The sequence below is a fragment of the Allobosea sp. FG18 genome (assembly GCF_057809495.1).
On sequence record NZ_JBMDKB010000001.1, the window covers coordinates 222,819 to 278,754 of the forward strand.

General features: G+C 66.8%; 52 protein-coding genes (2 of these 52 only partly in view). 28 read left to right on the top strand and 24 right to left on the bottom strand.

All coding sequences use genetic code 11. The features are described 5' to 3' along the window. Both ACODTJ_RS01100 and ACODTJ_RS01105 read right to left on the bottom strand, forming a co-directional pair. Positions 1 to 718: the 5' portion of an extracellular solute-binding protein gene (locus ACODTJ_RS01100; RefSeq protein WP_454658095.1), read on the bottom strand. The gene continues 1,151 nt to the left of window position 1, outside the view; 718 of the gene's 1,869 nt are visible here — the first part of the coding sequence; it begins with the start codon at positions 716 to 718; the stop codon falls past the left edge of the window. A gap of 177 nt (positions 719 to 895) precedes the next feature. Beyond that, positions 896 to 1,435, bottom strand: coding sequence for a c-type cytochrome (locus tag ACODTJ_RS01105; RefSeq protein WP_454658094.1), 540 nt, complete (start codon positions 1,433 to 1,435; stop codon positions 896 to 898). A 203-nt stretch (positions 1,436 to 1,638) separates the two neighbouring features. Between ACODTJ_RS01105 and ACODTJ_RS01110 the strand changes: the two genes are divergently transcribed. Continuing rightward, positions 1,639 to 2,373: a 3-deoxy-manno-octulosonate cytidylyltransferase gene (locus tag ACODTJ_RS01110; RefSeq protein ID WP_454658093.1), complete on the top strand. Its 735-nt coding sequence runs from the start codon at positions 1,639 to 1,641 to the stop codon at positions 2,371 to 2,373. Between the two features lie 56 nt (positions 2,374 to 2,429). Further along, entirely contained in the window at positions 2,430 to 3,284 is an 855-nt protein-coding gene (locus ACODTJ_RS01115; RefSeq protein ID WP_488847400.1) for a prephenate dehydratase, read from the top strand. Between the two features lie 182 nt (positions 3,285 to 3,466). On the opposite strand, the gene ACODTJ_RS01120 is transcribed toward ACODTJ_RS01115, so the two are convergent. From ACODTJ_RS01120 to ACODTJ_RS01145, 6 genes are all read right to left on the bottom strand, one after another. Next, positions 3,467 to 3,913, bottom strand: a complete 447-nt coding sequence (locus ACODTJ_RS01120) for a PaaI family thioesterase (protein ID WP_454658091.1) — start codon at positions 3,911 to 3,913, stop codon at positions 3,467 to 3,469. 27 nt (positions 3,914 to 3,940) lie between these two features. Beyond that, positions 3,941 to 4,897: an NAD(+) diphosphatase gene (nudC, locus tag ACODTJ_RS01125; protein ID WP_454658090.1), complete on the bottom strand. Its 957-nt coding sequence runs from the start codon at positions 4,895 to 4,897 to the stop codon at positions 3,941 to 3,943. A 43-nt stretch (positions 4,898 to 4,940) separates the two neighbouring features. Continuing rightward, positions 4,941 to 5,828: a 3-hydroxyisobutyrate dehydrogenase gene (gene mmsB, locus ACODTJ_RS01130; protein ID WP_454658089.1), complete on the bottom strand. Its 888-nt coding sequence runs from the start codon at positions 5,826 to 5,828 to the stop codon at positions 4,941 to 4,943. Between the two features lie 132 nt (positions 5,829 to 5,960). After that, positions 5,961 to 7,115, bottom strand: coding sequence for an isobutyryl-CoA dehydrogenase (locus tag ACODTJ_RS01135; protein WP_454658088.1), 1,155 nt, complete (start codon positions 7,113 to 7,115; stop codon positions 5,961 to 5,963). After that, positions 7,112 to 7,654: a hypothetical protein gene (locus tag ACODTJ_RS01140; protein WP_454658087.1), complete on the bottom strand. Its 543-nt coding sequence runs from the start codon at positions 7,652 to 7,654 to the stop codon at positions 7,112 to 7,114. The genes ACODTJ_RS01135 and ACODTJ_RS01140 overlap by 4 nt, the downstream gene beginning before the upstream one ends. A gap of 22 nt (positions 7,655 to 7,676) precedes the next feature. Beyond that, the gene (locus tag ACODTJ_RS01145) at positions 7,677 to 9,173 is read right to left on the bottom strand and encodes a CoA-acylating methylmalonate-semialdehyde dehydrogenase (RefSeq protein WP_377845891.1); all 1,497 of its coding nucleotides are present in this window, start codon (positions 9,171 to 9,173) and stop codon (positions 7,677 to 7,679) included. A gap of 122 nt (positions 9,174 to 9,295) precedes the next feature. Here ACODTJ_RS01145 and ACODTJ_RS01150 point away from each other — a divergent pair, with 122 nt between their 5' ends. Beyond that, complete coding sequence (locus ACODTJ_RS01150; RefSeq protein ID WP_488847404.1) at positions 9,296 to 10,225, top strand: LysR family transcriptional regulator; 930 nt, start codon at positions 9,296 to 9,298, stop codon at positions 10,223 to 10,225. A gap of 55 nt (positions 10,226 to 10,280) precedes the next feature. Here ACODTJ_RS01150 and ACODTJ_RS01155 read toward each other — a convergent pair whose 3' ends face one another. Then, a complete protein-coding gene (locus tag ACODTJ_RS01155) occupies positions 10,281 to 10,919 on the bottom strand; it encodes a MarR family winged helix-turn-helix transcriptional regulator (protein WP_454658085.1) in 639 nt (212 codons plus the stop codon). On the opposite strand from ACODTJ_RS01155, the gene ACODTJ_RS01160 reads away from it, so the two are divergent. Continuing rightward, positions 10,918 to 11,715 (top strand): SDR family NAD(P)-dependent oxidoreductase, encoded by a 798-nt coding sequence (locus tag ACODTJ_RS01160; RefSeq protein WP_454658084.1) that lies wholly within the window; start codon positions 10,918 to 10,920, stop codon positions 11,713 to 11,715. The genes ACODTJ_RS01155 and ACODTJ_RS01160 overlap by 2 nt on opposite strands. A gap of 51 nt (positions 11,716 to 11,766) precedes the next feature. Here ACODTJ_RS01160 and ACODTJ_RS01165 read toward each other — a convergent pair whose 3' ends face one another. From ACODTJ_RS01165 to ACODTJ_RS01175, 3 genes are all read right to left on the bottom strand, one after another. After that, a complete protein-coding gene (locus ACODTJ_RS01165; RefSeq protein ID WP_454658083.1) occupies positions 11,767 to 13,065 on the bottom strand; it encodes a GGDEF domain-containing response regulator in 1,299 nt (432 codons plus the stop codon). A gap of 68 nt (positions 13,066 to 13,133) precedes the next feature. Then, positions 13,134 to 14,885, bottom strand: a complete 1,752-nt coding sequence (locus ACODTJ_RS01170) for an ABC transporter permease (protein WP_454658082.1) — start codon at positions 14,883 to 14,885, stop codon at positions 13,134 to 13,136. Positions 14,886 to 14,916: 31 nt separating this feature from the next. After that, positions 14,917 to 15,897 (bottom strand): ABC transporter substrate-binding protein, encoded by a 981-nt coding sequence (locus ACODTJ_RS01175; protein WP_454658081.1) that lies wholly within the window; start codon positions 15,895 to 15,897, stop codon positions 14,917 to 14,919. Between the two features lie 257 nt (positions 15,898 to 16,154). Here ACODTJ_RS01175 and ACODTJ_RS01180 point away from each other — a divergent pair, with 257 nt between their 5' ends. The 6 genes from ACODTJ_RS01180 (at position 16,155) to ACODTJ_RS01205 (ending at position 21,892) form a co-directional block, all read left to right on the top strand. Next, positions 16,155 to 17,513: an ABC transporter substrate-binding protein gene (locus ACODTJ_RS01180; protein ID WP_488847406.1), complete on the top strand. Its 1,359-nt coding sequence runs from the start codon at positions 16,155 to 16,157 to the stop codon at positions 17,511 to 17,513. A 107-nt stretch (positions 17,514 to 17,620) separates the two neighbouring features. After that, positions 17,621 to 18,496 carry a carbohydrate ABC transporter permease gene (locus ACODTJ_RS01185; RefSeq protein ID WP_454659041.1) on the top strand — a complete coding sequence of 292 codons (876 nt, stop codon included), beginning with the start codon at positions 17,621 to 17,623 and terminating at the stop codon, positions 18,494 to 18,496. After that, positions 18,493 to 19,329 (top strand): carbohydrate ABC transporter permease, encoded by an 837-nt coding sequence (locus tag ACODTJ_RS01190; protein WP_454658079.1) that lies wholly within the window; start codon positions 18,493 to 18,495, stop codon positions 19,327 to 19,329. Before ACODTJ_RS01185 ends, ACODTJ_RS01190 begins: the two co-directional genes overlap by 4 nt. Before the next feature lie 166 nt (positions 19,330 to 19,495). Next, positions 19,496 to 20,464, top strand: coding sequence for a transaldolase (tal, locus tag ACODTJ_RS01195; RefSeq protein ID WP_454658078.1), 969 nt, complete (start codon positions 19,496 to 19,498; stop codon positions 20,462 to 20,464). Positions 20,465 to 20,471: 7 nt separating this feature from the next. After that, entirely contained in the window at positions 20,472 to 21,182 is a 711-nt protein-coding gene (locus ACODTJ_RS01200; RefSeq protein ID WP_454658077.1) for an SDR family NAD(P)-dependent oxidoreductase, read from the top strand. A gap of 110 nt (positions 21,183 to 21,292) precedes the next feature. After that, positions 21,293 to 21,892, top strand: coding sequence for an HdeD family acid-resistance protein (locus tag ACODTJ_RS01205; RefSeq protein WP_454658076.1), 600 nt, complete (start codon positions 21,293 to 21,295; stop codon positions 21,890 to 21,892). 13 nt (positions 21,893 to 21,905) lie between these two features. Here ACODTJ_RS01205 and ACODTJ_RS01210 read toward each other — a convergent pair whose 3' ends face one another. The 5 genes from ACODTJ_RS01210 to amaB all read right to left on the bottom strand — a co-directional run bounded on the left by ACODTJ_RS01210 (position 21,906) and on the right by amaB (position 28,365). Then, entirely contained in the window at positions 21,906 to 22,400 is a 495-nt protein-coding gene (locus ACODTJ_RS01210; protein WP_454658075.1) for a hypothetical protein, read from the bottom strand. Positions 22,401 to 22,495: 95 nt separating this feature from the next. After that, positions 22,496 to 24,172 (bottom strand): thiamine pyrophosphate-binding protein, encoded by a 1,677-nt coding sequence (locus ACODTJ_RS01215; protein WP_454658074.1) that lies wholly within the window; start codon positions 24,170 to 24,172, stop codon positions 22,496 to 22,498. Further along, a complete protein-coding gene (locus ACODTJ_RS01220; protein ID WP_454658073.1) occupies positions 24,165 to 25,355 on the bottom strand; it encodes a CaiB/BaiF CoA transferase family protein in 1,191 nt (396 codons plus the stop codon). Before ACODTJ_RS01220 ends, ACODTJ_RS01215 begins: the two co-directional genes overlap by 8 nt. Positions 25,356 to 25,497: 142 nt before the next feature. Further along, the gene (locus tag ACODTJ_RS01225) at positions 25,498 to 26,694 is read right to left on the bottom strand and encodes an acyl-CoA dehydrogenase (protein ID WP_454658072.1); all 1,197 of its coding nucleotides are present in this window, start codon (positions 26,692 to 26,694) and stop codon (positions 25,498 to 25,500) included. A 150-nt stretch (positions 26,695 to 26,844) separates the two neighbouring features. Further along, entirely contained in the window at positions 26,845 to 28,365 is a 1,521-nt protein-coding gene (gene amaB, locus ACODTJ_RS01230) for an L-piperidine-6-carboxylate dehydrogenase (RefSeq protein ID WP_454658071.1), read from the bottom strand. A gap of 165 nt (positions 28,366 to 28,530) precedes the next feature. Here amaB and ACODTJ_RS01235 point away from each other — a divergent pair, with 165 nt between their 5' ends. The 3 genes from ACODTJ_RS01235 (at position 28,531) to ACODTJ_RS01245 (ending at position 31,282) form a co-directional block, all read left to right on the top strand. Continuing rightward, entirely contained in the window at positions 28,531 to 29,445 is a 915-nt protein-coding gene (locus ACODTJ_RS01235; protein WP_454658070.1) for a LysR family transcriptional regulator, read from the top strand. A gap of 93 nt (positions 29,446 to 29,538) precedes the next feature. After that, positions 29,539 to 30,762, top strand: coding sequence for an NAD(P)/FAD-dependent oxidoreductase (locus tag ACODTJ_RS01240; protein WP_454658069.1), 1,224 nt, complete (start codon positions 29,539 to 29,541; stop codon positions 30,760 to 30,762). A gap of 13 nt (positions 30,763 to 30,775) precedes the next feature. Further along, positions 30,776 to 31,282, top strand: coding sequence for a DinB family protein (locus tag ACODTJ_RS01245; RefSeq protein ID WP_454658068.1), 507 nt, complete (start codon positions 30,776 to 30,778; stop codon positions 31,280 to 31,282). On the opposite strand, the gene ACODTJ_RS01250 is transcribed toward ACODTJ_RS01245, so the two are convergent. After that, positions 31,279 to 31,932, bottom strand: a complete 654-nt coding sequence (locus ACODTJ_RS01250; RefSeq protein ID WP_454658067.1) for a GNAT family acetyltransferase — start codon at positions 31,930 to 31,932, stop codon at positions 31,279 to 31,281. The two genes, ACODTJ_RS01245 and ACODTJ_RS01250, sit on opposite strands and share 4 nt — an antisense overlap. 78 nt (positions 31,933 to 32,010) lie before the next feature. Here ACODTJ_RS01250 and ACODTJ_RS01255 point away from each other — a divergent pair, with 78 nt between their 5' ends. From ACODTJ_RS01255 to ACODTJ_RS01275, 5 genes are all read left to right on the top strand, one after another. Next, the gene (locus tag ACODTJ_RS01255) at positions 32,011 to 32,643 is read left to right on the top strand and encodes a LysE family translocator (RefSeq protein WP_454658066.1); all 633 of its coding nucleotides are present in this window, start codon (positions 32,011 to 32,013) and stop codon (positions 32,641 to 32,643) included. Positions 32,644 to 32,652: 9 nt separating this feature from the next. Beyond that, positions 32,653 to 33,219: a chromate transporter gene (locus ACODTJ_RS01260; RefSeq protein WP_454658065.1), complete on the top strand. Its 567-nt coding sequence runs from the start codon at positions 32,653 to 32,655 to the stop codon at positions 33,217 to 33,219. Then, a complete protein-coding gene (locus ACODTJ_RS01265) occupies positions 33,219 to 33,758 on the top strand; it encodes a chromate transporter (RefSeq protein WP_488847419.1) in 540 nt (179 codons plus the stop codon). Before ACODTJ_RS01260 ends, ACODTJ_RS01265 begins: the two co-directional genes overlap by 1 nt. Positions 33,759 to 33,886: 128 nt before the next feature. Further along, positions 33,887 to 34,765 carry a hypothetical protein gene (locus ACODTJ_RS01270; RefSeq protein ID WP_454658063.1) on the top strand — a complete coding sequence of 293 codons (879 nt, stop codon included), beginning with the start codon at positions 33,887 to 33,889 and terminating at the stop codon, positions 34,763 to 34,765. A 147-nt stretch (positions 34,766 to 34,912) separates the two neighbouring features. Then, complete coding sequence (locus tag ACODTJ_RS01275; RefSeq protein ID WP_454658062.1) at positions 34,913 to 36,121, top strand: M20 family metallopeptidase; 1,209 nt, start codon at positions 34,913 to 34,915, stop codon at positions 36,119 to 36,121. A gap of 189 nt (positions 36,122 to 36,310) precedes the next feature. On the opposite strand, the gene ACODTJ_RS01280 is transcribed toward ACODTJ_RS01275, so the two are convergent. Together ACODTJ_RS01280 and otsB are read right to left on the bottom strand one after the other, a co-directional pair. Then, entirely contained in the window at positions 36,311 to 38,152 is a 1,842-nt protein-coding gene (locus ACODTJ_RS01280; protein WP_454658061.1) for a glycoside hydrolase family 15 protein, read from the bottom strand. Between the two features lie 6 nt (positions 38,153 to 38,158). After that, complete coding sequence (gene otsB / locus ACODTJ_RS01285) at positions 38,159 to 38,950, bottom strand: trehalose-phosphatase (RefSeq protein WP_488847423.1); 792 nt, start codon at positions 38,948 to 38,950, stop codon at positions 38,159 to 38,161. Between the two features lie 290 nt (positions 38,951 to 39,240). Here otsB and ACODTJ_RS01290 point away from each other — a divergent pair, with 290 nt between their 5' ends. The 6 genes from ACODTJ_RS01290 (at position 39,241) to ACODTJ_RS01315 (ending at position 47,042) form a co-directional block, all read left to right on the top strand. After that, on the top strand, positions 39,241 to 40,806 hold the full coding sequence (locus tag ACODTJ_RS01290) for an alpha,alpha-trehalose-phosphate synthase (UDP-forming) (RefSeq protein ID WP_488847425.1): 1,566 nt from the start codon (positions 39,241 to 39,243) through the stop codon (positions 40,804 to 40,806). Between the two features lie 182 nt (positions 40,807 to 40,988). Next, positions 40,989 to 43,256 (top strand): phosphoenolpyruvate--protein phosphotransferase, encoded by a 2,268-nt coding sequence (gene ptsP / locus ACODTJ_RS01295; RefSeq protein ID WP_488847426.1) that lies wholly within the window; start codon positions 40,989 to 40,991, stop codon positions 43,254 to 43,256. A 58-nt stretch (positions 43,257 to 43,314) separates the two neighbouring features. After that, positions 43,315 to 44,400: a peptide chain release factor 1 gene (gene prfA, locus ACODTJ_RS01300; protein ID WP_454658057.1), complete on the top strand. Its 1,086-nt coding sequence runs from the start codon at positions 43,315 to 43,317 to the stop codon at positions 44,398 to 44,400. Between the two features lie 74 nt (positions 44,401 to 44,474). Continuing rightward, on the top strand, positions 44,475 to 44,723 hold the full coding sequence (locus ACODTJ_RS01305) for a hypothetical protein (protein ID WP_454658056.1): 249 nt from the start codon (positions 44,475 to 44,477) through the stop codon (positions 44,721 to 44,723). A 65-nt stretch (positions 44,724 to 44,788) separates the two neighbouring features. Next, positions 44,789 to 45,628 carry a peptide chain release factor N(5)-glutamine methyltransferase gene (gene prmC, locus ACODTJ_RS01310; RefSeq protein WP_454658055.1) on the top strand — a complete coding sequence of 280 codons (840 nt, stop codon included), beginning with the start codon at positions 44,789 to 44,791 and terminating at the stop codon, positions 45,626 to 45,628. A 403-nt stretch (positions 45,629 to 46,031) separates the two neighbouring features. Continuing rightward, positions 46,032 to 47,042: a DUF4167 domain-containing protein gene (locus ACODTJ_RS01315; RefSeq protein WP_488847431.1), complete on the top strand. Its 1,011-nt coding sequence runs from the start codon at positions 46,032 to 46,034 to the stop codon at positions 47,040 to 47,042. Between the two features lie 70 nt (positions 47,043 to 47,112). Here ACODTJ_RS01315 and ACODTJ_RS01320 read toward each other — a convergent pair whose 3' ends face one another. Together ACODTJ_RS01320 and ACODTJ_RS01325 are read right to left on the bottom strand one after the other, a co-directional pair. Next, positions 47,113 to 47,898: an MOSC domain-containing protein gene (locus tag ACODTJ_RS01320; RefSeq protein WP_454658053.1), complete on the bottom strand. Its 786-nt coding sequence runs from the start codon at positions 47,896 to 47,898 to the stop codon at positions 47,113 to 47,115. Positions 47,899 to 47,978: 80 nt separating this feature from the next. Then, positions 47,979 to 48,296 (bottom strand): DUF2293 domain-containing protein, encoded by a 318-nt coding sequence (locus tag ACODTJ_RS01325; protein ID WP_454658052.1) that lies wholly within the window; start codon positions 48,294 to 48,296, stop codon positions 47,979 to 47,981. A 175-nt stretch (positions 48,297 to 48,471) separates the two neighbouring features. On the opposite strand from ACODTJ_RS01325, the gene clpB reads away from it, so the two are divergent. Further along, entirely contained in the window at positions 48,472 to 51,090 is a 2,619-nt protein-coding gene (gene clpB, locus ACODTJ_RS01330) for an ATP-dependent chaperone ClpB (protein ID WP_454658051.1), read from the top strand. Positions 51,091 to 51,227: 137 nt separating this feature from the next. Here the strand turns inward: clpB and metW are convergent, their stop codons facing one another. Both metW and metX read right to left on the bottom strand, forming a co-directional pair. After that, entirely contained in the window at positions 51,228 to 51,854 is a 627-nt protein-coding gene (metW, locus tag ACODTJ_RS01335; protein WP_454658050.1) for a methionine biosynthesis protein MetW, read from the bottom strand. 180 nt (positions 51,855 to 52,034) lie between these two features. After that, complete coding sequence (metX, locus tag ACODTJ_RS01340) at positions 52,035 to 53,204, bottom strand: homoserine O-acetyltransferase MetX (RefSeq protein WP_454658049.1); 1,170 nt, start codon at positions 53,202 to 53,204, stop codon at positions 52,035 to 52,037. Positions 53,205 to 53,374: 170 nt separating this feature from the next. Between metX and ACODTJ_RS01345 the strand changes: the two genes are divergently transcribed. The 3 genes in view from ACODTJ_RS01345 to ACODTJ_RS01355 are tightly spaced (at most 27 nt apart) and all read left to right on the top strand, a layout consistent with a single transcriptional unit that may run on beyond the window. Next, complete coding sequence (locus tag ACODTJ_RS01345; protein WP_454658048.1) at positions 53,375 to 54,208, top strand: chorismate mutase; 834 nt, start codon at positions 53,375 to 53,377, stop codon at positions 54,206 to 54,208. A gap of 27 nt (positions 54,209 to 54,235) precedes the next feature. Further along, positions 54,236 to 55,336 (top strand): histidinol-phosphate transaminase, encoded by a 1,101-nt coding sequence (gene hisC, locus ACODTJ_RS01350; protein ID WP_454659040.1) that lies wholly within the window; start codon positions 54,236 to 54,238, stop codon positions 55,334 to 55,336. 5 nt (positions 55,337 to 55,341) lie between these two features. Continuing rightward, positions 55,342 to 55,936: the 5' portion of a prephenate/arogenate dehydrogenase family protein gene (locus ACODTJ_RS01355; RefSeq protein WP_454658047.1), read on the top strand. Its footprint extends 344 nt past the window's final position; 595 of the gene's 939 nt are visible here — the first part of the coding sequence; the start codon lies at positions 55,342 to 55,344; its stop codon lies off the right edge, out of view.

Genomic DNA, 55,936 nt, shown 5'->3' on the forward strand with positions numbered 1-55,936 from the left:
GGCGCCCGACCTTGTAGGCCCCGGAGCCGAGCGGCGGCTCCAGCGTCGAGGCGCCAAAATCGCGCGTTGACCAGTATTTTTCCGAGAAGACCGGCAGGCCGGCGACGACGAGATGCAGGTCGCGCCCGCGCTTCGGCGAGAACTTCGCAACGAAGATGTCGTCGCCCTCTGCCTCCGCCGTAACGAGCTCGTTGAGAAGCAGGCGGTAGGACGGGTGCCCTTTCGCCTTCAGGATGTTCATCGAGAAGGCGACGTCGCGGGCCGTCACCCGCGAGCCGTCATGGAATTTCGCTTCGGGCCGCAGGCGGAACCGATAGGTCAGCTTGTCCGCGGAAACAGCGACGCTCCGCGCCAGCAAGCCGTAGGCCGAGCCCGGCTCGTCGCCGGAGCCGGCCATCAGGCTGTCGAAGCAGGCATCCATGCCGGCCGCGCCATCGCCCTGCAGCACATAGGTGTTGAGCGTGTTGAAGGTGTCGAAGCTCTGGTTGCCGCCGCCGCGCTTGATCTGGACGGTCAGCAGGCCGCCCTTCGGCGCCTTTGGGTTCACATAGGCGAAATGCGGAAAGTCGGGCGGCAGGGCGAGCTCGCCGAAGGTCGAGAGCCCATGCGATTCGGCATCCTGCGCCAGCGCCGCCTGGGGAAGCTGGGGCAGCGCACCCGCGACGGTCGCGGCCCCCGCGGCTTCCAGCAATCTGCGGCGTGTGATGCGCATCGCCATCGTTTCGCGTCTCCGTCTGATTCGCCCTTGTCCTGTGTCGCCTGCGCGCAAGGTTCCGGCAATGGCTGGCAGAAGGCGGATTGTGCGGGCACGTGCGAGGCGGGAGCAAGGCGCTGAAACGAAAAAGCCGGGCAAAGCCCGGCTTCGTGATCGCAGATCGGCCGTTCGCCTGTTGCCTCAGGGCTTCGGCAGCGGCTTCGGCGCGTCGGCCAGCGTGTTCAGGTAGGCGACGACGTCGGCGCGGGTATCCGGCTTGGCGATGCCGGCGAAGGCCATGATCGTGCCGGGCACATAGGCCTTCGGGCTCTTCAGGAAGTGATCGAGCGCATCGGCGTCCCAGGTCTTGTCGGCGCGGCCCTTCATCGCGGCCGAGTAGCCGAAGCCGGCGACCGAGCCCTCGTTGCGGCCATAGACGTCGAAGAGATGCGGACCGACCTTGTTGGCGCCGCCCTTCTCGAAGGTGTGGCAGGCCTTGCAGGCGGCGACGGCCCTCTCGCCCTTGGCCGGATCGGCCTTGGCGAGGCGCACCGCGATCGGCTCCTCGGCGGCGGGAGCGGCGGCTGCTCCGCCCGCGGCCGGCTCCTCGCTCGGCAGCTCGAAGCCCGACACCGCCGGCTTCTTCGGCGCAAACACGATACCGGCCGTCATGTTGAGGCCCAGCACGACGAGCAGCGTGGAGAGAACCGCGCCTGCGATCTTGTTGGCTTCGATGTTCATCGTATCCGAACCCTGGGTGCCCTCCGCGGCCGAGGCCCGGGAGACGAGATAGCGCTTGGCCGGAGTCTTGAAAGGCTCCAGCTTCCGCCGTTGCTTAACCGCTTTGCGCGCTTCATTGCAACTCGTATAAGCACGCACCGTTTGAGACTTTTTGCCGCCGCCGGCTTTTGCCAGTGGCAGCCCAGCCGAGCACGCTTCAGAAAATGGCCCATCCGCTGATCCTGATCCCGGCCCGCATGCAGGCGACGCGCCTGCCCGGCAAGCCGCTTGCCGACATCCATGGCGAGCCGATGATCGTCCATGTCTGGCGCCGTGCGGTCGAATCCGGTGCCGGAGACGTCGCGGTGGCGACCGATGCGCCTGAAATCGCGGCTGCGATCGAGGCCGCCGGCGGCAAGGCGGTGATGACCAGCGCCGACCATCAGACCGGCTCGGACCGGATCAAGGAAGCTGCCGACACCCTCGATCCTGAGCGTCGCTACGACATTATCGTCAACGTGCAGGGCGATTTCCCGACGCTGGCCCCCTCCGCCATCGCCGCGGCCGTGAAGCCGCTCGCCGATCCGGCTGTGGATATCGCGACGCTGGCCGGCGTGATCGACGACGAAGAGGAGAAGACGGCGCCGAGCGTCGTGAAGCTCATCGGTAGCGAGATCGCGCCCGGCCATATGCGCGCGCTTTATTTCACGCGCGCCACGGCGCCTTACGGCGAGGGGCCGCTTTATCACCATGTCGGCCTCTACGCCTATCGCCGGGCTGCGCTCGACCGTTTCGTCAGCCTGCCGCAATCGCCGCTGGAGCTGCGCGAGAAGCTCGAGCAGCTGCGCGCGCTGGAAGACGGCATGCGCATCGACGTCATGGTCATCGACCACGTGCCGCGCGGCGTCGACACGCCCCCCGATCTCGATCGCGCCCGCGCGATCCTGAAATCGCGCTGAGGCCGGACCGGCCAAACCGCGTCATAACAAGAAGCCGAGGAGCCTGAAGTCGTCCCATGTCCTTCGTCGTGTCTTATCAGGGTGAACCCGGAGCCTTCTCCTCGCAGGCGGCCCTCCAGGTGTTTCCGGACTGCGAGCTTCTGCCCTGCGCCACCTTCGAGGACGCGCTCTCGGCCGTCAGTGACGGGACCGCTCGCTACGGCATGATCCCGATCGACAATTCGATCGCCGGCCGCGTCGCCGATATCCACCATCTGCTGCCGCGCTCGGGCCTGCACATCATCGGCGAGCATTTCCTGCCGATCCGCTTCCACCTGATGGCGGCGAAGGGCGCGACGCAGGCGACGATCCAGACCGTGCAGAGCCATATCCATGCGCTCGGCCAGTGCCGGAAGATCATCCGCAAGCTCGGCCTCAAGGCCGAGGTCGCGGCCGATACCGCCGGCTCCGCCCGGCAGGTCGCCGAGGCCAATGACATGACGCGCGCGGCCATCGCTCCGCGCATCGCGGCGGAGGTCTATGGTCTCGACATCCTGATGGAGGATATCGAGGACGAGAAGCACAACACCACGCGCTTCGTCGTACTCTCGAAATATCCGGAATATGCCCGCCAGGGCGCGAGCCGGACCGTGACGACGCTGATGTTCCGCGTCCGCAACATCCCGGCCGCGCTCTACAAGGCGATGGGCGGCTTCGCCACCAACGGCATCAACATGACCAAGCTGGAAAGCTACATGGTCGACGGCCATTTCTCGGCGACGATGTTCTATGCCGATGTCGAGGGTCATCCCGACGATCCGGCGCTGCGGCGCGCGCTCGACGAGCTCTCCTATTTTTCCAAGGAGATGAAGATCATGGGCGTCTACCCCGCCAATGATTTCCGCTCGACGATCGAGGAAGCCGGCGAGTAAGGCGCATTCCGCTTCGCTGGCCAGGGTTCAGAAAAATACGCAGGTCATCCCGGCCGGAGCGAAGCGAAGAGCCGGGATCCATTCCTGAGCATCGATCGAAAGCACTCTGGAATGGATCCCGGATCAAGTCCGGGATGACGGCGTGGGTCTGCGGGTGAAATCGGACGCTCGGATAGCGGCTTTCAGTCGCTGACGCCCTCTTGCCCCGCGATGGCCATCAATGTCGCGGTCAGCAGGGCGACGAGCTTCTCCTGCCCGCCGCTCTGTGCGAAGACCTTGGCCTGAGCCAGCGTCAGTGTGCGGCCGCTCTTCACCACCTCGCCCCGCGCGATGATACGCTCGCCTACGGCTGGCGCGACGAGATTGATCTTGAATTCCGTCGTCAGCACGCCGCGTCCGGGCGGCATCAGGCTCAAGCCGGCATAGCCTGCGGCGGAATCGGCGATGGCGCTGACGGCGCCGGCATGGACGAAGCCGTGTTGCTGCGACACGGCCGGGCACGGTATCAGGACGACCTCGACTTTACCCGGTTCGACGGAGCCGAGGTTGGCCCCCAGCGTCGCCATCAGGCCTTGCTTGGCGAAGCTCGACCGGATGCGTTCCTCGATAGCATGCTGCTCGGAGGTCATGTCCGGCTCTCCATAGGAGGAATCAGGCTAGATGCGCTCGCCTTCCAGCGCCCAGGCTTTCACCAGCGTGTTGGCGATGGCGATATGCTGCGGGCAGGCGAGCCCGTCCGGGTGCTTGCCCTCCAGCATCTGCAGCACCTCTTCGCGCGGGAACCAGCGACCTTCCTCAAGCTCGGTCATATCGAGCGTGATCTCGTCGCCGAGCGCTTCGGCGATGCAGCCTATCATGATCGAGGAGGGGAAGGGCCAGGGCTGGGAGGCGAGGTAGCGGACATTGCCGACCCTCAAGCCCGCCTCTTCCCAGCTTTCGCGCCTGACCGCGTCCTCGAGCGTCTCGCCCGGTTCGACGAAGCCGGCGATGCAGGAATACATGCCCGGCGCGAACCGGGCCTGGCGCGCCAGCAGGCAGGCATCGCCGCGCGTCACCAGCATGATCACGACCGGGTCGGTGCGCGGGAAATGCAGCGCGCCGCAGGCGGTGCATTCACGCCGCCAGCCCGAGGCGCCGGCGACGGTCGACCCACCACATTGAGCGCAGAAGCGGTGGCGGGCATGCCAGTCGAGCACAGCCTTGGCCTCGCCGAGCGGCCCGACCTCGTTCTCCGGCACGATGCGCTTCAGTGCGACCGAGCGCAGGTCGGTGACGAACAGCTCGGACCGCTCCTTCAGCGGCTCGACCAGCGCCTTGTCGAGCAGCCGCCCGAAGCGGGGCGTGCCGTCCTCGGCCATCCCCATGAAGATTTCCTCGGCCGCAGGGCCGAGCATCTCGGTCTCGCCATGGCTGAACCAGACCGTCAGCGCCTCGCCGTCGAGGCGCTTCAGGATCGGCGTCTCGCCGGCGACGACCGCGATCCGCGTATCCGAGCGGTGGCGCAGGGCCGTCACCGCATCGGGCTTGTTGCGCAGGTCTTCGCGCCGGTCGAGCCGGTTGATCGCGAAGCCGGTGAGGGAGGAGCGTTCGCGGCGAGGCAGGGCGTCGTTCATGCTTCGGGTCTAGACCCGCGACGCCATGCCGCGCAAGCGCGTCTCACGCCTCCCCGCGTCCCCGCAGAAGATGGATGATGCCGGAGAAATCCGTGCCGCCTTCGCCCCAGGCATTGTGCAGCCCGAAGAGCTGCGCGGCGGCCGCGCCGAGCGGGGTCGAGGCTCCCGCCGCCTGCGCCGCTTCCTGCGCCAATTTCAGGTCCTTCAGCATCAGCGCCGAGGCGAAGCCCGGCTTGTACTCGTTATTGGCCGGCGAGGTCGGCACCGGGCCAGGCACCGGGCAATAGGTCGTCAACGACCAGCATTGTCCCGATGAGGTCGAGGCGACGTCGAACAGCGCCTGATGCGAGAGGCCGAGCTTCTCGCCGAGCACGAAGGCCTCGGAAACGCCGATCATCGAGATGCCCAGGATCATGTTGTTGCAGATCTTGGCCGCCTGGCCGTTGCCGGCTCCGCCGCAATGCACGATCCGGCGGCCCATTTTTGCGAGGATCGGCTCGCCCTTGGCGAAGGCATCCTCGGTGCCGCCGACCATGAAGGTCAGTGTTGCAGCCTTGGCGCCGCCGGTGCCGCCGGAGACCGGGGCGTCGAGCGAGAGACAGCCGCGCTCGGCCGCCAGCGCATGGGCCTTGCGGGCGCTCTCGACATCGATGGTCGAGGAATCGATCAAGAGCGTGCCGGGCTTCACCGCCGGCAGGATGTCGGCCCAGACGGCGAGGACATGCTTGCCCGCCGGCAGCATCGTCACCACGACTTCCGCCTCGGCCACGGCCTCCTTGGCCGAGCCGGCGATGCCGACGCCCATCTCGGCCGCGGCATCCTTCGAGGCCTGCGCGAGATCGAAGGCTTTGACGCTATGGCCGGCCTTGACGAGGTTCCCGGCCATCGGGCCGCCCATGTTGCCGAGGCCGATGAAGGCGATGTTGGTCATGCTGCGCTTCTCCCGATGTTGTCTTGGTGTCATCCCAGACGCCGCAGGCGATCCGGGAGCGTCGTCAGAAAAAGGTGTCTATTCGTCATGCGATCCCGGATCGCCTCGGCGTCCGGGATGACACCCTTTGCGTCAGTTCCCCTTCGACCGACCCACCAACCCGCGCGCGACGATCATGCGCATCACTTCGTTGGTGCCTTCGAGGATCTGGTGGACGCGCAGGTCGCGGACGATCTTCTCAATGCCGTAATCGGCGAGATAGCCGTAGCCGCCATGGATCTGGAGGGCGTGATTTGCGACCTCGAAGCCGGTGTCGGTGGCGATGCGCTTGGCCATCGCGCAGAGCTTGGTCGCGTCGGGCGTCTTGGCGTCGAGCGCCGCCGCCGCGCGCCAGAGCAGGCTGCGGGCCGCCTCGAGCTCTGTCGCCATGTCGGCGAGCTTGAACTGCAAAGCCTGGAAATCGGCGATGGCCGAACCGAAGGCCTTGCGTTCCTTGGCATAGGCGATCGACCGGTCGAGGGCGCCCTGCGCCCCGCCGAGCGAGCAGGCGCCGATATTGAGCCGGCCGCCGTCCAGGCCGGCCATCGCGATCTTGAAGCCGATGCCCTCCGGGCCGAGGCGGTTCGCCACCGGCACGCGGCAGTTCTCGAGGATCACGGCGCGCGTCGGCTGGGCATTCCAGCCCATCTTCTTCTCGTTGGCGCCGAAGGAGAGACCGGGCGTGTCCTTCTCGACGACGATGGTCGAGATGCCTCCGGGGCCGGCCTCGCCGGTGCGCGCCATCACGACATAAACGTCCGAGACGCCCGCGCCCGAGATGAACTGCTTCTGCCCGTCGAGGACGTAATGGTCGCCGTCCAGCACGGCTCTGGTCTTGAGCGCAGCGGCGTCGGAGCCGGCGCCGGGCTCGGTCAGGCAGTAGCTTGCCAGGTGCTCCATCGTGCAGAGCTTCGGCAGGAAGCGCTGGCGCTGCTCGTCATCGCCGTAGCGGTCGATCATCCAGGCGCACATGTTGTGGATCGAGATATAGGCCGCGACCGTCGGGCAGCCCGTCGAGAGCGCCTCGAAGATCAAGGCGGCATCGAGTCGGGTCAGGCCGGAGCCGCCGACATCGTCGCGGATATAGATGCCGCCCATGCCGAGCGCCGCGGCGGCGCGCATCTCCTCGACCGGGAAATGCTTCTCCTCGTCCCAGCGTGCGGCGTGAGGCGCGAGCGTCTCCGCTGCGAAATCCTGCGCCATGTCGCGGATGGCGATCTGGTCCTCGGTCAGGGAAAACGGGCTCAAGGCTTGCGCTCCTGCTGGGTGGGGGCGTCGGGCCGCGGCTTCGCGGCCTGAGATCGTCCGGGCTGCGGGTAGGCCCCGTCATAGGCCCCGGCACGGCTGCGATGGGGAGATCGGGCGGAGTCGAGCGCCACGAAATCCTGCGCCGTGGCCGGTTCCCCGGTCTTGCCGACGAAGACGCGCGGTCCCTTGTCGGTCACCACCACGTCGCCATAGGCGACGTCGCCGGTGCTGATGAAGGTTTCGACGGTCACCGGCGCGGCCGAGCGTGGCGCCCGGCTGGCCGCTGCGGCGCGCTGATGCTCCCTGTCCGCGACCGCCTGCTCGTGGAACAGCCGGCTTCGTTCCCGCGCCGCCTGCAACCGCTCCTGCCAGAGCTGGCGGCAGCGGGCGAGCTGCGTCTCGGTGAGGGGCACGTTCTCGGATGCGCCCGGCTCACAGAGCGCATCCTCGACCGGGGGAGCGGGGCCGGTCGCGAGGACCGGCCCCATGCCGCAGAGGAGGGCGAGCGACGTTGCGATGATGCGCAGCGATCGCTCCATGGCCCTCTCCGTCGGTGGCGCCTCAGTTCATCGTCGGGATGACGAAGCTCGCACCGTCCTTGATACCGCTCGGCCAGCGCGCCGTCACCGTCTTGGTCTTGGTGTAGAAGCGGATCGAGTCCGGGCCGTGCTGGTTGAGGTCGCCGAAGGAGGAGCGCTTCCAGCCGCCGAAGGTGTAATAGGCCAGCGGAACCGGGATCGGCAGGTTGATGCCGACCATGCCGACCTGGACCTTCGAGGCGAAGTCGCGCGCGGCGTCACCGTCGCGGGTGAAGATCGCGGTGCCGTTGCCGTATTCGTGGTCGTTGGTCAGCTTCAGCGCCTCTTCATAGGTGTCGGCGCGCAGCACCGAGAGCACCGGCCCGAAGATTTCTTCCTTGTAGATGCGCATGTCCTTGGTGACGTTGTCGAACAGGCAGCCGCCGACATAGAAGCCGTTCTCGTAGCCCTGCATCTTGAAGTCGCGGCCGTCGACCAGGAGCTTGGCGCCTTCCTGGACGCCGACATCGACGTACTGTTTGATCTTCTCCATCGCCGCCTTGGTGACGACCGGGCCGTAATCGGCGTTGACGTCGGTCGAGGGGCCGATCTTCAGGCTCTCGACGCGCGGGATCAGGCGCTTGACCAGCTCGTCGGCGGTCGCCTTGCCGACGGGAACCGCGACCGAGATCGCCATGCAGCGCTCGCCGGCGGAGCCGTAACCGGCGCCGATCAGGGCATCGACCGTCTGGTCCATGTCGGCGTCGGGCATGATGATCATGTGGTTCTTGGCGCCGCCGAAGCACTGCACGCGCTTACCGTTCGCGCAGCCGCGGCTGTAGATATATTCCGCGATCGGGGTCGAACCGACGAAGCCGACCGCCTTGATCTCGGGATTGTCGAGGATGGCGTCGACCGATTCCTTGTCGCCGTTGACGACGTTCAGGATGCCGGGAGGGCCACCGGCCTCGATGAACAGCTCGGCGAGGCGCATCGGCACGCCCGGGTCGCGCTCGGACGGCTTCAGGATGAAGGCGTTGCCGCAGGCGATCGCGGGGCCGAGCTTCCAGAGCGGGATCATCGCCGGGAAGTTGAACGGCGTGATGCCGGCGCAGACGCCGAGCGGCTGGCGCATCGAATAGATGTCGATGCCGGGGCCGGCGCCGTCGGTGTACTCGCCCTTCATCAGGCCGGGCACGCCGAGCGAATACTCGATCACCTCGACACCACGCTGGATGTCGCCCTTGGCGTCGGGAATGGTCTTGCCGTGCTCGCGGGCGAGCAGCTCGGCGAGCTCGTCATTATTCTGCGCGATCAGGTCGAGGAACTTCATCAACACGCGGGCGCGGCGCTGCGGGTTGGTCGCGGCCCATTTCGGCTGCGCCTCGGCGGCGTTCTGCACGGCGGCGTCGAGTTCGGCGGTCGAGGCGAGGGCGACCTTGCCGATGATCGTGCCGTCCATCGGCTGGTAGATGTCGGCCGTGCGGCCCGACGTGCCTGCGACATGCTTGCCGCCGATGAAATGCCCAACCTGACGCATTGCGCCCTCCCTACGAATTGGTGGTGTGTTGATCTTGCCATCTCCCTACCATTCTCGTTTGCGCACGGCTATAGCGAGTGTGAAACGCAGGCCGTGCGTAAACACAAATACGGGAGAGAGCCTTGGAGCGCTTCGACTGGGACGACCTCCGCTTCTTTCTGGCCGTGGCGCGCTCTGGCCGCCTGACCGCCGCAGCGCGCCGGCTCGGCGCCGATCACGCCACCGTCTCGCGCCGCATCACCTCGCTGGAGGAGGCGCTGAAGGCCAAGCTCTTCGAGCGCCGCCCCCAAGGCTACACGCTGACCGCCCATGGCGAGCGGCTCCTCGCCAAGGCCGAGAGCATGGAGACCGAGGCGCTGGCGATCCAGAGCGATATCGGCGGCGCCGATATGGCGCTCTCCGGCACGGTCAGGATCGGCGCGCCTGATGGTTTCGGTACGTCCTTCCTGGCGCCGCGACTGGCGCTCTTCGCGAAGTCCTATCCGGGTCTGGAAATCCAGCTCATCGCCATGCCGCGCCTGCTCTCGCTGTCCAAGCGCGAGGCCGATGTCGCGATCACGCTGGCGCCGCCCAAGGAAGGCAAGGTCGTCGCCCGCAAGCTCTCGGACTATCGCCTTGGGCTCTATGCCTCGCCGGAATACCTCGCCACGATGCCACCGGTGACGAAGCCGGAAGACCTCTTCGAGCACCGCATCATCGGCTATATCGACGATCTGATCTTCTCGCCCGAGCTCGACTATCTCGACGAGGTCGCGAAGGGCCTGCGCGCCCATGTCCAGAGTTCGAGCGTCATCGCCCAGATGAATGCCGTGACGGCCGGCGCCGGCATCGGCGTGATCCATCATTTCATGGCGGAAGGGGAGAAGCGGCTCGTGCCCGTCCTGCCGGAGACGGTCTCGATCACGCGCTCCTTCTGGCTGCTCGTCCATGCCGACCTGAAAGACGTGGCGCGGGTGCGCGCCATCGTCGATTTCGTCGTCCGCGAGGTGAAGGCCTCGCGCGCCCTGCTGATGGGCGAGACAAGGGTGGAGCACCGCGCAGCCGCCGAGTAGCGCGGGGGGCGACGCCGCCTGACCCGGTTGTCAGGCGGCTTCGATGGCGGTCGCCTTATGGCTCGAGCGGCAGCCCGCTGTGATAGGCGGCAAGGAAACGCTCGGACGATATCAGGTCGGCAAGAGCTCGCAGGTTTCCGGCAACAGTCGGGCCGAGCGTTGTCTCGATACGGCCATTGGCATCGGCCCAGCGGGAGATGGCCTGCTGCATGAGGCTTCGGCCGGCAGGGGTGAGCGTCGCCCGCTTGCTGCGCCGGTCTTCCAGGTCGGGATGGAGCGCGACGAGCCCATCCCGAACCAGCGGGCGCAACGCATGGGTTAACGCCGAGATCTGGACAAGCTGGTGCGTCGCGATCTCGTTGAGCGTCGGCCCCTTGTCCTGTGCGCTAAGCCCGTTAATGGCGACGAGCAGCCCGAACTGGGTCGCCTTGAGGCCGAGCGGCGAGATGGCGTCGTCATAAAGCTGGCCGAGGCGCCGCGTCGCGCGGCGCAGTGCGGTGTTTGTGCAGGCGATAACGAGGGCTGCTTCCGGAAGGACGCCGGGAGTGACGCAGTCATCCGCCTCATTGGCTGGAATCTGATCCATGCCACTAAAATAGTTGAGCCCCACACTATTGAAAGAGGGGTAGCGCATCCCATTTGATTGAGCGCTCAACAAAAAAGTTGAGTGCTCAATCAAAAAGGTTTTCATCATGAGCACGCTTTCCCACCGTAAGCTCGCCGTCATCACCGGCGCGTCCGCCGGCATCGGCGCTGTCTATGCCGATCGCCTCGCGGCCCGCGGCTATGATCTGCTGTTGATCGCGCGCCGGCGCGATCGGCTTCAGGAGGTCGCCGACCGCATCGTCTCAGCCCATGGCCGCAAGGTCGCGATTCTGGTCGCCGATCTCGCGAACGAGTCCGATCTCGCACGCGTCGAAAAGGATCTCGCCGCGCGGGGCGATATCGAGCTGTTCGTCAACAATGCCGGCATCGCCCGCTTCGCGCCGATCGCCAAGGCTCCAGCCGCCGATTCGATTGCGCAGATCGCCCTGAACGTCACGGCGCTGACCCGGCTGACCCATGCGGTCTTGCCGGGCCTCGTCGCCCGCAACCGTGGTACGATCGTCAATATCGCCTCGATTCTCAGTCTCCACACGCTGCCGCATAGCGCGGTCTACAGCGCGACCAAGGCGTTCGTGTTGGCCTTCTCGCGCGGCCTGCAGGCGGAAGTCGAGGGGACGGGCGTGACGGTCCAGAGCGTGCATCCGCCGGCGACTGCGACCGACATCTGGGAGCTTGCGGGCGTGCCGCTGGAAAGCTTCGACCCCGAGAAGGTCATGGTTGTGGATGAACTCGTCGATGCGGCACTGGCCGGGCTCGATCGAGGCGAGACCATCACCTGGCCGTCGGTCGCGGACGAAGGGCTCTGGGCCGGCTTCGAGCAGGCTCGTGGTGCGATCATCGCGGCATCGCAGACCCGCAGGCCGGCACCCCGTTACATCGCCTGAGAAGAATGGCCCGAAGGCAAGTCGCTTCGCCGAGAGGCGGCTTGCCTTGGCTCAGGCGGCGGTGCGGACCCTGTCGCGTCCGTCCTGCTTGGCGACATAGAGCGCCTCGTCCGCCTGGCCGAGGCAGGTTTCGAGCATGGCATCGGGCGCGAGCGCGGCGACGCCGATCGACACCGTGAGCGGCAAGGTTTCCCCGTTGATGACGAGTGGTGCGCCGGCAATGGCCGCGCGGATGTCGCCGCACAGGCGCTCGGCCTCGTCGAGGTCGGCACCCGGGAAGATAATGGCGAACTCCTCGCCGCCGATGCGGGCGAGCAGGTTGAAGCCGCGCTCCGCCATGACACCGAGCGTCCGGGCGACGGCCGTCAGCGCCTTGTCGCCGCCGTCATGGCCGTGCCGGTCGTTGAGCCGCTTGAAATGATCGATATCGAGAATGGCGACCGAGATCGGTAGGCCCATCTCGCGGGCTTCGCTGACGAGCTGCCGGCCACGGGCGAAGAAGTGGCGGCGGTTGAACAGGCCGGTGAGGAAGTCGCGGGCGGCAAGGTCCTGCAATTGCCTGAGCTGCTCAAGCACCTCGACATTGGAGGCGATGCGGCATTGCAGCTCCTCCAGCACGAAGGGGCGCGAGACGAAATCATGCGCGCCGGCCTTGAGGAAGCCCGCCGAGGTCTGGCGGTCGGTCGAGGAGGAGATGCCGAGGACGCGCACGTCCGGACGCTGGCGGCGGATGCGCCGTGCCAGCTCGAACCCGTCCATGTCGGGCATGTAGTAGTCGCTGACGACAAGCTGGATATCGGAATTGCTCTCCAGGATGGTCAGAGCCTCCTGCCCGGACCCGGCCTCGACCACGGCATATTGCTGGATCGACAGCATCCGCGCGAGCACCTTGCGGGTCGTGCGGGTATCGTCGACGACGAGGATACGGGTGTTGCGGTTGTTCAGCGCCCGCTTGACCGTGCCGACGATATTGGGAAGGGCGAACTCGTTGTCCTTCAGGACGTAGTCGATGACCTCCCGTTCCATGATCCGGCCGCGCGTGGCAAGATCGAAGGTGGCGGTGAAGACGACCGAGGGGATGCCGTGCGTCACGGTCCAGTCGAGCGCTTCGCCGCGCGGGGCATCGGGAAGGTTGAGATCGACCACGGCGATCGCATAGGCGCCGGGCGCTGCGACGATCAGGTCGCTGACCTCCTTCAGCGAGGCGCAGGTCGTCACCGGCAGCCCGGTCTCGGCCTGAAGAAGCTGCCGCAGCGCGAGTGAGAAGGTCCGCGAATCCTCGATGACGAGGATCTGGCGATCGTCCGGTACGGGCTCCGGCCTGGCCTGCAATGTCTGATGGGCACCCATTCTCCATCTAGGGCGCCCGCAAGTTTAATTTTCCGTCACGTCTGCCGTCAAAGGCCGCTTGGACTACGTCAAATCCGCCACGGCAGGATATTGTGCTGTCGGTTGCGACCGATCAGGTCGAGCGCCAGCATCACGATGAGGATGACCACGCAGGCGCTGATCGCCACCGCCGCCGCCTCGCCGGCGAGACCCGCTTCCTTGAGGCTGAACAGCACGACTCCGAGCGTCTCCGTGCCCGAGGACCAGAGCAGCGCCGAGACCGTCAGCTCGTTGAAGGCGACGAGGAAGACCATCAGCGCCGAGACGGCAGCAGCTGGCGCCAGGATCGGGGCGACGATGAAGCGCAGCATCTGCGTGAGACCGGCGCCGTCGAGCTTCGCAGCATCCTCGTGATGCGCCTCGATCTGCGCCATCGCCGCGACCGGCGCCTTCAGCGCCAGCGGCAGGAAGCGGGCGAGATAGGCGAAGAGGATGATGAAGGGCGTGCCGTAAATGCTGACACCGATCAGCGGCAGCGGCTTCAGGAAGATCAGGATGCAGGCGATGGCGAGCACGATGCCGGGCAGGGCATAGGGCAATTCGATCATCAATTCGACGGTGCGCCTGAGCTTGCCGAGCCGCCTTTCCAGCGCATAGGCGAAGACGATCGCTAGGATGGCGAGGATCAGCGCCGCGCTGCCGGCGAAGAGCAGCGAATTGCGGAAGGCGCGCATGGTCACGGCCTGCCGCAGCAGCACCTCGTTGAACTTGTCGAAGGTCAGCGTCTGCCAGGAGAGCTGAACGCCGAGTGCCGGCGTCAGCGCCTCGCTCAACAGGGCGAGCAGCGGCAAGCCGAGCTTCAGCGTGAGCAGCAGCCAGAGACCGGCGGCGACAAAGGTGCGGGCGGGGCCAAGCAGCCAGTACGGCTCGAGCGGTCGTTCGATCTCGACCTTGCCGCGCTGATTGCGCGCGGCGAGCGCTGCCGCGACGATGCCGAGCGCTGCGACCACGCCGACCAGCACGGCGAGAGCCGCCGTCTCGCCGAGGCTCGACGGGCCGAAGCTCGATAGCCGGCGATAGATCAGCGTCGGCAGCGTCAGGTAGTTCACGGGCAGGCCGAGCAGGGCCGGAATGCCGAAATTGCCGACGCCCGCGACGAAGGCAATCAGCCCGGCGGCGATGATCTGCGGCCGCAGCACCGGGAGGATGATTCTGGTGGTGATGGTCGCGGGCGCGGCACCTTCCATCTGCGCTGCCTCGACCAGCGATTGCGGAATGCTGCGCAGCCCGGTCCAGAGCGTGATCGCGACGAGCGGCGCATGATGCAGCGCCATGACCAGGATGATGCCGCCGCGCCCGAACAGCGGGTTCGGCGTGCCCGGCGGCGGCGCGAGGCCGATCAGCGACAGGATTGGCGAGTTCGGTGCGAGCAGGCTGAGGAAAGCGAGTGCCGCCACCTGCGGCGCGATCATCATCGAGAACACGAAGGCGAAGGCGAGGGGGCGCTTGCCCCTGACATCGGTAACGCCGAGCGCCAGCGCGACGATGCCGCCGACGAAGAGCGCGCCGAGCGCCGAGAGCGAGGCCGTCTCCAGCGTATGCCAGGTCGCGGTGACAGCCGCGCGGCTCGTCATCTCGGTGAAGGCTTCGCCCGGCGCGAACTGCCAGCCGGGCGCGAAGGCGGCCGCGACCAATCGGAAGAAGGGCAGGCCGCCGAGCAGCAGCGCGACTGCGACGACGAGCGCCGGCAGGCCCCAGCCTTCTGGCAGGCGCAAACGTGGAGCCGGCGGGGCCGCGATCGCGGGCTCCCGCTGGCTGTTTCGGGCAAGGGCCAGCGTCATCGTGCCGGCCACTGCGAGAGCAAGGCCATGATCACTCGAAGATCGAACCGAAGCGCTTGCGGGCGGCGGTCTCGTCAGCCAGCGCCTTGGCGGCGTCGAAGGCCATCAGTTTGATCGCGCTGCGGGCGGGATAGCCGGCCGGCAGGGCGACATCCGGATGGGCGGCGACATAGCCCTGCTTCAGCGCGAGCTCCTGGCCCTCCTTCGAGAGCAGGAAATCGATGAAGGCCTTGGCGGCTTCCGGGTTCTTGCTGGTCTTGAGGATCGCGACCGGCTCGCTGACGGCGGAAACGCCCTCGCTCGGGAAGACGAACTCGACCGGCGCGCCCTTGGCCTTCTCGCGGATCGGCATGAAGTCGACGATCATGCCGTAGAGCTTCTCGCCGGTGGCGACCTGGCGCAGGATGTCGCCATTGGCGCCGGCGGCCAGCGTGCCGTTCTCCTTGAGCTTCTCGTAGAAACCCCAACCGTCCCGAAGATTGCTGGCCAGCGTGATCGTGTGGATCAGCGCCGCGCCCGAGTTCAGCGGGCTCGGCATGGCCAGTTGGTTCTTTGCTTCCGGCTTGACGAGGTCCGTCCAGCTCGCCGGCTTCATCGTGGCCTTGGTGTTGTAGACGATGCCGGTGGTGATCAGCTTGGTCGCGAACCACATCTTCTGGGGGTCGTGGATGCCGGCCGGATAGGTGCCGAGATCGGCCTTGTCATGGGCGAGCAGGCGCCCGTCCTTCTTCAGGCCTTCCATGGTCACGGCATCGGCGATGAGCAGCACGTCGGCCTGCGGGGCGCCGGCCTCGAGTTCGGCCTTCAGCTTCGCCATCACGCGCGGCGTGCCGTCGCGGACGAAGGAGACTTCGACCTTGGGATACTTCGCCTTGAAGGCGTCGATGGTCTGCTGGGCGTCGGTATTGGGCTGGCTGGTATAGAGCACCAGCTTGCCCTCGGCTGCGAGGACCTGCGGCGCGGCGGCGAGGCCGGCGGCGAGGATGAAGGCGCTCAGGGCCTTGCGCTGCATGTCGGTACTCCATCTCTTGATCGCTGTTGCGAGATGGCGCTGCCGGTAGACCCGTCACATGACAGTTCCATGAAGTGGCCGAATGTTTCTCCAGTGGAACGGTTGTACAGCCTGCAATTAGAAATACTTTTTGAGCGAGCGCCCCCGCTTGTTTCGTGCGGGGCTTTTCGATTAGGGTCGCGGCAAGACGACCATAAGGTCGCTTTAAAACGGTTTAAACGGGAGGATATCGGATGAAGCTTGTACGGCATTTTGCCATGGGAACCGCTGTCGCGGCGGTGGTCGCGGGCTGGTCCGGCGCCGCCATGGCGCAGGAGACGCTGACGGCCTGGTTCACCAAGGGATTCTACAAGGGCGAAGACGATGCGCTGCTCGCCGTCGTCGACAAGTTCCAGAAGGCCACGGGCGTCAAGGTCGAGCTCTCGCTCTACGCGACCGAGGACTGCGTCACCAAATCGGTCGGCGCGGTCGATGCCGGCACGCCGCCGGATGTCGGCTTCTGCACCACCTACGATTTCCGCACCACCGGCAAATGGGCCTATGACGGCAAGCTCGAGGACGTCTCGGACGTGATCGAGCCGCTGAAGGGCGAGTTCCAGCCGATGGCGCTCTCGACCACCTTCCTGATGAACGGCAAGGCCGGCAAGAAGTCATACTATGCCTTCCCGGTCGAGCAGCAGATGATGCACATCACCTACTGGAAGGACATGCTGGAGGAGGCGGGCTTCAAGGAAGCCGATATCCCGAAGACCTGGAACGGCTACTGGGATTTCTGGTGCGACAAGGTCCAGGGCGCGATGCGCGCCAAGGGCAAGCGCGTCTACGGCATCGGCCACCCGATGGGCGTCGCGGCGTCAGACACCTTCTATTCCTTCCTGACCTTCGCCAACGCCTATAACGCCAAGGTCGTCGATGAGAACGGCAAGATCGTGCTCGATCAGCCCGAGAACAAGAAGGCGATGGTCGAGGCTGTGAAGTCCTACGCCAACGTCTTCCAGCGCGGCTGCTCGCCGCCGTCTTCGGTGAACTGGCTGGACCCCGACAACAACGTCGCCTTCCACAACCGCACCACCGTCGCCACGCACAACGCCACGATCTCGATCGCCGGCAAGCACATGGACGACATGAACAACCAGGCGCTGACCGCCGAGCAGCGGGCGACGGCCAAGAAGAACTACGAGGACAACATCCGCACCGCCGAGTTCCCGCTCAAGGCGGACGGCAGCAAGATGACCAACCTCGCCGCCGTCAAGACCGCGGTGATCTTCGCCGATGCCAAGAACAAGAAGCGCGCCAAGGAGTTCATGGCCTTCTTCATGAAGGACGAGAACCTGCGGCCCTTCGTCGAGGGCTCGGCCGGCCGCTGGGTGCCGACGACGCTGAAGGCGATCGACGCGCCGTTCTGGTCCGATGGCAAGGACCCGCATCGCGCGGTGGTCTACAAGCAGTACAAGGACGGCACCGTGCCGTTCCAGTTCGTCTACAACTACAATTTCACGACCGTGAACGCCGAGAACGTCTGGGCCAAGGCCGTGAACCGCGTGGTTCAGGACAAGATCCCGGCCGAGCAGGCCGTGGACGAGATGATCGCCCGCATCAAGCAGATCGCCGGCTGACACGCGCCTTCGTTGCGCTTGCGTCAACGACCCGCCGCGGCAAGGATTGCCGCGGCGTATCTTTCACAGGGTGATAAATCTCCGGAGAGTCCATGAGCACAGCCGCCATGACCGCGCCGCTAGCGGCGCCGCGCGATGACGCATCGGGGTTCACGCGGGACCGCGCGATGTGGGGGGCGATCATGCTGGCGCCCTATGTGCTCGTCTTCGCCGTCATGGTGGTCTATCCGGTGGCCTATGGCCTCTGGCTGGGTCTCAACTGGAATTCCTACCGGGCGCTCTTCGCCGACCCGATCTTCATCCGCACCGTCGTCAACACGATCATCTTCCTGTTCGTGGCGGTGAACCTGAAATTCCTGATCGCGCTCATGCTGTCGGGTTTCTTCGTGCAGCAGCGGCCCTGGATCCGCATCGTCCTGGTGCTGTTCATCCTGCCCTGGGCGGTGCCGTCGATCCCGACCATCCTGTCCTTCCGGGTGATGCTGAATCCCGAGAACGGCATGCTGAACCAGCAGCTTTTCCAGTGGTTCGGCATCATGGAGGGGCCAGGCTGGCTCACCGACCCGACGCTCGCCTTCATCTCATCGATCTTCGTCCATATCTGGAAGTCGCTGCCGTTCTGGACGCTGATCCTGATCACCGGCCGGCTCGCCATCGCGCAGGACCTCTACGAGGCCGCGAGCGTCGACGGCGCCAATCGCTGGCAACAGTTCCGCTTCATCACCTGGCCGTCGCTGGCGACGCTCTACGTCACCTCGACCATGCTCTCGATGATCTGGACGCTGGGTGACTTCAACAGCGTCTACCTGCTCACCGGCGGCGGGCCGGGCGATCTCAACCACGTGCTGGCGACGCTCGGCATCCGCTACATGCGCAACAACAATCTCGATCTCGGCATCGCCTCGATCATCGTCGCCATGCCGCTGATCCTGCCGATGGTCTTCGTGATGGTGAAGCGCCTGTCGAAGGGGCCGGACGCATGAAGAAGTTCCTCGACGAAGGCAAGCTGCTCCTGATCGCGGTCCCCGTCCTGGTCTGGACGCTGCTGCCGATCTATCACCTCTTCGTGCTCTCGATTTCCAACCAGGAATCGATGCTGGCCGGCAAGCTCTGGCCCGACCAGCCGACGCTGCAGAACTTCCAGATCGTCTTCGCCCAGCAGCACTACTACCTGCACAATTTCTGGCGGCAGATGTTCAACAGCTTCTTCATCGCGGTGGCGACGGGGCTGATCACGCTGTTCGTCGCGACCTTCGCGGCCTTCGCCATCGCGCGCCTCAAGGTCAGGGGCGGGCGCACCATGATGAACCTCGCGCTGGCGACCTACCTGATCCCGGCCGCCTTCCTCGCCATCCCCATGTACAAGGCGATGGGCTCCTACGGCCTCCTCAACACGCAGGCCTCGCTGATCCTCGCGATGGTCGCGCTGGCTTCGCCCTATGCGATCTGGGTGCTGAAGCAGGCCTCCGACAAATTGCCGAAGGAGCTCGACGAGGCCGCGGTGATGGACGGCGCCACCTCGATCCAGCTCTTCCGGCTGGTCTACCTGCCGCTGATGAAGCCTTCGATGGTGGTGATCGGCATCTACGCGCTGCTGCTCGCCTGGAACGAGTATCTCTACGCCTTCCTGCTGCTCTCCTCGGAGAAGGCGGTTCCGCTGGCGGTGGGCCTCGGCCTCTTCCTCTCGGCCGACGACGCGCCCTGGAACCTGCTGATGGCGGCGGGCCTGCTCTATGCCATCCCGCCGGCGGTGATCTACTACCTGTTCCGCAAGAACATGGTCGGCGGCCTGACCTCGGGCGCGGTGAAGAGCTAGGCCGGAAAAGACGCCCTTCCTTCAGGAGATGCCCGGGGCAAGCCCGGGCATGGCGCGCGGCGTCAGCTCGCCGCATAGCCGAATTGCTTCATCGCTCTCGCAATGGCGGTGAACAGGCGTCACAGTGGACGCGTTACGACAAGAAGAAATGCCGAGGATTGATTTGATGACCGCCTCCAAGCTCGACCAGCTCCGCCAGATGACCACCGTCGTCGCCGACACCGGCGACATCGAGGCCGTGCGTCGCCTGAAGCCCGTCGACTGCACCACCAACCCGACCCTGATCCTCAAGGCGGTGGAGACGCCGGCCTACGCCCATATCGTCGACGAGGCGATCGGCTGGGGCAAGAAGCAGGGTGGCAGTGAGAAGGCGGTCCATGCCGTCTGCGACCGCCTTGCCGTGAGCTTCGGCACGGAGCTGACCAAGATCGTCCCCGGCCGCGTCTCGACCGAGGTCGATGCCGATCTCTCCTTCGACACGGCCGCGACCATCGAGAAGGCGCGCGCGGTCATCGCCGCCTACAAGGAGCGCGGTGTCGAGAAGGACCGCATCCTCATCAAGATCGCCTCGACCTGGGAGGGCCTGCAGGCCGCCAAGGTGCTGCAGGCCGAGGGCATCGACTGCAACCTGACCCTGCTCTTCGCCTTGCCGCAGGCGGTCGCGGCGGCCGAGGCCAACGCCTTCCTGATCTCGCCCTTCGTCGGCCGCATCCTCGACTGGCACGTCAAGGCCGGCGGCGGCCCCTACACCGCCGAGACCGATCCCGGCGTCGTCTCGGTCAAGAGCATCTACGCCTATTACAAGGCCTTCGGCATCAAGACTGTCGTGATGGGCGCCTCCTTCCGCAACACCGGCGAGATCGAGGCGCTGGCCGGCTGCGACCGCCTGACCATCGGGCCTAGCCTACTCGACGAGCTCGCCGCCGCGACCGGCGACCTGCCGCGCCGCCTCTCGCCCGCCTCCTCGCCGCAGATGGAAGCGGGCGTCAGCCGGAAGCTCGGCTTCGACGAGAAGGCCTTCCGATTCGCCATGAACGAGGATGCGATGGGCACGGAGAAGCTGGCCGAAGGCATCCGCGGCTTCGTCAAGGACCTGCGCGGCCTGCGCAAGCTCGTCACCGCGAAGCTCGGCTGACCCCGCCATGGCAGAGCGGCGGATCGCCGTCGTCACCGGCGGCGCCAAGGGTATCGGCGCCGCGGTAGCCGAGCGGCTGGAGCAGGACGGCCTCGTTCCCGTCGTCTGGGATATCGTGGCGCCCGCAACGGCCGGGCGCCTGCATCTCGCCTGCGACGTCTCCGACGAGAACTCGGTCGCTCAGGCCTTGGCCGCAACCGAGCGCGAGCACGGTCCCATCGCCGTGCTCGTCAACAATGCCGGTTTGACCGGCCCCTCGACCACGGTCGCGGAGACGCCGCTGGCGCAATGGCAGAAGGTGCAGGCGATCAACCTGACCGGAACTTTCCTCTGCTCGCAGGCGGTAGCCGATGTGATGATACCGCGCGGCCATGGCCGCATCGTCAACATCGCCTCGCTCGCCGGCAAGGAGGGCACGCCGACGCTCTCGGCCTACAGCGCCGCCAAGGCCGGCGTCATCGCCTTCACCAAGGCGCATGGCAAGGAACTCGCCGGCACCGGCGTTCTCGTCAACGCGGTCGCGCCGGCCGCGGTCGAGACCGAGCTGCTCCAGCAGATGAGTGCGGAGACGGTCGCGACGATGATCGGCAAGAGCCCGCTGAAGCGGCTCGGAACTGTCGATGAGTTGGCCGAGCTTGTCGCCTGGCTCGCGAGCGAGCGCTGCAGCTTCTCGACCGGCGCGGTCTTCGATCTCTCGGGCGGTCGCGCCACCTACTGACGGCGCGTCTTGCGGTAGATCATTGACGCGGCCTGCGCGCGGGCTTCTGATAGCGGTCTGCACTGACGAGGCCGCCACGGCTGTCGCGGCCCGCCCAACCGGAGTCGGCCATGACCACGCCTGCAGAATCCGCGCCCCGTCCGGGCTCCTCGCTCGCCACCCATCTCGTCCCGCTCCGGCGCAATTCGGGCTGGCTGATGGCGGCCGGCATCGCCCTCGTCATCCTCGGCATCGTCGGGCTCGGCGCTGTCGCGATGCTCAGCCTCGCCAGCGCGATCTGGTTCGGGGCGATGATCCTCGTCGGCGGCGTCGTCGTGCTGATCGACGCCTTCCGGCATCAGGGCTGGAAGAGCCGCGTGCTGCACATTCTCATCGGCCTGCTCTATGTCGCGGTCGGTCTGATGACCTTCGCCAATCCGCTTCTCGCCACGGCCTCGCTGACGCTGCTGGCCGGCGCTGCCCTGGTCGCGACCGGCGTGTTGCGCCTCGTCGTCGCGTTCCAGAACCGGGAGCTGCCGGCTTGGCGATGGCTGGCACTGTCGGGTGCGCTGTCGCTGCTGCTCGGTGGCATGATCCTGGCGCAATGGCCGGGCTCGAGCGTCTGGGTGCTCGGCACCTTCTTCGCGATCGAGCTGATCTTCCAGGGCTGGGCTGCGATCGCGCTGGCGCGCGCGATCCGCTCGACCTTCGACGGCGTGAAATCGCGCTGAATTCGGCTGCGGCCTACTCAGCCGCTTCGGCCGTAACAGCCGGCTTGGCCGGCGTGCTGAGGTCGTTGAAGCGGGCCCGCCCGCCGGCTGCTGCCGACTGCAATTGCTGTTTCCAGCCCTTGGCATCGCTGCCGCCGAGCGCGACGAAATCGGCGGCGCGCGAGGCATCGGCATCACGGCCCTGATAAACCAGCACGCCGCGGGCCGTGACGACGATATCGCCGCGCCGCAGCGTCGGGTCCTTCAGATACCACTGCTTGTCGGCCTGGGGATCGAGCTGGACGACGGGCGGTTTGGGCTTCGAGGACGCCTCCGGCGCCCGCGCACGCGGCGCCCGCACGCGCGGCTCGTCGTCATATTCGTAGATCGGAGAGGCCCGCAGACGCGGCCCGCCACCGAACAGTGCGCGAGCGAGATCGTCGAACAGGCCGGCAGCTTCCGCCGCAGGCGCGGCCGCCATAAGGAGCGCCGCCGCGAGTCCGAACCGCGCCATCCCGTTGCGTGCCATCGCCTTGCCCTCCGCTACCACCAGCTCAACGCTCAATGGTCGCGAAAGGTTCGGTTCAGGTTCACGGACGAGGTTAAGATTCTCGTCCGGGGCGTTTACTTTTTAGCTTGAGCCGCGAAAGCCTCGGCACGGATCGTCGAAAGCGACTTCGCCGGGGTGATTGCCTCGGGGTCGAGCAGGCAGTGGATGATCGCGGGCTTGCCGCTCTTCACCGCGCGCTCGAAGGCCGGCGCGAATTCCGAGGTCTTCTCGACGCGCTCGCCATGGCCGCCGAAGGCCTTGGCGTAAGCCGCGAAATCCGGGTTCTTCAGCGTCGTCGCCGAGACGCGGCCGGGATATTCGCGCTCCTGATGCATGCGGATCGTGCCGTACATGCCGTTATCGACGACGATGACGATGACGGGAAGGTCGTATTGCACGGCCGTCGCGAAATCCTGGCCGTTCATCAGGAAGCAGCCGTCGCCCGCAAAGGCGATCACCGTTCTATCCGGGAAAATCCGCTTGGCGCCGATCGCGGCCGGCACGCCATAGCCCATCGAGCCGCAGGTCGGGGCGAGCTGCGTCGCGAACTTGTTGAAGCGGTGGAAGCGATGCACCCAGGTCGCGTAATTGCCCGCGCCGTTGCACATAATCGCATCCTCGGGGAGCTGGCTGCGCAGCCAACGCACCATCTCGCCGGGATGGAACTCGCCGGGCACGGGCGCCGGCTGCTCGCTCCAGGCGATATAGGCTTCATGCGCGGCAGCGCCCGCGCCCTTCCAGGCCGGCGCCTTCGGCGGCTCGATCGTCTTGAGCGCGGCGCAGAAGCCGGCCGGCGAGGCATTGATCGCGAGCGTCGGGCGATAGACCCGGCCGAGCTCTTCCGGGTCGGCATGGACATGGACCAGCGGCCGGCCCGGATTGGGAATGCCGAACAGCGTGTAGGACTGGCTCGGCATCTCCGAGAGACGCCCGCCGACCAGCAGGACGAGGTCGCTCTCCTTGATGCGGGCGAGCAGCTTCGGGTTCGGGCCAATGCCGAGATCCCCGGCGAAGTTCGGATGATCGGCCGGGAACAGCATCTGCCGGCGGAACGAGACCGCGACCGGCAGGTCGAAGCGCTCGGCGAAGGCCTGGAAATCGGCGATCGCCTCCGGGCTCCAGCGCGAGCCGCCGAGGATCGCGATCGGCGACTTGGCAGAAGCGAAGCGCTTGGCGAGATCGGCCATCTGCATCGGGGCAGGGTGCTGCTCGGTGACCTGATAGGGTTCGGCGTCGGCGACGTCAGCGATGTCGGTCAGCACGTCCTCGGGCAGTGCGATCACGACCGGGCCGGGGCGGCCGGAGGTCGCGACATGGAAGGCGCGGCTGATGATCTCCGGGATGCGCGCGGCGTCGTCGATCTCGGTCGCCCATTTGGTCATCGTGCCGAAGACGGCGCGGTAGTCGAGCTCCTGGAAAGCCTCGCGCTCGCGCATGCTGCCGTCGATCTGGCCGACGAAAAGGATCAGCGGGGTCGAGTCCTGATCGGCGATATGGACGCCGGGCGAGGCGTTGGTGGCGCCGGGGCCGCGGGTCACGAAACAGATGCCGGGCTTGCCGGTGAGCTTGCCGGCGGCTTCCGCCATCATGCAGGCGCCGCCTTCGGCCCGGCAGATGGTGACCTTCATCGAGGCGTCGTGCAGCGCGTCGAGCACCGCGAGATAGCTCTCGCCCGGCACGCAGAAGGCGTCGGTGGCGCCGTGGATCAGAAGCTGGTCGACGAGGATCTGCCCGCCAGTGCGATTAGCCATGCTGTGGCCCTCCCCAGGCCGGGTCGTTCAAAATGTCGTCGGCATGTTCGCCGAGCCGTGGGCTCGAGCGCCCGGCCACCTGCCGCACGCCGTTCATGACGATCGGCGAGGCGACGGTCGGAATGGTGCCCGCTTTCGCCGCTGCGCTCGGCAGATCGACCTTGACGCCGCGCGCGACGATCTGCGGGTCGGCGAAGACCTCGCCGATATCGTTGATCGGACCGGCGGGCACGCCGACCTTCTCCAGCCCGGCGAGCAGATCGGCCTTGGCATAGCGCTGGCAGAGCAGGTGCAGCTTCGCCGTCAGCGCGACACGGTTCTTCACCCGCGACTTGTTGTCGAGATAGTCGGGATGATCGGCCAGCGCCGGCTCGCCCAGCACTTCGCAGAGCTTGCGCCACTGCCCGTCATTGCCGGTCGCGATGATGATATGGCCGTCCGCCACCGGGAACACGTCATAGGGCACGATGTTCGGATGGGCGTTACCGAGCCGGGGCGGCGGGTTGCCGCCGACGAGATAGTTCATCGCCTGGTTGCCGAGCACGGCGACCTGCGAGTCGAGCAGGGCGAGATCGAGCGTCGCGCCCTCGCCGGTGGCGTCGCGCTGGCGCAAAGCCGAGAGGATGCCGACCGAGGCATAGAGCCCGGTATAGATGTCGGCGACGGCATAGCCCGCCTTCATCGGCGCGCCCGCAGGCTCGCCGGTGATCGACATCGCCCCGCCCATGCCCTGGACGAGGAAGTCGTAGCCGGCGCGGGGTGCATAGGGGCCATCCTGCCCGAAGCCGGTGACCGAGCAATAGACGAGACGCGGGAATTCCTTGCGCAGCGCGGCCGCGTCGAGCCCGTATTTCGAGAGGCCGCCGACCTTGAAGTTCTCGATGACGACATCGGCATGCGCCGCGAGACGCCGGACCAGCGCCCGTCCCTCGGCCGTGCGGAAATCGGCCGTGATCGAACGCTTGCCGCGATTGGCGGCGTGGAAATAGGCGGCGGAGAGATGTTCGTCGCCGGTACCTTCGACGAAGGGCGGGCCCCATTTGCGGGTGTCGTCACCCTCGGGTGCCTCGACCTTGACGACATCGGCGCCGAGATCGGCCAGGAGCTGGCCGATCCAGGGACCTGCGAGGATGCGCGCCAGTTCGAGGACGCGCAGGCCGGTAAGCGGTGGGGTCGAAGTCATCAGGCTCGATCCGCGCAGTCATCCCGGCCGGAGCAAAGCGGAGAGCCGGGATCCATGCCTGACCGCCAAACGGCGATGTTCCAGCATGGATCCCGGGTCGACCTGCGGTCGCCCGGGATGACGCGGAGGGGGGTGGTAGGGCTCAGAAGAACGCCTGCAGGCCGGTGATCGCGCGGCCGAGGATCAGCGCGTGGACGTCATGCGTGCCCTCGTAGGTGTTCACCGTCTCGAGGTTCGCCGCGTGGCGCATCACCTGATACTCGATCTGGATGCCGTTGCCGCCGTGCATGTCGCGGGCCTGGCGGGCGATGTCGAGCGCCTTGCCGCAATTGTTGCGCTTGACCAGCGAGATCATCTCCGGGGCCATCTTGCCGTCGTCGAGCAGGCGCCCGACGCGCAAGCTACCCTGCAAGCCGAGGGTGATCTCGGTCAGCATGTCCGCGAGCTTCTTCTGGTAGAGCTGCGTCTGGGCCAGCGGCTTGTTGAACTGCTTGCGGTCGAGCCCGTACTGGCGCGCGCGGTGGAAGCAATCCTCGGCGGCACCCATCACGCCCCAGGAGATGCCGTAGCGGGCGCGGTTGAGGCAGCCAAACGGGCCGGAGAGCCCCGAGACGTTCGGCAGCAGGTTCTCTTCGGGAACGATGACGCCGTCCATGACGACCTCGCCGGTGATCGAGGCGCGCAGTGAAAGCTTGCCACCGATCTTCGGCGCGGAGAGGCCCTTCATGCCCTTGTCGAGGATGAAGCCGCGGATCTGGTTGTCATGCGCAGCCGATTTCGCCCAGACGACGAAGACGTCGGCGATCGGCGAGTTCGAGATCCACATCTTGGATCCCGTCAGCTTGTAGCCGTCGGCGACCTTCTCGGCGCGGGTCTTCATGCCGCCAGGGTCGGAGCCGGCATCCGGCTCGGTGAGGCCGAAGCAGCCGACCCATTCGCCGGAGCCCAGCTTCGGCAGGTACTTCTTGCGCTGCTCCTCGCTGCCATAGGCATAGATCGGGTACATTACCAGCGAGGACTGCACCGACATCATCGAGCGGTAGCCGGAGTCGATGCGCTCGACCTCGCGGGCGACGAGCCCGTAGGAGACGTAGTTGGCGCCGGCGCAGCCGTATTCCTCGGGGACGGTGACGCCGAGCAGGCCGAGCTCGCCCATTTCATTGAAGATCGAACGATCGGTCTTCTCGTCGAGATAGGCGTCATGGATGCGGGGAGCGAGCTTCTCCTGCGCATAGGCGCGGGCCGTGTCGCGGATCAGCCGCTCGTCCTCGTTCAGCTGCTCGTCGAGCAGATAGGCATCGTCCCAGGTGAACTTCGCGAGCTTGTGGCTGCCGGCCATGGTGTTCGTCTCCCTTGAACCTGTTGCGATGTCATCCCGGGCGACCGGAGGGAGACCCGGGATCCATTCCTGAACGGTTCAGGCATGGATCCCGGCTCTGCGCTTCGCTCCGGCCGGGATGACGGCGCGGATGTTGTTAGATCCTACCGATCACGCATCCACGTCGAAGCTGACGCCCTGCGCCAGCGGCAGGGTGGTGCCGTAATTCAGCGTGTTGGTGGCGCGGCGCATATAGGCCTTCCAGGCATCCGATCCGGCCTCGCGGCCGCCGCCGGTCTCCTTCTCGCCGCCGAACGCGCCGCCGATCTCGGCGCCCGAAGGGCCGATATTGACGTTGGCGATGCCGCAATCCGAACCCTCGTCCGAGACGAAGAGTTCGGCCTCGCGCATGTTCAGCGTGAAGATCGAGGAGGACAGGCCGGCGCCGACGGCGTTCTGGATCGCGATCGCCTCGTCGATGGACGAGTACTTCATGACATAGAGGATGGGCGCGAAGGTCTCGCGCTCGACCGGGCCGCACTGCCTGGGCATCTCGACCAGCGCAGGGCGGACATAGAAGCCACCAGCGCCGACATCGACTTTCTCGCCGCCATGAACCTTGCCGCCCTCGGCCTTGGCCTCGGAGAGCGCCTTCTGCATGCCCTGATAGGCGGCCTCGTCGACCAGCGGGCCGACCAGCACGCCGGCCTCGCGGGGATCGCCGATCTTCACGGAGCCGTAGACCTTGGCGAGCTTCGGCACGAGCGCGTCATAGACGCTTTCATGCACGATCAGGCGGCGCAGCGTGGTGCAGCGCTGGCCGGCGGTGCCCATCGCCGCGAAGGCGATGCCGCGCAGCGCGAGGTCGAGATCGGCCGAGGGGGCGACGATCGCGGCGTTGTTGCCGCCGAGTTCGAGAATGGCGCGGGCGAAGCGCGCGGCGAGCTTCTGGCCGACTTCCTTGCCCATCCGGGTCGAGCCGGTGGCCGAGACGACCGGGACGCGGTGGTCGGAGACCAGGATGTCGCCGATCTCGCGGCCGCCGACGAGGACTTCCGAGAGGCCGATCGGGGCCTCGGGGCCGAAGCGCTTCATCGTCTTCTCGACGATGGCCTGCACGGCGAGCGCGGTCAGCGGGGTCTTCTCGGAGGGCTTCCAGACGACGCTGTCGCCGCAGACGAAGGCGAGCGCCGCGTTCCAGCACCAGACCGCGACCGGGAAGTTGAAGGCCGAGATCACGCCCACGACGCCGATCGGATGCCAGGTCTCCATCATGCGATGGTTCGGGCGCTCGGTGGCGATGGTCAGGCCGTAGAGCTGGCGCGACAGGCCGACGGCGAAGTCGCAGATGTCGATCATCTCCTGGACCTCGCCGAGGCCCTCGGAGGTGACCTTGCCGGCTTCGAGCGTCACCAGCAGGCCGAGGTCGGTCTTGGCGGCGCGCAGCTCCTCGCCGAGCAGGCGGACGAACTCGCCGCGGCGCGGCGCCGGCACCTTGCGCCAGGCGAGATAGGCGGACTGGGCCCGGCCGATCGCGGCCTCGGCCTCGGCCGGCGAGGTCTCGCGCAGGGTCACGACGGTCTCGCCGGTGATCGGCGAGCCGGCCGAGAGGCCGGCATCGGCATAGGCCGAATCGGCGACGCCAAGGCGCTTGAGCAGGGCGAGCGTGTCTTTCGGCAGGGATGTGGCCATCTTTGTCTTCCAGCGGTCGCGAGCGGGGGCCAAAGGGCGCGTGCCCTAGGGCGCATGACATAAAAGCGCGGTAACCGGAGGCCGCCGCGCTTGAGGCCGGAACAATGCCCTCTTTCATGGCGTGACGGCAACCGATATGTTCTCACCACTTGATGAGAATTTTTCATGGATGATGCGCTCGTTCCCGGCCGCTTGTCGGTGCCCTCGCTCTCCGCGCTCGCCGCCTTCGAGGCGGCGGCCCGGCATGGCAGTTTCACGCGTGCGGCAGAGGAACTGAACCTGACGCAGGGCGCGGTCAGCCGGCAGGTCGCGCATCTCGAAAAGGTGCTCGGCGTCAGCCTGTTCGAGCGGGTCAAGAAGCGTGTCAGCCTGACGGCGGCCGGCGCGGCCTATGCCAATGACATCCGCGACGGCCTGTCCCGGCTCGCGGCGGCGACCGTCTCCGCCATGGCCTTTCGCGGTGCGGCCGGCGTGCTCAATCTCGCGACCCTGCCGACCTTCGGCACGCGCTGGCTGATCCCGCGCCTGCCGCGCTTCACCGAGGCCCATCCCGGCATCACCATCAATTTCACCACGCGGCTCGTACCCTTTGACTTCGCCCGCGAGCCGGTCGATGCCGCCGTGCATTTCGGTGCCGAGAACTGGCCGGGCGCGCGGCTTCACCGTCTGATGGGCGAGGAGGTCGTACCCGTCGCCGCGCCCTCGCTGCTGGCGCGCGCCGGCATCACCGAGGCGGCCGACATGCTGCGGGCGCCGCTGCTCCAGCAATCGACACGGCCCCGCGCCTGGGCGAACTGGCTCGAACAGCAGGGGCTGGCGCCGGAGCGCGCCCTGATGGGGCCGCGCTTCGAGCAGTTCGCCATGATCGCGCAGGCCGCTGTCGCGGGGCTCGGACTTGCGATCGTGCCGCGCTTCCTGGTCGAGGAGGAGTTGCGTTCCGGCGCGCTGGTCATCCCGATCGACCGGCCGGTGACCGGCAAGGAGGGCTACTATCTCGTCTATCCCGAGGAGAAGGCCAATCTGCCGACCGTCATCGCCTTCCGCGACTGGTTGCTCGGGGAATGCGCGCCGTCGGGCTAAGCCGCCTCTCGACAAGCGCCTCGCGCTCGTTCATTCATGCGCGAAATTCACCAACCCGGCTTTCTCATCGAAGCCGGCTGCGCGAGGCCTGCCATGCCGCCCGTCTCCGAAAGCGCCGATGTCGTGATCTGCGGTGGCGCCGCGATCGGCTCCTCCGTCGCCTATCATCTGGCCGCCGATCCCGGCTTCACCGGCAAGGTCGTGGTGATCGAGAAGGACCCGACCTATCGCTTCTCGGCCTCCGCGCTCTCGGCAGCCTCGATCCGCCAGCAGTTCTCCAGCGCGGTGAACATCCGCATCTCGCTCTTCGGTATCGATTTCCTGCGCAATATCGGGAAGCATCTCGCTGTCGATGGCGAGGTTCCGGCGATCGACCTGCATGAGGGCGGCTATCTCTATCTCGCCAGCGAGGCCGGCGCGCCGATCCTCGAGGCCAACCAGAAGCTGCAGGCCACTGAGGGCGCCGATATCGCCCTCTACGACCCGGCGACGCTGAAACAGCGTTTCCCCTGGCTCAGCACCGATGATCTCGCCTGCGGCACCTTCGGCGTCAGCGGCGAGGGCTGGTTCGACGGCTGGGCGCTGCTCCAGGCATTCCGCAAGAAGGCGCGCAGCCTCGGCGTCGAGTACCGGCAGGGCGAGGTTGCCCGCTACGTTACGGACAACGGTCGCGTCACCGCGGTCGAACTCGCCGACGGCAGCCGCATCGCCTGCGGTGCGGTGGTCAATGCCAGCGGCACCCATGGCGCGAAGCTCGCCGCGACGGCTGGCATTTCGATCCCGGTGAAGTCGATGAAGCGCTATGTCTTCTCCTTCACCTGCAAGGGCGATGTCGACGGCTGCCCGCTCCTGATCGATACGACCGGCGCCTGGTGCCGGCAGGAGGGCAAGCGCACGGCGGAAGGCCAGCTCTTCATCGGCAGCTGTTCGCCCCTGACACCCGAGCAGGATGTCGAATGGATCGAGAACGACCCCGCCGCCGAGGATGTCGACTGGGGCTTCTTTGAGGAGGTGGTGTGGCCCTCGCTCGCCACCCGCATCCCGGCCTTCGAGCAGATCAAGCCCGGCCGCGCCTGGGCCGGCCCCTACGACATGTGCGGGCTCGACCATAACGCCATTATCGGCCCGGCGGTGGGGATGCCGAACCTCTACCTCGCCAACGGCTTCTCGGGCCATGGCCTGCAGCAATCGCCAGCGGTCGGACGCGGGCTCGCCGAGCATATCGCGCATGGCCGCTATCGCTCGCTCGACCTTGCCGATCTCGGCCACGAGCGCATCGTTGCGAACCGGCCGCTCAAGGAGGCCAACGTCATCTGACGAGGAGGCCGCCATGGTCGATCCCGCTTTCGTCCAGACTATGGCCCGCTACAATGCCTGGCAGAACCGCAGCTTGATGGCGGCGGCGGACGGATTGACCGACGAGGCGCGCAAGCTCGATCGCGGCGCCTTCTTCAAGTCGATCCACGGCACCTTCAACCATATCCTCTGGGCCGACGAGACCTGGCTCAGCCGCCTCATCGGCAGCGAGAAGCCGTCTGTCGGCGGTCGCGACTCGGCGGTCTATTTCGAGGGCTGGGCGCAGTTCTGCGCGCGGCGCCGCATGCGCGACCAGGCCATTCTCGACTGGGCGGAGACCGTCACGGCAGATTGGCTGCGCGGCACGCTGATCTGGTACTCGGGCGCTGCCGGTCGCGAGATGGGCAAGCCGCGCGCCTTCGCACTGGTCCATTTTTTCAATCACCAGACCCATCATCGCGGCCAGATCCACGCCATGCTCACGGCGGCCGGTGTGAAGCCTGACGATACCGATCTCTTCCTCGTCGACGAACCGCGCTAGGCAGGGTCCGCAGCGGGAGAGGCATTCCGGCGTTTGGAGCGCGGGATCGGCTTGTGAGCCACGATCGGGCGATCATTGATTTCGTCGCCCTCATCGTCTTCCCGATCCGGCGGCACCGCTGCCGTTGCGTTCTGGCTGAGCTTCTGGAACAGGCCGAGCCCGATCAGGGCGAATACGGCGAGCAGCATCAGCAAGCCGGGATAGACGACATCGCCCATCGTTTCGCGCGAGGTCTTGGCGATCAGCACCAGCGATTCCAGCGAAAGCGCCACGATCATGATCGACATGAACTTGGTCAGCGATCCCCGCGCCTCGGCCGGGCGGCGCATCTCGCGGTCGGCGATGACCTCCTCCTCGAACAGGAATTTCCCGACATCGGCGACCGCCACCGCGATGATCACGAGGCCGATCCCGTCGAGCATCGTGTCGAGCGCGCCCTCGCCGGTCCAGAAGCCCTGCGACGTCCGCCAGACCGCGACGCCGATCAGCACGATCGAAGCACCCAGCAGCGCGAAGGCGATGACCGTGTAGAGAACCCGGCTGAACAGCGTCATGTCTTCCCCCATCCGCTTGCAGGCGACAACCGCCGGCGAAGCGGCGGGTTCCGTCGCGGCAATGCCGAGAGTACGCGGCGCAGCAACGGCTTGCATGGCCGTTCCCACGATGCAGCCGATTGCCGGCTATCGCGATCCATGGTCCAAGCGCTGAGTTCCGCCGGAGCGCTTCACATGCCCGAGACGACGACCCTCATCACCTTCTCGCTGATCGCGCTCGGCATGGTGCTGACGCCCGGCCCAAACATGATCTACCTGATTTCGCGCTCGATCGCGCAGGGCAGGGGCGCCGGCCTGATTTCGCTCGGCGGCGTGATTCTCGGCTTCTTCGTCTACATGTTCTGCGCCGCCTTCGGCATCACGGCGCTGCTCTTCACCGTGCCCTATGCCTATGACGTGCTCAGGCTCGGCGGCGCGGCCTATCTGCTCTGGCTCGCCTGGCAGGCGGTGCGGCCGGGCGGCAGCTCGCCCTTCCATGTCCGCGATTTGCCCCATGACGGGCCGCGCAAGCTCTTCGCCATGGGCTTCCTGACCAGCCTGCTCAATCCGAAGATCGCGATGTTCTATCTCGCGCTGCTGCCGCAGTTCATCGATCCGGCCGCCGGCAACGTGCTGACCCAGTCGGTCGTGCTCGGCTTCGTCCAGATCGCGATCAGCGGCGGCGTCAACGCCCTCATCGCGACGGCCGCCGGCAGCATCGCGCTGTTCTTGCGGACGCGACCCTTCTGGTCGTTGGTACAGCGCTGGATCATGGGGACGGTGCTCGCCGGCTTTGCGCTGCGGATGGCGATGGAATCGCGGCGCTAGCAAGTCCGGATGTCGACCCTCGAAACCGCATCGGAAGCCCCTCGACCGAGCCTGCAGGACCTGTTCACCGGCTTCCTCAAGATCGGGTTGATGGGCTTCGGCGGCGTCGGGCCGATCGCGCGCCATATCATCGTCACCGAGCGCAACTGGCTCGACGATCGCGGCTATGCCGAATTGATGGGCATCTGCCAGGCGCTGCCCGGCGCCAACACGGTCAATGCGGCGGTGATGCTCGGCGACCGCTTCAGGGGCGGGATCGGTGCCCTGACCTGCGTCTTCGCGCTGATGGCGATGCCGCTCCTTTGCCTCGTCGGGCTCGCCAATGTCTATGGCGCGGTCTCCGGCCACCCGCTGGCACAGATCGCGTTGACCGGCGCGGCTGCCAGTGCCGCCGGGCTCATTCTTGGAACGGCGCTACGGCTGCTGACCAAGGCCGGCCTCGCGCGCTGGGCCTGGGTCATGGCTGCGGCCGCCTTCGTCGCGGTCGGCCTGCTGCGGCTGCCCATGCTGCCGACCCTGCTGGTGCTGGTGCCGCTCGGTCTGGCCGCGGCGACGCTGGGAGCAAGGCGAGTCTGATGGAGCGCAGCGTCTTCTTCCAGCTGATCGTCACCTCCGGCACGATCTCGCTGATGGCGATCGGCGGCGCCAATGCGGTGGTGCCGGAAATCCATCGCCAGGTCGTCGAGATCCTCGGCTGGATGGATGCGCCGACCTTCGCGCGTCTCTTCGCCATCGCGCAGACGGCGCCCGGCCCCAACATCATGCTCGGCAGCATCATCGGCTGGCATGTCGCCGGAACAGTCGGCCTCCTGGTCGCGACGACCGCGCTGCTGCTGCCCTCTTGCCTGCTGGCGCTTGCCTCCAGCCGCGGGCTGCAGCGCTTCGGCGGGCATCGCGTAGTTCGGACCATGACGCTGGCGCTGGTGCCGATCGCGCTCGGCCTGATGCTCGCGAGCGGCGTGGTCGCGACGCTGGCTGCCGATGCCGGTCTCGTCGGCTATGCGATCACGGCCGCGACGGCGCTGGTGACCTATCGTTCCAAGGTCAATCCGCTGGTGCCGATGGCGAGCGGGACGCTCGCCTATGTTCTCGCCTGGTCTGTCGGTATCGCCTGAGCGCGAAGGGCGGCACCGGGTCGTGCATTCGGGGGATGGCATGACGCTGCCCCCCGCCATCATGCTAACATTTCCCAACGTCACTCCGGTGCGTTGTCAGGGAGGTCGGCACCCCCTTGCTCTCGCGGATGGCGTTCCTTGTCCTCATGCTGCCGATGCTCGGCATGCCGGCAGCCATGGCCCAGAAGGCCGGGACGGTGGCGCTCTGCAAGGATGATCGCACGGAGAAGGGGCTCGCCGCTTTTCCGAGGCAGGTCCATCTGATCAAAATCCGCGCGCGTGCGCGGCTGGCGCGCCGCGAATTGCCGGAGGCGCTCGCTGATGCCCAGGTGGTCGCCGAGGCTCAACCGCGCTTCGGCCGCACCAATGCCGAGCGGGCCGCGCTGAACCTGCGCTCCGACAATCCTGCCGCCCTGACCGATATCGCCATGGCCTTGCGGATCGAGCCGAACGAGCCGCGCTGGCAGAGCCTCGCCGCCCGGATCAATCTCGCTACCGGCGATGCCGCAGCGGCGGAACGCTTCGTCACCGCCGCGCCCGCCGCGCCCTCGCCGGAAGCGGACCTGCTGCTGCGTACAAAAGCGAGGCTCGGGCGTTTCACTGATGCGGCGGCGGATGCGACGGCGCGGCTTGCGGCTGCGCCCGCCGATGCCGAGGCCCTGCTGTTGCGAAGCGACGCCCGGCTCGGCCAGGGCGACGCGACTGCTGCGCTCGCTGATGTCGAGACGGCACTTGGGACGGGGGCAAACGACCGCGCCTTCTGCTTGGGCGGGCGGAGCAGAAGGCTAAATTGGGCGATGTGCCGGGCGCTATCGGCGCCTTCGAGGCAGCAGCGGCGAGACCCGAAGCCGCGCTCCAGGCCAACAAGCGGCTGGGCGATTTCTATACTGGGATCGCCTCAGATCAATTGGCGCTCGGCTACTATGCAAAGGCGCTGGAGCAGCCGGCAAGGGCTCCTTCCGACGAAGCCACACGCGATGCTGCCCGCACCGCCCGCGATGTCCTGATCAGGCGCATGGCCGCGCCGAAATAGGCTTTCGGTCGAGGCATGCGCGGCATGAATGGCATGGCCGTCGCCTCCCGCCATTGCCGGCTGTCGCAATGGCGATAAGCTCACCCGCATTGTCCCATCCGGAACGAATGCGAGTGAAACGATGAGCGCCCTGACCCCCGAGGAGAAGAAGGTCACCGAGTGGCTGGCGAGCCGCAAGGAAGGCATGGTCGCGCTGCTGCGCGAACTGGTCGACACCGACTCGGGCTCCTACGACAAGGCTGGTGTCGATCGCGCCGGTGAGGTCGTCGCGCGCTTCCACAAGGCGAACGGCCTCAAGGTCGAGATCGTGCCGGATAGCCGCTTCGGCGACGCCGTTCGGGCGCGCCTGCCCAACCCGGCGGCCAACGACCAGCGCCCGGTCATGCTGCTCGGCCATCGCGACACCGTCTTCCCGCAGGGCGAGCCGACGCGCCGGCCCTTCACCATCAAGGGCGGCCGCGCCTATGGCCCGGGCGTCGCCGACATGAAGGCGGGCGTGATGATCTCGGCCTTCGTCGCCGCGGCTTTCGCCGAATGCGGCGGCCTCGCCGCGCCACTCCTCATGCTGACGACCAGCGACGAGGAGATCGGCTCGCCATCCTCTCGCCCGGTCATCGAGGCTGCCGCACGTGAGTCGCGCTGCGTCTTCAATGCCGAGCCCAGCCGCCTGCCGGCCGGCACCGATTTCGCGAAGGACCAGAAGCAGTCGGTTACCAGCGGCCGCAAGGGTGGAGTCTTCATGCGGGCCGAGTTCACCGGCAAGCCGGCCCATTCCGGCGCGAACTACGAGAAAGGCGCCTCGGCCATTGTCGATCTCGGCCACAAGATCCCGAAGCTGCAGGGTCTGACCGATCTGGAGAAGGGCATCACCGTCAATGTCGGCCTGATCGGCGGCGGCCAGACCGTCAACACCATCGCGCCCAGCGCCTGGTGCGAGATCGACCTGCGCTATGTCACCGCCGCCCAGCGCGACGAGATGGTCGGCAAGATCAAGGCGATCGTCGAAGCGCCCGAGGTGGCCGGCACCAGCGCCGCACTCTCGATCAAGGGCGAGTTCCTGCCGCTGGAGCGCTCCTCGGATTCGGCTGCGCTCTACGAAACCTATCGCGATGCGGCAGCCGCCTTCGGCATCGGCGTTACCGCGGAATTCACCGGCGGCTGCGCCGATTCCGGCTTCACCGCCGCGCAGGGCACCCCGACCTTGTGCAGCGTCGGCCCGATCGGCGGCATGGCCCATACCCCGGACGAATTCCTCGAGGTCGAGAGCATCGTCCCGGCGGCGCAGGTGCTCGCGCTGGCGGTGATGCGCGCAGCTGCGAAGGTGGAGTGAGGGCAGACTGCTTTTGCCGGGCACGCCATATCCCCTCTCCCCTTGCGGGAGAGGGTTAGGGTGAGGGGTCTCGCGACGCCGATCGTGAGCCGAACATCCTACTGGCAAGTTCGGCGCGATCCCTCATCCGTCGGCGCTTCGCGCTGCCACCTTCTCCCGCAAGGGGAGAAGGGCGGGTGCCCTCGGACCTCAGAACGCCTCTTCCCAGTCGCGGCTCAACCGCATCGCGCAGTTGATGAGGCCGACATGCGAATAGGTCTGCGGGAAATTCCCCCAGAGCTCGCCGGTCTTCAGGTCGGCATCCTCCGAGAGCAGGCCGAAGCTGTTGCGTCGCTGCAGGATGCGTCCGAACAGCTCCTTCGCCTCCTCGCTGCGCCCGATCGCGTTGAGCGCATCGACATACCAGAAGGCGCAGATCAGGAAGCCGGTATGCATGTAGCCGAAATCGTCCTGCGTGGCGTAGCGCAGCAGTAGGTCGCCGCGCTTCAGATCGCGGCCGATCGCCTCGACGGTCGCGACGAAGCGGGCATCGTCCGGCTTGACGAAGCCGAGCTCGGCCAGCAGCAGCAGGGTGGCGTCGAGGTCTTCTCCGCCGAAGGTCGAGACGAAATGCCCCTTCGTCTCGTTCCAGATCTGCTCGGCGATGGTGGCCTTCAGGCGCTTGGCCTCACCCTTCCAGAATTCCTTGCGGTCGGCGCGTCCGAGCGTGCCGGCGATGCGGGCAAGCCGGTCGCAGGCCGTCCAGCACATTACGCTGGAGAAGGAATGCACGGCCTCCTTCTCGCGCAGTTCCCAGGGGCCGGCATCGGGCTTGTCGAAATAGGCGATGGCGAGTTCGCCCATGCGTTCGAGCTGTCCGAACAAGGCCTCCTTGCCCGGCTGAATCAGGCGCCGGTCGAAGAAGGAATGTGTCGCCGCCAGCACGACCGCTCCGTAGCCATCGTTCTGGATCTGCGTCGCCGCACCGTTGCCGAATCGCACCGGCTTGTGTCCGCGATAGCCTGACAGGTTGCGGGCCTCGAACTCGGTGAGCGAGCCGCCGCGCGTGATCGGATAGAGCGGCGGCAGGTGCTCGGCGCCGCTTTCGGAGAAGGTGTCGACGATATTGGTGATGAAGCCGAGATAATCCTCCATCGTCCGCGTCGTGCCGAGTCGGTTCAGCGCATGGACGACGAAATAGGCGTCGCGCAGCCAGCAATAGCGATAATCCCAGTTGCGCTGCGTCCCCGGCGCTTCCGGGATCGAGGTCGTGAGTGCCGCGACGATCGCGCCGGTCTCCTCGAAGGAACAGAGCTTCAGCGTGATTGCGGCCCGGATCACCTCCTTCTGGTACTCGAAGGGGATCGAGAGCGAGCGCACCCAGTCGCGCCAGTAATCGGTGGTCTTGTCGAGGAATTCGCGCGAGGTCGTCTCGATCTCGGCGCGCAACGCCTCGTCCGAGCCGATGAAGAAGGAATAGGATTGGTCGACGGCGAAGGGCGTGCCTTCGACGACATAGGAGAGCGGCGCATTGGTCGTCAGCCGGATCGTCTGATCGGCGCCGACATAGCGGACATGGTTGGAGCCGCGCGTGATCTCGTCGGGCTCCTCGCCGATGCCGAGACAAGGCTTGACCAGTACGCGGATGCGCGGCCGGCCGGAGACGCGGCGGACGCGGCGCACCAGCTGCGGCGGCCGGAAGAAGCGCTCGTAGCGCACGAAGCGCGGCGCGAAATCGAGGATCTCGATCGCATTGCCCTGATCGTCGGAGAGCACGGAGGAGAGGATCGCGGTGTTGTCGAGATAGCCCTGCTCGCAACGGGTCATGCCGACGAGTTCGATGCCGAAGAACCCCTTTTCAGGCTCGTCGTCGCCGTCTTCGCCCCGGTTGTCGATCAGCGAGCAGAACACAGGGTCGCGGTCGAAGCGCGGGAAGCAGCCCCAGACGATGCGGGCGCGGCGGTCGATGAGAGCGGCGATCGAGCAATTGCCGATCACGCCGAGGTCGAGCGAGGCGGAGTGATGCCCCGCGGTCGAGGTCGTAACGGTCATGGTCGGTCAGTCCTGCTTGAAGCTGGCAGCGGAAAGATGGCCGCTTTCGGCGGCTTCGAGAAGGATGTGCCGGAGCGCTGTCGGTGAGGCGAGCCGGCAGGTGGCATGGCTCTCGCGATCCGCGCCGATGCGCACGGAGACGCCGCCCATCGCATTGACGGCCTCGAACCCGCCCTCGTCGGTGATGTCGTCGCCGATGAAGACCGGCTGGCGGCCGGCATAGGTCGGCGTCGCCATCAGCCAGGCGATGGCGCTGCCCTTGCTGGCGCCGGCCGGCACGAGTTCCGCGACGGCCTTGCCTTCCTGCAGGCGCATGCCCGGCCCCATCCGCGCGGCGATGCCACGGATCAAGGCCAGGGCCTCTTCCTCCAGCGCGGGGGCCAGGCGCCAGTGCAGCGCGACGGAGATGCGCTTGTCCTCGACGATGATGCCGACATGGCTGTTGGCGAAGCGGACGAGATCGCGCAGCGCCGCTCGCATGCCTTCATGGGTGTCGGCCTGCGAGCGGATTTCGCCGTCGACGCGGATCTGGGCGCCGTGCAGTCCGGCGATGTCGAAGCGGTGCGGGGCCAGCATCTCGTCGAGAAAGCCGATCGGGCGCCCCGAGACGAGCGCCAGCGCGCCGCCGAGCTGCGCGCGCAGCACGGTCAGTGCCGGAGCCACCCGCCGGTCGAGATGGACATCCTCCGGCGAGGGGGCGATTTCCACCAGCGTTCCGTCAAAGTCGAGGAACAGAGCGATTTCGCGATCCGCGGAATCGATCTCGTGAGAGCCTGTGGCGATGTGAGGTTCGATCAAGGTCGTCATCATCTCGTATTTGGGCAGAGAAGGAGGCAGAAGAGCGGCCGCGCAGCCAGGGATATCCTTTCCTGTCTTATCGAATGGTCGTCGCCGTGTCGAAAATTGGGGTCGAGGGGTTGTCTCGATCTGTCGAAAGCCTACCATGGTTGTCACGATTTCACCGCACGGCTGCCATCGCGCTGCCATGTGACCGCGTCCGCACCACGGAAACATTACGCTTTCGGAAGCGTTCTGTTCCTGCCGCCGATGGCGAAATGCGGGCGGCCCCTGTCGGAGAATGCTCGTCCATGCGCCTTGTCGTCGTTTCCAACCGGGTCACGATTCCCGATCGTCATGAAAAGGTGATGGCAGGCGGACTGGCAGTCGCCTTGCGCGAGGCGCTGGAGCAGCGGGGCGGCCTGTGGTTCGGCTGGAGCGGGGCTGTGAGCGAGGGGGCTCCGACGCAGATCCGGCAGGTCGAACACGGCAATGTCACCTATGCCGTGACCGATCTCAGCGAGGCCGAGCGCCAGAGCTATTATCTCGGTTTCTCGAACCGGGCGCTCTGGCCGCTGATGCATTACCGGCTCGGCCTCACCGAGTTCCAGCGCAGCGATTACACGGGCTATCTCGGCGTCAACCGCCGCTTCGCCCGTGCGCTCGCAGGGCTGATCAAGCCCGACGACCTCATCTGGATCCACGATTACCACCTGATCCCGCTGGCGGCGGAGCTGCGCCGGCGCGGCATCACCAACCGGATCGGCTATTTCCATCACATCCCCTGGCCGGCGGCCGATGTCATCGGCGCCTTGCCCTTCAGCGCGACCCTGATCCGCACCATGGCCGCCTATGACCTCGTCGGCATGCAGACCGAAGGCGACGCCCGCAACCTGATCGGCGGGCTGGTTTCGCTCTGCGGCGCCCGCTCGGACGGACAACGCGTCAAGCTGGGCACGCGTGAGACTTCCGTGCAGACCTTTCCGATCGGAATCGATGTCGAGGGCTTCCGCAAGCTCGCTGCCGCTTCCGTGCGCCAGGCGGCGACACCCTTGCGCGCTACGCGGGAATCGCTCGGCGAACGCAAGCTCGTCATCGGCGTCGACCGGCTCGATTATTCCAAGGGCATCGTGCAGCGCCTGGAAGCCTTCGGGGAGTTCCTGCGCGACCATCCCGAGGAGCGTGGCCGCGTCAGCCTGTTGCAGATCGCACCGCCCTCGCGCAGCGATGTCCCGGAATATGCCGATCTCGACCGTCAATCCGACGAGGTTGCCGGGCGCCTCAACGCCCAGCTCGGCGAGTTCGACTGGACGCCGATCCGCGTGGTCAAGAAGGCCTATTCGCGCAAGGCGCTGGCCGGCTTCTATCGCCGGGCCCAGGTCGGGTTGGTTACGCCGATGCGCGACGGCATGAATCTCGTCGCCAAGGAATACATCGCGGCGCAGGACCCGGCCGATCCCGGCGTGCTCGTGCTCTCGCGCTTTGCCGGCGCCGCCCAGCAGATGGGCGAGGCGCTGATCGTCAATCCCTTCGATTCCCATGAGGTGGCGGAGGCGATCCGCACCGCGCTCGCCATGCCGAAGACCGAGCGCATCCGCCGCTTCGAGCGCCTCTATGCCGTCATCGCCGCGACCGATATCGACTGGTGGACGCGCCAATATCTCGCGGCATTGGCGGGAGAGGGCGCAGCCAGCGACGCTGCGGCCGTCGAGGGAACACGCAAGGAGCCGCGCCCCGGCGCGCGGCGGGCCTCCCGGAACGAGGCATCGGCCGCGTCATCGGCGCCTCCGGAAGCCGGTGTACGCAAGATGTCGGCAGGATCGCGCCGGAAGCGGAGCGCTGCGACAGGCTCTCATCTCGCCCTGGTGCGACGTTGAGACTTGGCACTTGGGTCAGGAAAACGACCGAATTCTTGGGGTGATGCTGCGTGTCCCATTCGCGGCCCTTGCCGAATAAGGTCTTTGGTCGCTAGAAGGCAGCAGGGTCGGAGCGGGCGACTCAGGTCTGGACAGGCATCGTATCGTCGATGGCTGAGGAGGCGGGCGGAGGGCTGAGATCGATGCGAGGCGCTCTCGGAGGACCGGGCGTTCTGTTGCGCCGTCTCCGCGAGGTCATGGCGGCTTCGATCAGCCCGCAGGAGCGGCTGGACCGGCTCGTCGTGCTGATCGCCGGCAATCTCGTCGCCGAAGTCTGCTCGGTCTACGTCCTGCGCGAGGACGGCTCGCTTGAACTCTACGCCACCGAAGGCCTCAACCGCGAGGCGGTCCACCTCACCACCATGCGAGCTGGCGAGGGCCTCGTCGGCCTGATCGCGAGCGAGGCCGAGCCGCTGGCGCTGTCGGATGCGCAGGCGCATCCCTCCTTCTCCTACCGTCCGGAGACGGGCGAAGAGGTCTATCGCTCCTTCCTCGGTGTGCCGATCCTGCGCGGCGGCGCTGTGATGGGCGTGCTCGTCATCCAGAACCGGGCGACGCGGCTCTACTCCGAAGACGAGATCGAGACGCTCCAGACCACCGCCATGCTGATGGCGGAGATGATCGCGGCCGGCGGCCTGAAGTCGCTGGCGGCGCCGGGCGCCTCGATCGGCCTCGACCGGCCGATCCACGGGGTCGGCGTGGCGCTGGCCGATGGCGTCGGCCTCGGCCATGTCGTGCTGCACGAGCCGCGCGTCGCGATCACCAATCTCATCGCCGAGAATCCGGCGGCCGAGGTCGGCCGTCTCGAAGCCGCGATCGGCGAGATGCGCGCCTCGATCGACGAGCTGGTCGAGCGCGGCGACGTCGCCCATACCGGCGAGCATCGCGACGTGCTCGAGACCTTCCGCATGTTCGCCCACGACCAGGGCTGGCTGCGCCGCATGCGCGAGGTCGTGCTGACGGGCCTCACCGCCGAGGCGGCGGTCGAGCGCGTCCAGTCCGACACGCGCGCCAAGATGCTGCGCCAGACCGACCCCTATCTGCGCGAGCGGCTGCATGATCTCGACGATCTCGCCAACCGTCTGCTGCGCACGCTGGTCGGCAAGGCGAACGGCGTCGCCCGCGAGAACCTGCCGGAGAACGCCATCCTCGTCGCCCGCTCGATGGGGCCGGCGGCGCTGCTGGACTACGACCGCGCCCATCTGCGCGGGCTCGTGCTGGAAGAGGGCGGGCCGACCAGCCATATCGCCATCGTCGCGCGCGCGCTCGGCATTCCCGCCGTCGGCGAGGTCGTCAACGCGACGGCGCTGGTCGAGGCGGGCGATGCCATCATCGTCGACGGTCAGGCCGGCGAAGTGCAAATCCGCCCGCAGCCCGACGTCGAGAACGCCTACAAGGACAAGGCTCGGCTGCGCGCCCGCAAGCAGAAGCAGTACCAGAAGCTCAAGGAGCTTCCGGCGATCACCCGCGACGGGGTCGACATCACCTTGCAGATCAATGCGGGCCTGATCGTCGACATGCCGAATATCGAGGCGACCGCCGCCTACGGCATCGGCCTGTTCCGCACCGAATTGCAGTTCATGGTGGCGCAGCACATGCCGACCACCGCCGAGCAGCAGGCGCTCTATGCTGCCGTTCTGGAGGCCGCGGCGGAATTGCCCGTCACCTTCCGCACGCTCGATATCGGCGGCGACAAGGTGCTGCCCTACATGGAGCGGGTCGAGGAGGAAAACCCGGCGCTCGGCTGGCGCGCGATCCGCATCGGCCTCGACAAGCCGCGGCTGCTGCGGGCGCAGGTGCGTGCGATGTTGCGGGCCGGCGCCGGCCGCGACCTCAAGATCATGCTGCCGATGGTCGCGACCACCGAGGAATTCCGCCGCGCCCGCATGATCATCCGCCGCGAGCAGGTGATGCTGGAGAAGCAGGGCGTCACGCCGCCGCGCGACCTGCGCGTCGGGGTCATGGTCGAAGTGCCCTCGCTGCTCTTCGAATTGCCCGAGATCGCCCGCGAGGCCGATTTCCTCTCGATCGGCACCAACGACCTCATGCAGTTCCTCTTCGCCGCCGATCGCGAGAACAAGCGCGTCGCCGATCGCTTCGATCCGCTCGGCGTCGGCCCGCTTCGCGCCCTCCGGCGCATCATCGAGGCGGCGGCCGAGACCGGCTGCCCTGTCACCGTCTGCGGCGAGATGGGTGGCAAGCCGCTGGAGACGATGGCCCTGATCGGGCTGGGCTATCGCGGCTTCTCGATGTCGGCGGCCTCGATCGGGCCGGTGAAGGCGATGCTGCGCGCGCTCGATACGGGCAAGCTGCGCGAGCGCATGGACTGGATGCTCGCCTCGCCGGAAGGTGCCACCAGTCTGCGCTCGCAGCTCGCTGCCTTCGCGACCGAGTTCAAGGTCCCGGTCTAGCGACGCTCAAGCTTGCCGTCCGCTGCCGCTTTTCCCTTTCGTTTCACGAGTTCATTGAATGTCCCTCCAGCTTCCCCAGGATCGTCTCGACGTCATCGTGGCGCGCCATGCCGCCGCGACCGACGAGATCAACCATGCGACCGAGGCGGCGCGCACCGTCGAGCTCGCCAAGGAACTGGCGGAGCTCGATCCGGTGGTCGCGGCTATCGCCTCCTGGCGGCAGGCGCAGGTCTCGCTGGAAGAAGCGGAGGCTCTGATCGCCGACCCCGCGACCGATGCCGAATTCCGCGACCTCGCCTATGAGGAGCGCGACACGGCCCGCGCCGAGATCGAGGCGCGCGCCCGCGAGATCCTCGTGGCCCTGCTGCCGAAGGATGCCGCCGATGAGCGCGGCGTCATCCTCGAGATCCGGGCGGGCACCGGCGGCGACGAGGCCTCGCTCTTCGCCGGCGACCTCCTGCGCATGTACCAGCGCCATGCCGCCCAGAAGGGCTGGAGCGTCGATATCCTCTCCGAGAGCGAGGGGACGATGGGGGGCTACAAGGAGGTCATCGCCGAAATCAACGGCCGCGGCGTCTATGCCAGGCTCAAATTCGAATCCGGCGTCCACCGCGTCCAGCGCGTGCCGGATACCGAGGCGAGCGGGCGTATCCACACCTCCGCCGCGACGGTCGCGACGCTGCCGCTGGCCACCGATGTCGACATTGTCCTCAACGAGGCCGATATCCGCACCGACACGTTGCGCTCGGGCGGTGCCGGCGGCCAGCACGTCAACAAGACGGAATCGGCGGTGCGCCTCACCCATATCCCGACCAATACCGTCGTGCTGGTCCAGGACGAGCGCTCCCAACACAAGAACAAGGCGCGCGCCTACGAGCTGCTGCGCGCCAAGCTCTTCGACATGGAGCGCCTGCGCATCGATTCCGAGCGCTCGGCGGACCGGCGTTCGCAGGTCGGGTCGGGCGATCGCTCGGAGCGAATCCGCACCTATAATTTCCCGCAAGGGCGCGTCACCGACCACCGGATCAACCTGACGCTCTACAAACTCGACGAGATGATGCAGGGTCTCGTTCTCGATGAGATCATCGACGCGCTGACCGCCGAGCATCAGGCGAAGCTGCTGGCGGCCGAGGGTATGGCGTGAGGCGGGCGCGATGAAACCAAAAGCCCCGTCCCGCGTTGATCAGGTATCGACACCAGCGAAGGGGGGACCCTCTCATGATCAAGATGTTCTCGACGATGGCGGTGACCGGGCTGATGGCGCTGGCGATGAGCGGCGTCTCGCAGGCTCAGGAGCGCACCTTCCGCAAGATGACCTCGGGTCAGCCGGCGGCGCTGCAGGGCGCGATGACGCAGTCTCAGGCGCGCAAGGCGTGCCAGATGGAGATGGGCAGGACCCGCGAAAGCAAGGCCGCGATCAACAAGAAGATGAAGACCTGCATGGACCTGAAGATGAACGGCAACTAGCCGCCGCTTCGGGGATTGCTGAGCCCGCCATGGGCTTCGCTGGAAACGCACGAGGGGAGGGCGCCGTGCCGACCGTCAGGGAGGCGCGGCGTCGCCTTGCGCAGAGACTCCTGCGCGCTGGCTCGCCCAGTCCCGGTCTCGATGCGCGATTGCTGGTCGAAGGCAGTCTGGGCGCTGAAAACCCGGACCCGGATCTGTTTCTGCCCGGCGAAGCTCTGACGCGGCTGGAAGCGTTCGCTGTGCGCCGCGTCGCCGGCGAGCCGGTCTGGCGCATCCTCGGCGAACGCGAATTCTGGGGGCTGCCTTTCCGCCTCTCGCCGGCAACGCTGGAACCGCGCCCCGATAGCGAGACGATCGTCGAGACGGCTCTTGCCCAGCTCGCCGGGCGTCGCGAGGAGGCGCTGAAGCTGCTCGATCTCGGGACCGGCACCGGTTGCCTGCTGATCGCGCTCCTCAGTGAGTTGCCGCAGGCGCAGGGTCTCGGCATCGACCTGTCCGAAGAGGCCTGCCGGACGGCCGCCGGCAACGCCGCTCTCAATGGCGTCGATGGCCGGGCGATGTTCCGGCAAGGCAGCTGGACGGAGGGGTTGACCGGCCCCTTCGACCTCATCGTCTCGAACCCGCCCTATATCCCATCGGCCGAGATCGCGACGCTGTCCGTCGAAGTCCGTGAGCACGACCCCCTGCTTGCTCTCGATGGCGGTGCTGACGGGCTCGGTCCCTACCGTCTGTTCGCGTCATCTCTCCCGCCCTTGCTCGCGCCCGGCGGCATCATCGTCTTCGAGATCGGAGCAGGGCAGGGGCCGGATGTCGTGGCACTGATGCGGCAGGGCGGCTTCGAATTCCGCGGCAGCCGCAACGATCTGGGGGGGCATGAGCGGGCGTTGATCTTCACGCTCGCTTGATAATGCACAGGCTTTTGGTCGATTTCGCTTGGAGAAGCAGCCAAAAGCAGCTATGCAGCATCCAGCCGAAGCTGGTGGCGTCAGAGCCGGGCCTCTGGGCAGTTCCCGATCGTACAGGATTTGCTCGAGTTCGGCATCGTTTGCAGGCGTGTTCCTGAAGCGGTGCAGCTGACAACCGGATGGAGCCCCGAAGGCGCGTGGCGCCGATCGGCTCATGGGGTTGAAACCCCTTTTTGGAAAAGAGCGCGTGAAGACCAGGAACGGCGTATCGCCCCTTCAGGTCACCTTCGTCCGACACAGCGTCGCAACCCGCTGTGCATCGCAGCGCGCATGACGGCACCACGGTTGCTTTGAACACAGAAGCGCGAGACAGACGCGAATGAGACCAGGTCAGAACCGGCGTATGCGCGGCCGCAACAATAGCGGCGGCGGCAACAACAACGGCAATCGCAAATCTCCGAACCCGTTGCAGCGTAGCTACGAGTCCAACGGTCCGGACGTCAAGGTTCGCGGTACGGCGCAACATGTCGCCGAGAAGTACCTGCAGCTCGCGCGGGATGCTCAGTCTTCGGGCGATACCGTCGCTGCCGAGAGCTATTTCCAGTACGCCGAGCATTACTACCGCATCCTGCTTGCGGCGCAGGAGCAGATGGCTCAGCAGTTTGGCCATTCCTTCCCGCCGAATCGCGCCTTCGTCGAAGATGCGGACGAGGGCGAGGAAGAGGGCGACGAGGACGGTCAGTCCTTCCAGCCCGGCACCGGTCCGCAGCCGGAGATGCGCGCCAACGGCTATCCCAACAACAATGGCTATAACGGCCATGGCGGCGGCCAGCGCCCCGAGGGCGAGGGCGGCGACGGCCAGCAGCAGGGCGGCCAGCGCTTCGACCGCAACAACCGTCGCGAGCGTTTCAACAACGATCGCAACAACAATAACAACGAGCGCCGTTTCGATCGTCAGGATCGTGGCGAGCGTCGCTTCGACCGTAACGCCGAAGGCGGCCAGGGCGCTCCCGGCGGCTATGCGCCGCGCCCCGATGCCCCGCGTTCCGACATCCCGGTCAGCGAAGGCGGCGCCGTTGAGGCTGCTCCCGAGCAGGCTCAGGGTGAACCGCGTCGCCTCGAGCGCCCGGAGCGTACCGAACGGAGTGAGCGTCCGCAGCGCGAGCGCCGTCCGCGCCGTGAGCGCGAGGTCGAGGCCGATGCCGGCGATGACGTCGCCGCCGCGCTGCCGTCCTTCCTGACCAACCCCGTGCGTGTCCCCGCGCCGGAGCCGGTTGAGGCCCCCACCGAGCCGGTTGCCGCTCCGGCGGACCCGGCTGCGGATGACGCTGCGCCGAAGCGCACCCGTCGTCCCCGCTCGCCCCGCGAGGTCATGGACGCGCTGGGCTCGGAGACGGATAACTCGGCCGAGTAATCCGTCTCCGACATCAGGCATTGGATATGGAAAAGGGCCCTCTCGGGCCCTTTTTCTTTATCTGCGCGGATCAGGCGATGCCAAGTTCGACCGGCGCATCCGCCACGGCCAGGCTGTCGCCCTCGACCAGGGCGCCGTCCGCGAGGATGCGGCAATAGATCCCGCAATCGACATGGCCGTAGTTCTTCATCAGCGCCTTCGGGATCTGCATGTCGCGCGCGCCGGTGTCGGGGTCGACATTGGTCGCCGCGCAGCGCTCGATCCGCTTGATCACCTGCAGGCGCAGGCCGCCGGGGCCCGTGAGCTCGCGGTCGACGAGGTCGTTCTCGGCCCAGGGTGCGAGCCCGCTGACCATCAGGTTGCCGCGGAAGCGCAGCGGATCGACCGGCTGCCCGAGGCGCCCTTCGAGATCGGCGACGCTGGCGAGGTTGATGATCGAGACGAAGCCGGAGCGCGAATCGGTGAAACGATAGGTCGGGGGCGCCGTCAGCAGCTTCGGCTCGCCGCGCAATTCCTCGGGCATGAAGCCGGAGAAGAAGCTGGTAATCGCGGCATGGCCCTCGTCGCTGGCGGTCGCCGCGCGCAGCACCTCCTGCCCGCCCTCATGAATGACGAGATCGCCGCTGGCATCGTCATAGCGGGTCTTCAGCCGCGCCAGCGACTCGTTGCGCATCAGCATCAGGTACTTGATCTTGGGCTGGTGCACGGGCTCGGCCGCATCGAAGCCGGAGGGGCCGTTCTCGATGGCGAAGAGCCGGTCGCCCGGGAAGAAGCCACCGGCCGGCAATGCCGCCCGCTTCAGCCGTTCCGGCGAGAGGCCCTTCACGGGGTAGCGGTAGAGCGTTTCGATGCGCATGGTGGATCTCGTTCAGGCAAGGTCGCGGACCATAGCCTTGTCGGCCGGTCCTGACAGATCAAATCTTGTATCTGTTTCGATCAATCGGATGCGTCGTCTTCGCCGTCGCTGACCGAACGCTGACAGCCCCAGCCGGCGAGAATGGCGTCGGTGTCACCCGCGACGAAGAAGCGGGCGGCATCGCGGTCGTAACCCTCGCCCAGCAGGCGCTCGTAATCGGTATGGACGTGTCGAACATGGCTACCCAGCGCGAGCCAGAGCGCCGTCGAGGGCGGAAGGTCCTTCATGTGGCGCCGCTCCGCCAGCGTCACCACGGCCTCGGCGTCGGAGAGCGGAATGCCCGGCGCCAGCGCCCTCAACGCTTTCCGAATCGCCTGCTGTCGCTTGGTCCCGGCCATGCCCGATCTGCGCCTGCGGCTTGCGCCAGGTCAATTCTGGGCCAAGCCTCTTCCGTTGCGTGAAAGCCACACTATCTTGGAGAGCGAGGGGCGGCCCATTGCGGCGCTCCATCTTGATGAAAGGGCAGCAGGTTCACGTTGCTACGGGGCGTGGCCCGCGGGCGGAGATAGCTGAATGAATATCGAGAAATATACGGATCGGGCGAAGGGTTTCCTCCAGGCGGCACAGACGATCGCCTTGCGGGAAGGGAACCAGCAGTTCACTCCCGAACATCTTCTGAAGGCCTTGCTCGACGACAATGAAGGCATGGCGGCCGGTCTGATCGACCGGGCGGGCGGCCAGTCGCGCGTCGCGCTGCAGCTTGTCGACCAGGCCTTGGCCAAGCTGCCGAAGGTCTCGGGCGGTTCGGGCGGCCTCAACCTGACGCCGGGTCTCGCTCGCGTCTTCGACACCGCCGAGAAGGCGGCCGAGAAGGCCAGCGACTCGTTCGTCACGGTCGAGCGGCTCTTGCTCGCGCTCGCGGTCGAGAAGGACAGCGAGGCCGGTAAGGCCCTGTCGAAGGCCGGCGTGACGCCGCAGGCGCTGAACGCTGCGATCGAGGCGATCCGCAAGGGCCGCACCGCCGATTCGGCTAGCGCCGAGCAGGCCTATGACGCGCTGAAGAAATACGCCCGCGACCTCACCGCCGCGGCGCGTGAGGGCAAGCTCGACCCGGTCATCGGCCGCGACGAGGAGATCCGCCGCACGATCCAGGTGCTGTCGCGCCGGACCAAGAACAACCCGGTCCTGATCGGTGAGCCCGGCGTCGGCAAGACCGCCATCGCCGAAGGCCTCGCGCTGCGCATCGTCAATGGCGACGTGCCCGAGAGTCTGAAGGACAAGGAATTGCTCGCGCTCGACATGGGCTCGCTCATCGCCGGCGCGAAATATCGCGGCGAGTTCGAGGAGCGGCTGAAGGCTGTGCTGACCGAGGTCTCGTCCTCGGATGGCGGCGTCATCCTGTTCATCGACGAGATGCATACCCTCGTCGGCGCCGGCAAGACCGACGGCGCGATGGATGCGTCGAACCTGCTGAAGCCCGCTCTGGCGCGCGGCGAACTGCACTGCGTTGGCGCGACCACGCTCGACGAGTACCGCAAATATGTCGAGAAGGACGCGGCTTTGGCGCGGCGCTTCCAGCCCGTCTTCGTCGAGGAGCCGACGGTCGAGGACACCATCTCGATCCTGCGCGGCCTGAAGGAAAAGTACGAGCAGCATCACCGCGTCCGCATCACTGACTCGGCGCTGGTCTCGGCTGCGACCCTGTCGAACCGCTACATCACCGACCGCTTCCTGCCGGACAAGGCGATCGATCTCGTCGACGAGGCCGGGGCACGCCTGCGCATGCAGGTTGATTCCAAGCCCGAGGAGCTGGATTCGATCGATCGCGAGATCGTCCGTCTCAAGATCGAGCAGGAGGCGCTCAAGAAGGAGAGCGATGCCGGCTCGAAGGAGCGGCTGAAGCGACTTGAATCCGAACTGGCCGACCTCGAGACGCGCTCCGACACCATCACCACCAAGTGGAAGGCCGAGAAGGACAAGCTGGGCGCAGCCGCGGAGATCAAGACCAAGCTCGACAACGCTCGCAACGAGCTCGCCCAGGCGCAGCGCAAGGGCGAGTACCAGCGCGCGGGCGAGCTCGCCTATGGCGAGATCCCTGGGCTTGAGAAGCGTCTGGCCGAGATCGAGGAGAAGGGCGACGATGCCGGCATGGTCGAGGAGGCGGTGACGCCTGATCACGTCGCCGCCGTCGTCTCCCGCTGGACCGGCGTGCCGGTCGACCGGATGCTCGAAGGCGAGAAGGAGAAGCTGCTCCGCATGGAGGAGGTTCTCGGTGCTCGCGTCGTCGGGCAGAAGGAAGCGGTGGAGGCGGTCTCGACCGCGGTCCGTCGCGCCCGTGCCGGCCTTCAGGACCCGAACCGTCCGATCGGCTCGTTCATGTTCCTCGGCCCCACAGGCGTCGGCAAGACCGAGCTGACCAAGGCGCTGGCCTCGTTCCTGTTCGACGACGACACCGCGCTCGTGCGCATCGACATGTCCGAGTACATGGAGAAGCACTCGGTCGCCCGACTGATCGGCGCGCCTCCCGGCTATGTCGGCTATGAGGAGGGCGGGGCGCTGACGGAAGCCGTGCGGCGCCGGCCCTATCAGGTCGTGCTGTTCGACGAGGTTGAGAAGGCGCATCCGGACGTGTTCAACGTCCTGCTGCAGGTGCTCGACGACGGCCGCCTGACCGATGGCCAGGGCCGCACCGTCGATTTCCGCAACGTGCTGATCATCATGACCTCGAATCTCGGTTCGGAGTTCCTGGTGAACCAGCCCGAGGGGCAGGACAGCGACGCGGTTCGCGACGAGGTCATGGGCGTGGTCCGCCACGCCTTCCGACCCGAGTTCCTGAACCGGATCGACGACATCATCCTGTTCCATCGCCTCAGGCGGAAGGACATGGACGCGATCGTCGATATCCAGATGGCCCGGCTGCAGAAGCTGCTGACCGACCGCAAGATCACGCTCGAGCTCTCGAAGGAGGCGCGCGAGTGGCTGGCGGACAAGGGTTACGACCCGGCCTATGGCGCGCGCCCGCTGAAGCGCGTGATCCAGAAGTCGGTGCAGGACCCGCTGGCCGAGGCGATCCTCGCGGGCGACATCGTCGATGGCGAGGATGTGCCGATCACCGTCGGCCCGGGTTCGCTGATGCTGGGGGCCGTTCCCGGCGTGAAGGAGAAGCGGCCGGCTGGCGTGGCGTTGAACTGATAGTTGGGAGCGCCGCCTTCGGGCGGCGCTTTTTCGTCATGGTCGGGCTTGTCCCGACCATCCACGTCTTCGCATGTCGAGGACGGTGTTCAAGGCGTGGATGCTCGCCACAAGGGCGAGCATGACGGGTCAGTCCCTCACCCCCGCTTGAGCAGAAATACCGCCTGCGCGCCGAACAGGTTCCAGAACCACCAGGGCGCGTTGACACCGACCCGTCCGCCGGCGGCGTCGAGCGCCACCGCACGCTCCTTCTTGGCGCCGATCTGGTCGCAAAGCGCCACGAAGTCCCGGATCGTGCAGAAATGGATGTTGGGCGTGTCCCACCAGGCATAGGGCAGGGAGTCGGTCACCGGCATCCGCCCCTGGAAGAATACCTGCGAGCGCATCCGCCAATGCCCGAAATTCGGGAAGGAGACGATGGCGTGCCGGCCGATGCGCAGCATCTGCTCCAGAACGAGGCGCGGATTGCGCGTCGCCTGGATCGTCTGGGAGAGGATGACGTAGTCGAATGAGTCGTCCGGGTAGTCGCCGAGGTCGGTATCAGCGTCACCCTGGATCACTGAAAGCCCGCGTGCGACGCAATCGGCCACGCCTTCGCGGGAAAGTTCGATGCCCCGCGCGTCGACCTGACGGCTCTCGGCCAGCAGCGCGAGCAGGGCGCCGTCGCCGCAGCCGACATCGAGCACGCGCGTGCCGGGCTGCACCATCTCGGCGACGAGCCGGAGGTCGATGCGGTTGGTCTGGTTTGTGTCGGGGAGGGTCATGGTAGGCAGCTCGTCATGCTCAGGCTCGCCCCTTGTCATTCCGGGGCTTCGCTGAGCGAAGAACCCGGAACTCACGACTGGGCTCTGTCTCACGTCTTTGCAGCTCGATCGGGCTCACCCGGTTGTGGGTTCCGGGTTCGACCCTGCGGGCCGCCCCGGAATGACAAGGGGCGGCGTTCATCAAAGCCCCCGTGCCCGCGCCGCCGCGCCGATGAAGCCGCGCGTCGTGGCGAAGAGATTGGGCTCTTCCAGCAGGAAGGCGTCGTGGCCCTTGTCGCTCTCCAGCTCGACGAAGGAGACCGAGGCGCCGGCCGCATTGAGCGCATGCACGATCGCGCGCGAATCCGCCGTCGGGAACAGCCAGTCCGAGGTGAAGGAGGCCACGCAGAAGCGCGTCTTGGTGCCGGTGAAGGCGCGCGCCAGCACGCCGTCATGGTCGGCGGCGAGGTCGAAATAATCCATCGCGCGCGTCACATAGAGGTAGGAATTGGCGTCGAAGCGTTCGACGAAGCTCAAGCCCTGATGGCGCAGATAGCTCTCGACCTGAAAGTCGGCGTCGAAGGAGAAGGTCGGCGCCGCCCGGTCCTGCAATTTGCGGCCGAACTTGCGATGCAGCGCCTGCTCCGAGAGGTAGGTGATATGCGCGCCCATCCGCGCGACCGACAATCCCTTCGCCGGGCGCGTGCCCTCTTCGAGATAGCGCCCCTGCCGCCATTCGGGGTCGGCCATCACCGCCTGCCGGCCGACCTCGTGGAAGGCGATGTTCTGGGCCGAATGCTTGGCGCCGGTCGCCAGTGGCAGAGCCGAGAACACGCGGTTGGGATAGCTCGCCGCCCATTGCAGCACCTGCATGCCGCCCATTGAACCGCCGGCGACGCAGAACAGCGTCTCGATGCCCAACGAGTCGACCAGCGCGGCCTGCGCTCGCACCATGTCGCGGATGGTGACGACCGGGAAGGACAGGCCCCAGGGCTTGCCCGTCGCCGGATTGGTCGAGGCCGGCCCGGTCGTGCCGGTGCAGCCGCCGATGACATTGGCGCAGATCACGAAGAAGCGGTCTGTGTCGATCGGTTTGCCTGGCCCGATCATCGCCGTCCACCAGCCGCCCTTGCCGGTGATCGGATTGCGGCTCGCGACATACTGGTCGCCAGTCAGGGCGTGGCAGACCAGAATGGCGTTCGATTTGTCGGCATTCAGCTCGCCGTAGGTCTGGTAGGCGATCTGCCAGTGGTCGAGCACGACGCCGCAATCCATCAGCAGCGGCGTATCAGGGCCGAAGCGCGCGACCGGGCTGGAGGGCTCGTTCGCCTCCTTCTGCGGATCGGCCAGGCTAGGGGAGAGATCGCTCATGTCGTCCGCTTCGGCAGTAGGATTTGTCTTGCCGGTCCAGGCGTTCGGAAAATCGAACTCTAGCGATGCCGTGTCGGTGCGTCGCTGTCAACGCGGGACTGCGCAGCCGGCTTTGCCAAGGCGTTGCGGGAGCGCTAAGGAGCGTGGCCTTGCCGGAAAGCGCGTTGCCCATGACCGAAGCCGCCCCGACCACCCTCGCCGACCTGCGCGCCGGGATCGATCGCATCGACAGCGAGATGCACGCGCTCCTGATGGAGCGTTCGCAGATTATCGAGACGCTGATCTCGATCAAGAAGACGCAGGCCTCCGGCTCCGCCTTCCGCCCCGGCCGCGAGGCCGATATCATGAAGCGGCTCGCGCTCAGCCATAAGGGCCTGCTGCCGCTCGACACGGTCGAGAGCGTCTGGCGCATCATCATCGCGACCTTCACCTATGTGCAGGCGAACTACTCGGTTCACGCCGACACCTCCGGCGGCGACCCGGCGATGCGCGATTCCGCCCGCTTCCATTTCGGTTTCACTGTGCCCTACATTCCGCATGAGGATGCGCGCTCGGTCATCCACGCGGTGGCGGAGTCGGCCGGCGATCTCGGCATCTTCCGCATGGACCAGGGCGCCAGCGCCGGCATCTGGTGGCGCGACCTGATCGGGGCGGATGCCCCCAAGATCATCGCGCGGCTGCCCTTCGTCGAACGGCCGAACCATCCCGCGGGAACCCCGGTCTATTGCATCGCCAAGCCTCTGGCGGATGCCGCCGTGCGCGAGATCGTGCTCTATGCCGCCCGCGTCGAGCGCTGGTCCGAGAACCTGCGACACGGCCTCGCCGAGCATCTGGCTGAGGTCTCGGCTTCCGCCGCCGACGGCTCGCATCTCTCGCTTCTGGTCGCGGCTTCCGGCGAGGTCGACCAGGCCGCGATCCGCCAGGCGCTCGTGCCGGCAGGCCTCAGCGACTTCGCCGAGGTCGGCAGTCACGCCGCCCGCTTCTCCGTCAAATCCGCCCGCTGAACGGGCTGGCTTCCTGCTGCAAGGTCAATCGTCATGGCGACCCGTCCCGTCCCGCGTCCCGGCGTCCTCGATATCGAGGCCTATGTCCCCGGCAAATCCGCCGCGCCCGCCGGCGTGAAGCTGCACAAGCTTTCCTCCAACGAAACCCCGCTCGGCCCGAGCCCCAAGGCCATCGCCGCCTTCGAAGGCCTCGCCGCCAAGCTGGAGCTCTATCCGGACGGCACGTCGACCAAGCTCAAGCAGGCGATCGCCGGTCGCTACGGTCTGGATCCGGCGCGGATCATCTGCGGCAACGGCTCGGATGAGCTGCTGGAGCTCGTCACCAAAGCCTATCTCGGCGCGGGCGACGAGGGCATCTACAGCCAGTACGGCTTCCTGGTTTACCGCATCGCCATCCTCGCCATGGGCGGCAAGCCGGTCATCGTGCCCGAGAAGAACTACACCGCCGATGTCGACGGCATCCTGGCGGCGGTGACGCCGAAGACCAAGATCGTCTTCCTCGCCAATCCCAACAACCCGACCGGCACCTATCTGCCCTTCGACGAGGTCAAGCGCCTGCAGGCCGGCCTGCCGCCGCATGTCCTGCTCGTCCTCGATGCGGCCTATGCCGAATATGTCCGCCGCAACGACTACGCCTCCGGCATCGAGCTCGTTGCCGAGAGCGAGAATGTCGTGATGACCCGCACTTTCTCGAAGATCTACGGCCTCGCCAATCTGCGCATCGGCTGGATGTATGCGCCGGCCCATATCATCGATGCGCTCGAACGCATCCGCGGGCCCTTCAACGTCAACGGCGCTGCGATCGAGGCCGGCGCCGCCGCCGTTACCGACGAGGCGCACGTTGCTGCCGCGCTCGAGCACAACGAGAAATGGCTCGCCTGGACCACGACGGAGCTGGAGAAGCTCGGCCTGACCGTGACGCCCTCGGTAGGCAATTTCGTGCTGATCCACTTCACCAAGACGGCCGGCAAGACCGCCAAGGAGGCCGACGCCTTCCTGACCCAGCGCGGCCTCATCCTGCGCGCCGTCGGCGGCTATGGCCTGCCGGACGCGCTGCGCATGACCATCGGCTCCGAGGAGGCGAACCGCCTCGTCGTCGCCGCGCTCGCCGACTTTCTCAAGGCGTGACCGAGATGGCGGAAAGCTTCGCGCCGCGCCGCTCCGAGCCGGTCTTCGCCCGTCTCGCCATTATCGGCATCGGGCTGATCGGCTCCTCGATCGCGCGCGCGGCGAAGGAGCTGAACCTCGCCGGTACGATCGTGCTGGCCGATCGCGACGAAGCCGTCCGCAGGCGGGCGCGCGAGCTGGGTCTCGGCCATGCCGTTGCGGAGACGGCGGCGGAAGCGGCTGTCGATGCCGACCACATCATCCTCTGCGTTCCTGTCGGCGCCTGCGGCCCTGTCGCGGCCGAGATTGCTAGCGAGCTGAAGCAGGGCGCGATCGTCTCCGATGTCGGTTCGGTCAAGGGCTCGGTCGTGGACGCCGTCCTGCCCCATCTGCCCGAGGGCGTCGCCTTCGTGCCGGCTCACCCGGTCGCGGGCACGGAGAATTCCGGCCCCGATGCCGGCTTCCCGAGCCTCTTCCTCAACCGCTGGTGCATCCTGACCCCGCCCGAAGGGACGGATGCGACAGCCATCGCCAGGACGCGCCAGTTCTGGGAGGGGATGGGCGCGCTGGTCGAGGTGATGAGCGCGCAGCATCATGATCTCGTGCTCGCGGTCACCAGCC

Coding starts and splice junctions, on each gene's coding strand:
- ACODTJ_RS01105 (WP_454658094.1), bottom strand. CDS start 1,435: ATGAACATCGAAGCCAACAAGATCGCAGGCGCGGTTCTCTCCACGCTG.
- ACODTJ_RS01110 (WP_454658093.1), top strand. CDS start 1,639: ATGGCCCATCCGCTGATCCTGATCCCGGCCCGCATGCAGGCGACGCGC.
- ACODTJ_RS01115 (WP_488847400.1), top strand. CDS start 2,430: ATGTCCTTCGTCGTGTCTTATCAGGGTGAACCCGGAGCCTTCTCCTCG.
- ACODTJ_RS01120 (WP_454658091.1), bottom strand. CDS start 3,913: ATGACCTCCGAGCAGCATGCTATCGAGGAACGCATCCGGTCGAGCTTC.
- nudC (WP_454658090.1), bottom strand. CDS start 4,897: ATGAACGACGCCCTGCCTCGCCGCGAACGCTCCTCCCTCACCGGCTTC.
- mmsB (WP_454658089.1), bottom strand. CDS start 5,828: ATGACCAACATCGCCTTCATCGGCCTCGGCAACATGGGCGGCCCGATG.
- ACODTJ_RS01140 (WP_454658087.1), bottom strand. CDS start 7,654: ATGGAGCGATCGCTGCGCATCATCGCAACGTCGCTCGCCCTCCTCTGC.
- ACODTJ_RS01145 (WP_377845891.1), bottom strand. CDS start 9,173: ATGCGTCAGGTTGGGCATTTCATCGGCGGCAAGCATGTCGCAGGCACG.
- ACODTJ_RS01160 (WP_454658084.1), top strand. CDS start 10,918: ATGAGCACGCTTTCCCACCGTAAGCTCGCCGTCATCACCGGCGCGTCC.
- ACODTJ_RS01155 (WP_454658085.1), bottom strand. CDS start 10,919: ATGATGAAAACCTTTTTGATTGAGCACTCAACTTTTTTGTTGAGCGCT.
- ACODTJ_RS01165 (WP_454658083.1), bottom strand. CDS start 13,065: ATGGGTGCCCATCAGACATTGCAGGCCAGGCCGGAGCCCGTACCGGAC.
- ACODTJ_RS01170 (WP_454658082.1), bottom strand. CDS start 14,885: ATGACGCTGGCCCTTGCCCGAAACAGCCAGCGGGAGCCCGCGATCGCG.
- ACODTJ_RS01175 (WP_454658081.1), bottom strand. CDS start 15,897: ATGCAGCGCAAGGCCCTGAGCGCCTTCATCCTCGCCGCCGGCCTCGCC.
- ACODTJ_RS01180 (WP_488847406.1), top strand. CDS start 16,155: ATGGGAACCGCTGTCGCGGCGGTGGTCGCGGGCTGGTCCGGCGCCGCC.
- ACODTJ_RS01185 (WP_454659041.1), top strand. CDS start 17,621: ATGACCGCGCCGCTAGCGGCGCCGCGCGATGACGCATCGGGGTTCACG.
- ACODTJ_RS01190 (WP_454658079.1), top strand. CDS start 18,493: ATGAAGAAGTTCCTCGACGAAGGCAAGCTGCTCCTGATCGCGGTCCCC.
- tal (WP_454658078.1), top strand. CDS start 19,496: ATGACCGCCTCCAAGCTCGACCAGCTCCGCCAGATGACCACCGTCGTC.
- ACODTJ_RS01200 (WP_454658077.1), top strand. CDS start 20,472: ATGGCAGAGCGGCGGATCGCCGTCGTCACCGGCGGCGCCAAGGGTATC.
- ACODTJ_RS01205 (WP_454658076.1), top strand. CDS start 21,293: ATGACCACGCCTGCAGAATCCGCGCCCCGTCCGGGCTCCTCGCTCGCC.
- ACODTJ_RS01210 (WP_454658075.1), bottom strand. CDS start 22,400: ATGGCACGCAACGGGATGGCGCGGTTCGGACTCGCGGCGGCGCTCCTT.
- ACODTJ_RS01215 (WP_454658074.1), bottom strand. CDS start 24,172: ATGGCTAATCGCACTGGCGGGCAGATCCTCGTCGACCAGCTTCTGATC.
- ACODTJ_RS01220 (WP_454658073.1), bottom strand. CDS start 25,355: ATGACTTCGACCCCACCGCTTACCGGCCTGCGCGTCCTCGAACTGGCG.
- ACODTJ_RS01225 (WP_454658072.1), bottom strand. CDS start 26,694: ATGGCCGGCAGCCACAAGCTCGCGAAGTTCACCTGGGACGATGCCTAT.
- amaB (WP_454658071.1), bottom strand. CDS start 28,365: ATGGCCACATCCCTGCCGAAAGACACGCTCGCCCTGCTCAAGCGCCTT.
- ACODTJ_RS01235 (WP_454658070.1), top strand. CDS start 28,531: ATGGATGATGCGCTCGTTCCCGGCCGCTTGTCGGTGCCCTCGCTCTCC.
- ACODTJ_RS01240 (WP_454658069.1), top strand. CDS start 29,539: ATGCCGCCCGTCTCCGAAAGCGCCGATGTCGTGATCTGCGGTGGCGCC.
- ACODTJ_RS01245 (WP_454658068.1), top strand. CDS start 30,776: ATGGTCGATCCCGCTTTCGTCCAGACTATGGCCCGCTACAATGCCTGG.
- ACODTJ_RS01250 (WP_454658067.1), bottom strand. CDS start 31,932: ATGCAAGCCGTTGCTGCGCCGCGTACTCTCGGCATTGCCGCGACGGAA.
- ACODTJ_RS01255 (WP_454658066.1), top strand. CDS start 32,011: ATGCCCGAGACGACGACCCTCATCACCTTCTCGCTGATCGCGCTCGGC.
- ACODTJ_RS01260 (WP_454658065.1), top strand. CDS start 32,653: ATGTCGACCCTCGAAACCGCATCGGAAGCCCCTCGACCGAGCCTGCAG.
- ACODTJ_RS01265 (WP_488847419.1), top strand. CDS start 33,219: ATGGAGCGCAGCGTCTTCTTCCAGCTGATCGTCACCTCCGGCACGATC.
- ACODTJ_RS01270 (WP_454658063.1), top strand. CDS start 33,887: ATGGCGTTCCTTGTCCTCATGCTGCCGATGCTCGGCATGCCGGCAGCC.
- ACODTJ_RS01275 (WP_454658062.1), top strand. CDS start 34,913: ATGAGCGCCCTGACCCCCGAGGAGAAGAAGGTCACCGAGTGGCTGGCG.
- ACODTJ_RS01280 (WP_454658061.1), bottom strand. CDS start 38,152: ATGACCGTTACGACCTCGACCGCGGGGCATCACTCCGCCTCGCTCGAC.
- ACODTJ_RS01290 (WP_488847425.1), top strand. CDS start 39,241: ATGCGCCTTGTCGTCGTTTCCAACCGGGTCACGATTCCCGATCGTCAT.
- ptsP (WP_488847426.1), top strand. CDS start 40,989: ATGCGAGGCGCTCTCGGAGGACCGGGCGTTCTGTTGCGCCGTCTCCGC.
- prfA (WP_454658057.1), top strand. CDS start 43,315: ATGTCCCTCCAGCTTCCCCAGGATCGTCTCGACGTCATCGTGGCGCGC.
- ACODTJ_RS01305 (WP_454658056.1), top strand. CDS start 44,475: ATGATCAAGATGTTCTCGACGATGGCGGTGACCGGGCTGATGGCGCTG.
- ACODTJ_RS01315 (WP_488847431.1), top strand. CDS start 46,032: ATGCGCGGCCGCAACAATAGCGGCGGCGGCAACAACAACGGCAATCGC.
- ACODTJ_RS01320 (WP_454658053.1), bottom strand. CDS start 47,898: ATGCGCATCGAAACGCTCTACCGCTACCCCGTGAAGGGCCTCTCGCCG.
- ACODTJ_RS01325 (WP_454658052.1), bottom strand. CDS start 48,296: ATGGCCGGGACCAAGCGACAGCAGGCGATTCGGAAAGCGTTGAGGGCG.
- clpB (WP_454658051.1), top strand. CDS start 48,472: ATGAATATCGAGAAATATACGGATCGGGCGAAGGGTTTCCTCCAGGCG.
- metW (WP_454658050.1), bottom strand. CDS start 51,854: ATGACCCTCCCCGACACAAACCAGACCAACCGCATCGACCTCCGGCTC.
- metX (WP_454658049.1), bottom strand. CDS start 53,204: ATGAGCGATCTCTCCCCTAGCCTGGCCGATCCGCAGAAGGAGGCGAAC.
- ACODTJ_RS01345 (WP_454658048.1), top strand. CDS start 53,375: ATGACCGAAGCCGCCCCGACCACCCTCGCCGACCTGCGCGCCGGGATC.